General features: G+C 73.9%; 55 protein-coding genes and 1 pseudogene (1 of these 56 cut by a window edge). 38 read left to right on the forward strand and 18 right to left on the reverse strand.

Annotated elements, in window-relative coordinates; all coding sequences use genetic code 11:
* Nucleotides 1-18 precede the first annotated feature (18 nt).
* Nucleotides 19-786: an SDR family NAD(P)-dependent oxidoreductase gene (locus tag AB0H57_RS03475; RefSeq protein WP_357502193.1), complete on the reverse strand. Its 768-nt coding sequence runs from the start codon at nt 784-786 to the stop codon at nt 19-21.
* Nucleotides 787-976: 190 nt separating this feature from the next.
* On the opposite strand from AB0H57_RS03475, the gene mshA reads away from it, so the two are divergent.
* From mshA to AB0H57_RS03490, 3 genes are all read left to right on the forward strand, one after another.
* Complete coding sequence (gene mshA / locus AB0H57_RS03480; RefSeq protein ID WP_357502195.1) at nt 977-2,329, forward strand: D-inositol-3-phosphate glycosyltransferase; 1,353 nt, start codon at nt 977-979, stop codon at nt 2,327-2,329.
* Nucleotides 2,330-2,429: 100 nt separating this feature from the next.
* On the forward strand, nt 2,430-2,981 hold the full coding sequence (locus tag AB0H57_RS03485; protein ID WP_357502197.1) for a YbjN domain-containing protein: 552 nt from the start codon (nt 2,430-2,432) through the stop codon (nt 2,979-2,981).
* 76 nt (nt 2,982-3,057) lie between these two features.
* Complete coding sequence (locus AB0H57_RS03490) at nt 3,058-3,975, forward strand: hypothetical protein (protein WP_357502198.1); 918 nt, start codon at nt 3,058-3,060, stop codon at nt 3,973-3,975.
* A gap of 399 nt (nt 3,976-4,374) precedes the next feature.
* Here AB0H57_RS03490 and AB0H57_RS03495 read toward each other — a convergent pair whose 3' ends face one another.
* A complete protein-coding gene (locus AB0H57_RS03495) occupies nt 4,375-5,649 on the reverse strand; it encodes an MFS transporter (RefSeq protein ID WP_357502200.1) in 1,275 nt (424 codons plus the stop codon).
* A gap of 56 nt (nt 5,650-5,705) precedes the next feature.
* Nucleotides 5,706-7,028, reverse strand: coding sequence for an MFS transporter (locus AB0H57_RS03500; RefSeq protein ID WP_357502202.1), 1,323 nt, complete (start codon nt 7,026-7,028; stop codon nt 5,706-5,708).
* Nucleotides 7,029-7,179: 151 nt separating this feature from the next.
* Here AB0H57_RS03500 and AB0H57_RS03505 point away from each other — a divergent pair, with 151 nt between their 5' ends.
* Entirely contained in the window at nt 7,180-7,947 is a 768-nt protein-coding gene (locus AB0H57_RS03505; protein WP_357502204.1) for a phosphoglyceromutase, read from the forward strand.
* A gap of 55 nt (nt 7,948-8,002) precedes the next feature.
* Here the strand turns inward: AB0H57_RS03505 and phoU are convergent, their stop codons facing one another.
* A complete protein-coding gene (gene phoU / locus AB0H57_RS03510; RefSeq protein WP_357502206.1) occupies nt 8,003-8,644 on the reverse strand; it encodes a phosphate signaling complex protein PhoU in 642 nt (213 codons plus the stop codon).
* A 213-nt stretch (nt 8,645-8,857) separates the two neighbouring features.
* Here phoU and AB0H57_RS03515 point away from each other — a divergent pair, with 213 nt between their 5' ends.
* Entirely contained in the window at nt 8,858-10,156 is a 1,299-nt protein-coding gene (locus tag AB0H57_RS03515; RefSeq protein ID WP_357502208.1) for an ATP-binding protein, read from the forward strand.
* A 16-nt stretch (nt 10,157-10,172) separates the two neighbouring features.
* On the forward strand, nt 10,173-10,856 hold the full coding sequence (locus AB0H57_RS03520; protein ID WP_357502210.1) for a response regulator transcription factor: 684 nt from the start codon (nt 10,173-10,175) through the stop codon (nt 10,854-10,856).
* Nucleotides 10,857-10,911: 55 nt separating this feature from the next.
* Here AB0H57_RS03520 and AB0H57_RS03525 read toward each other — a convergent pair whose 3' ends face one another.
* Together AB0H57_RS03525 and AB0H57_RS03530 are read right to left on the reverse strand one after the other, a co-directional pair.
* On the reverse strand, nt 10,912-11,586 hold the full coding sequence (locus tag AB0H57_RS03525; protein ID WP_357502212.1) for a response regulator: 675 nt from the start codon (nt 11,584-11,586) through the stop codon (nt 10,912-10,914).
* Nucleotides 11,583-13,229: an ATP-binding protein gene (locus AB0H57_RS03530; protein WP_357502214.1), complete on the reverse strand. Its 1,647-nt coding sequence runs from the start codon at nt 13,227-13,229 to the stop codon at nt 11,583-11,585. Before AB0H57_RS03530 ends, AB0H57_RS03525 begins: the two co-directional genes overlap by 4 nt.
* 99 nt (nt 13,230-13,328) lie before the next feature.
* On the opposite strand from AB0H57_RS03530, the gene AB0H57_RS03535 reads away from it, so the two are divergent.
* Genes AB0H57_RS03535 through rraA form a run of 6 tightly spaced genes read left to right on the forward strand, consistent with a single transcriptional unit; the run spans nt 13,329 to nt 18,666 of the window.
* A complete protein-coding gene (locus tag AB0H57_RS03535; RefSeq protein ID WP_357502216.1) occupies nt 13,329-14,336 on the forward strand; it encodes a tripartite tricarboxylate transporter substrate binding protein in 1,008 nt (335 codons plus the stop codon).
* Nucleotides 14,333-15,073: a tripartite tricarboxylate transporter TctB family protein gene (locus tag AB0H57_RS03540; RefSeq protein WP_357502218.1), complete on the forward strand. Its 741-nt coding sequence runs from the start codon at nt 14,333-14,335 to the stop codon at nt 15,071-15,073. Before AB0H57_RS03535 ends, AB0H57_RS03540 begins: the two co-directional genes overlap by 4 nt.
* Nucleotides 15,074-16,576, forward strand: coding sequence for a tripartite tricarboxylate transporter permease (locus tag AB0H57_RS03545; protein ID WP_357502220.1), 1,503 nt, complete (start codon nt 15,074-15,076; stop codon nt 16,574-16,576).
* The gene (locus AB0H57_RS03550) at nt 16,573-16,965 is read left to right on the forward strand and encodes a universal stress protein (RefSeq protein WP_357502222.1); all 393 of its coding nucleotides are present in this window, start codon (nt 16,573-16,575) and stop codon (nt 16,963-16,965) included. The genes AB0H57_RS03545 and AB0H57_RS03550 overlap by 4 nt, the downstream gene beginning before the upstream one ends.
* Nucleotides 16,966-18,156 (forward strand): MFS transporter, encoded by a 1,191-nt coding sequence (locus AB0H57_RS03555; protein ID WP_357502224.1) that lies wholly within the window; start codon nt 16,966-16,968, stop codon nt 18,154-18,156.
* Nucleotides 18,157-18,171: 15 nt separating this feature from the next.
* Nucleotides 18,172-18,666, forward strand: coding sequence for a ribonuclease E activity regulator RraA (gene rraA, locus AB0H57_RS03560; protein WP_357502226.1), 495 nt, complete (start codon nt 18,172-18,174; stop codon nt 18,664-18,666).
* A gap of 1 nt (nt 18,667) precedes the next feature.
* Here the strand turns inward: rraA and AB0H57_RS03565 are convergent, their stop codons facing one another.
* On the reverse strand, nt 18,668-19,477 hold the full coding sequence (locus tag AB0H57_RS03565; RefSeq protein WP_357502228.1) for a hypothetical protein: 810 nt from the start codon (nt 19,475-19,477) through the stop codon (nt 18,668-18,670).
* A 74-nt stretch (nt 19,478-19,551) separates the two neighbouring features.
* Here AB0H57_RS03565 and AB0H57_RS03570 point away from each other — a divergent pair, with 74 nt between their 5' ends.
* Both AB0H57_RS03570 and AB0H57_RS03575 read left to right on the forward strand, forming a co-directional pair.
* Nucleotides 19,552-20,496, forward strand: a complete 945-nt coding sequence (locus AB0H57_RS03570; RefSeq protein WP_357502230.1) for a Ppx/GppA phosphatase family protein — start codon at nt 19,552-19,554, stop codon at nt 20,494-20,496.
* Nucleotides 20,497-20,572: 76 nt separating this feature from the next.
* Nucleotides 20,573-21,379 carry a sugar phosphate isomerase/epimerase gene (locus AB0H57_RS03575; protein WP_357502232.1) on the forward strand — a complete coding sequence of 269 codons (807 nt, stop codon included), beginning with the start codon at nt 20,573-20,575 and terminating at the stop codon, nt 21,377-21,379.
* A gap of 38 nt (nt 21,380-21,417) precedes the next feature.
* Here AB0H57_RS03575 and AB0H57_RS03580 read toward each other — a convergent pair whose 3' ends face one another.
* From AB0H57_RS03580 to AB0H57_RS03590, 3 genes are read right to left on the reverse strand one after another with little or no spacing between them, the layout of a single operon-like run.
* Complete coding sequence (locus AB0H57_RS03580; RefSeq protein ID WP_357502234.1) at nt 21,418-21,990, reverse strand: CGNR zinc finger domain-containing protein; 573 nt, start codon at nt 21,988-21,990, stop codon at nt 21,418-21,420.
* Nucleotides 21,991-22,009: 19 nt separating this feature from the next.
* Nucleotides 22,010-23,176 carry a glutathionylspermidine synthase family protein gene (locus AB0H57_RS03585; protein ID WP_357502236.1) on the reverse strand — a complete coding sequence of 389 codons (1,167 nt, stop codon included), beginning with the start codon at nt 23,174-23,176 and terminating at the stop codon, nt 22,010-22,012.
* A gap of 1 nt (nt 23,177) precedes the next feature.
* Nucleotides 23,178-23,465 (reverse strand): hypothetical protein, encoded by a 288-nt coding sequence (locus tag AB0H57_RS03590; RefSeq protein ID WP_357502238.1) that lies wholly within the window; start codon nt 23,463-23,465, stop codon nt 23,178-23,180.
* A gap of 135 nt (nt 23,466-23,600) precedes the next feature.
* Between AB0H57_RS03590 and AB0H57_RS03595 the strand changes: the two genes are divergently transcribed.
* The 12 genes from AB0H57_RS03595 (at nt 23,601) to AB0H57_RS03650 (ending at nt 33,082) form a co-directional block, all read left to right on the forward strand.
* Entirely contained in the window at nt 23,601-24,521 is a 921-nt protein-coding gene (locus AB0H57_RS03595; RefSeq protein ID WP_357502240.1) for a proline dehydrogenase family protein, read from the forward strand.
* Between the two features lie 106 nt (nt 24,522-24,627).
* The gene (locus AB0H57_RS03600; protein WP_357502242.1) at nt 24,628-25,419 is read left to right on the forward strand and encodes an alpha/beta hydrolase; all 792 of its coding nucleotides are present in this window, start codon (nt 24,628-24,630) and stop codon (nt 25,417-25,419) included.
* Complete coding sequence (locus AB0H57_RS03605) at nt 25,412-25,981, forward strand: WHG domain-containing protein (protein WP_357502244.1); 570 nt, start codon at nt 25,412-25,414, stop codon at nt 25,979-25,981. Before AB0H57_RS03600 ends, AB0H57_RS03605 begins: the two co-directional genes overlap by 8 nt.
* Complete coding sequence (locus tag AB0H57_RS03610; protein WP_357502246.1) at nt 25,978-26,313, forward strand: YrdB family protein; 336 nt, start codon at nt 25,978-25,980, stop codon at nt 26,311-26,313. Before AB0H57_RS03605 ends, AB0H57_RS03610 begins: the two co-directional genes overlap by 4 nt.
* 38 nt (nt 26,314-26,351) lie before the next feature.
* On the forward strand, nt 26,352-27,737 hold the full coding sequence (locus tag AB0H57_RS03615; protein ID WP_357502247.1) for an efflux RND transporter periplasmic adaptor subunit: 1,386 nt from the start codon (nt 26,352-26,354) through the stop codon (nt 27,735-27,737).
* 52 nt (nt 27,738-27,789) lie between these two features.
* A complete protein-coding gene (locus AB0H57_RS03620; protein ID WP_357502312.1) occupies nt 27,790-28,491 on the forward strand; it encodes an ABC transporter ATP-binding protein in 702 nt (233 codons plus the stop codon).
* Nucleotides 28,488-29,672: an ABC transporter permease gene (locus AB0H57_RS03625; RefSeq protein WP_357502249.1), complete on the forward strand. Its 1,185-nt coding sequence runs from the start codon at nt 28,488-28,490 to the stop codon at nt 29,670-29,672. The genes AB0H57_RS03620 and AB0H57_RS03625 overlap by 4 nt, the downstream gene beginning before the upstream one ends.
* Before the next feature lie 245 nt (nt 29,673-29,917).
* On the forward strand, nt 29,918-30,127 hold the full coding sequence (locus AB0H57_RS03630) for a helix-turn-helix domain-containing protein (protein ID WP_089005106.1): 210 nt from the start codon (nt 29,918-29,920) through the stop codon (nt 30,125-30,127).
* 222 nt (nt 30,128-30,349) lie between these two features.
* Nucleotides 30,350-30,451, forward strand: coding sequence for an AURKAIP1/COX24 domain-containing protein (locus AB0H57_RS03635; protein ID WP_007465623.1), 102 nt, complete (start codon nt 30,350-30,352; stop codon nt 30,449-30,451).
* Nucleotides 30,452-30,568: 117 nt separating this feature from the next.
* The gene (locus tag AB0H57_RS03640; RefSeq protein WP_357502251.1) at nt 30,569-31,642 is read left to right on the forward strand and encodes an NAD-dependent epimerase/dehydratase family protein; all 1,074 of its coding nucleotides are present in this window, start codon (nt 30,569-30,571) and stop codon (nt 31,640-31,642) included.
* 278 nt (nt 31,643-31,920) lie between these two features.
* A complete protein-coding gene (locus AB0H57_RS03645; protein WP_357502315.1) occupies nt 31,921-32,778 on the forward strand; it encodes a lysophospholipid acyltransferase family protein in 858 nt (285 codons plus the stop codon).
* Between the two features lie 28 nt (nt 32,779-32,806).
* Nucleotides 32,807-33,082 carry a hypothetical protein gene (locus AB0H57_RS03650; RefSeq protein ID WP_357502253.1) on the forward strand — a complete coding sequence of 92 codons (276 nt, stop codon included), beginning with the start codon at nt 32,807-32,809 and terminating at the stop codon, nt 33,080-33,082.
* Between the two features lie 49 nt (nt 33,083-33,131).
* Here AB0H57_RS03650 and AB0H57_RS03655 read toward each other — a convergent pair whose 3' ends face one another.
* The 3 genes from AB0H57_RS03655 to AB0H57_RS03665 all read right to left on the reverse strand — a co-directional run bounded on the left by AB0H57_RS03655 (nt 33,132) and on the right by AB0H57_RS03665 (nt 36,458).
* On the reverse strand, nt 33,132-34,034 hold the full coding sequence (locus AB0H57_RS03655; protein ID WP_357502255.1) for an HAD-IB family hydrolase: 903 nt from the start codon (nt 34,032-34,034) through the stop codon (nt 33,132-33,134).
* Between the two features lie 128 nt (nt 34,035-34,162).
* Nucleotides 34,163-35,047, reverse strand: a complete 885-nt coding sequence (locus AB0H57_RS03660) for a DUF5667 domain-containing protein (protein ID WP_357502257.1) — start codon at nt 35,045-35,047, stop codon at nt 34,163-34,165.
* Nucleotides 35,048-35,474: 427 nt separating this feature from the next.
* Nucleotides 35,475-36,458, reverse strand: coding sequence for an ECF subfamily RNA polymerase sigma factor, BldN family (locus AB0H57_RS03665; protein ID WP_357502259.1), 984 nt, complete (start codon nt 36,456-36,458; stop codon nt 35,475-35,477).
* Nucleotides 36,459-36,891: 433 nt separating this feature from the next.
* On the opposite strand from AB0H57_RS03665, the gene AB0H57_RS03670 reads away from it, so the two are divergent.
* From AB0H57_RS03670 to AB0H57_RS03680, 3 genes are read left to right on the forward strand one after another with little or no spacing between them, the layout of a single operon-like run.
* Nucleotides 36,892-38,556 (forward strand): AMP-binding protein, encoded by a 1,665-nt coding sequence (locus AB0H57_RS03670; RefSeq protein WP_357502262.1) that lies wholly within the window; start codon nt 36,892-36,894, stop codon nt 38,554-38,556.
* Entirely contained in the window at nt 38,546-38,800 is a 255-nt protein-coding gene (locus AB0H57_RS03675) for a glutaredoxin family protein (RefSeq protein ID WP_357502264.1), read from the forward strand. Before AB0H57_RS03670 ends, AB0H57_RS03675 begins: the two co-directional genes overlap by 11 nt.
* A 21-nt stretch (nt 38,801-38,821) precedes the next feature.
* Complete coding sequence (locus AB0H57_RS03680) at nt 38,822-39,472, forward strand: HAD hydrolase-like protein (RefSeq protein ID WP_357502266.1); 651 nt, start codon at nt 38,822-38,824, stop codon at nt 39,470-39,472.
* A gap of 6 nt (nt 39,473-39,478) precedes the next feature.
* On the opposite strand, the gene AB0H57_RS03685 is transcribed toward AB0H57_RS03680, so the two are convergent.
* Together AB0H57_RS03685 and AB0H57_RS03690 are read right to left on the reverse strand one after the other, a co-directional pair.
* Nucleotides 39,479-40,135: a response regulator transcription factor gene (locus AB0H57_RS03685; protein ID WP_357502317.1), complete on the reverse strand. Its 657-nt coding sequence runs from the start codon at nt 40,133-40,135 to the stop codon at nt 39,479-39,481.
* A gap of 11 nt (nt 40,136-40,146) precedes the next feature.
* Nucleotides 40,147-41,442: a sensor histidine kinase gene (locus AB0H57_RS03690; RefSeq protein ID WP_357502268.1), complete on the reverse strand. Its 1,296-nt coding sequence runs from the start codon at nt 41,440-41,442 to the stop codon at nt 40,147-40,149.
* Between the two features lie 411 nt (nt 41,443-41,853).
* Between AB0H57_RS03690 and AB0H57_RS03695 the strand changes: the two genes are divergently transcribed.
* The 6 genes from AB0H57_RS03695 (at nt 41,854) to AB0H57_RS03720 (ending at nt 48,570) form a co-directional block, all read left to right on the forward strand.
* The gene (locus tag AB0H57_RS03695) at nt 41,854-42,624 is read left to right on the forward strand and encodes a redox-sensing transcriptional repressor Rex (protein ID WP_357502270.1); all 771 of its coding nucleotides are present in this window, start codon (nt 41,854-41,856) and stop codon (nt 42,622-42,624) included.
* The gene (locus tag AB0H57_RS03700) at nt 42,621-44,018 is read left to right on the forward strand and encodes a glutamyl-tRNA reductase (RefSeq protein ID WP_357502272.1); all 1,398 of its coding nucleotides are present in this window, start codon (nt 42,621-42,623) and stop codon (nt 44,016-44,018) included. The genes AB0H57_RS03695 and AB0H57_RS03700 overlap by 4 nt, the downstream gene beginning before the upstream one ends.
* On the forward strand, nt 44,015-44,983 hold the full coding sequence (gene hemC / locus AB0H57_RS03705) for a hydroxymethylbilane synthase (RefSeq protein ID WP_357502274.1): 969 nt from the start codon (nt 44,015-44,017) through the stop codon (nt 44,981-44,983). Before AB0H57_RS03700 ends, hemC begins: the two co-directional genes overlap by 4 nt.
* Nucleotides 44,980-46,560, forward strand: a complete 1,581-nt coding sequence (locus tag AB0H57_RS03710) for a uroporphyrinogen-III synthase (protein WP_357502276.1) — start codon at nt 44,980-44,982, stop codon at nt 46,558-46,560. The genes hemC and AB0H57_RS03710 overlap by 4 nt, the downstream gene beginning before the upstream one ends.
* 19 nt (nt 46,561-46,579) lie before the next feature.
* Nucleotides 46,580-47,563 (forward strand): porphobilinogen synthase, encoded by a 984-nt coding sequence (gene hemB / locus AB0H57_RS03715; RefSeq protein WP_357502278.1) that lies wholly within the window; start codon nt 46,580-46,582, stop codon nt 47,561-47,563.
* A gap of 503 nt (nt 47,564-48,066) precedes the next feature.
* Nucleotides 48,067-48,570: a helix-turn-helix transcriptional regulator gene (locus AB0H57_RS03720; RefSeq protein WP_357502279.1), complete on the forward strand. Its 504-nt coding sequence runs from the start codon at nt 48,067-48,069 to the stop codon at nt 48,568-48,570.
* On the opposite strand, the gene AB0H57_RS03725 is transcribed toward AB0H57_RS03720, so the two are convergent.
* The 3 genes and pseudogenes from AB0H57_RS03725 to AB0H57_RS03735 form a co-directional block, all read right to left on the reverse strand.
* On the reverse strand, nt 48,564-49,607 hold the full coding sequence (locus AB0H57_RS03725) for a GNAT family N-acetyltransferase (RefSeq protein ID WP_357502319.1): 1,044 nt from the start codon (nt 49,605-49,607) through the stop codon (nt 48,564-48,566). The two genes, AB0H57_RS03720 and AB0H57_RS03725, sit on opposite strands and share 7 nt — an antisense overlap.
* A 73-nt stretch (nt 49,608-49,680) precedes the next feature.
* On the reverse strand, nt 49,681-50,913 hold the full coding sequence (locus AB0H57_RS03730) for a lytic murein transglycosylase (RefSeq protein ID WP_357502282.1): 1,233 nt from the start codon (nt 50,911-50,913) through the stop codon (nt 49,681-49,683).
* A gap of 398 nt (nt 50,914-51,311) precedes the next feature.
* Nucleotides 51,312-52,619: pseudogene (locus AB0H57_RS03735) on the reverse strand (hypothetical protein); the annotation flags it as partial.
* Between the two features lie 481 nt (nt 52,620-53,100).
* Between AB0H57_RS03735 and AB0H57_RS03740 the strand changes: the two are divergent.
* The 3 genes from AB0H57_RS03740 to AB0H57_RS03750 form a co-directional block, all read left to right on the forward strand.
* Entirely contained in the window at nt 53,101-53,778 is a 678-nt protein-coding gene (locus AB0H57_RS03740) for a DUF305 domain-containing protein (RefSeq protein ID WP_357502284.1), read from the forward strand.
* 62 nt (nt 53,779-53,840) lie between these two features.
* Nucleotides 53,841-54,059, forward strand: coding sequence for a zinc ribbon domain-containing protein (locus AB0H57_RS03745; protein WP_357502286.1), 219 nt, complete (start codon nt 53,841-53,843; stop codon nt 54,057-54,059).
* 155 nt (nt 54,060-54,214) lie between these two features.
* Nucleotides 54,215-56,368 carry the 5' portion of an adenylate/guanylate cyclase domain-containing protein gene (locus tag AB0H57_RS03750; protein WP_357502288.1) on the forward strand. 678 nt of this gene lie beyond the right edge of the window, so 2,154 of the gene's 2,832 nt are visible here — the first part of the coding sequence; the start codon lies at nt 54,215-54,217; its stop codon lies off the right edge, out of view.

Consider the following 56,368-nt stretch of genomic DNA (forward strand, 5'->3'; position numbering starts at 1 on the left):
CGGCTCACTCCTCGCGCTTCACTGTGCGACCCGGTGCACCTTGTGCTGGGCCGCCTGGGCCAGCGGGCGGACCACCAACTGGTCGATGTTCACGTGGTGCGGGCGGGTGGCGCACCAGGCGACGCAGTCGGCGACGTCGTCGGCGACGAGCGGCTCGGCCACCCCGGCGTAGACGGCGGCTGCCCGCTCGGCGTCACCGCCGAACCGGACCAGGCCGAACTCGTCGGTCCGCACCATGCCCGGGTCGATCTCGATCACCCGGACCGGCCGGCCGCACAGCTCGAGCCGGAGCGTGCCGGCGATCGCGGTCTGGGCGTGCTTCGCCGCGGTGTACCCGCCGCCACCCTCGTAGACGGTGTGCCCGGCGGTCGAGCTGACGATCACGACGGTGCCCGCGCCGGAGGCCTCCAGCGCGGGCAGCAGCGCCTGGGTCACCCGCAGCGTGCCGAGCACGTTGACGTCGTACATCCACTGCCAGTCGCCGACCGAGCCGGACTCCACCGGGTCGAGCCCGCGCGCGCCGCCGGCGTTGTTGACCAGCAGGGTGACCGGCCCGGGCGCGGCCTCGGCGGCGGCCCGCAGGGCGGCCACCGACTCGTCGGAGGTGACGTCGCACTCGACGGCGGTGGCCGCGCCGCCGGCCTGCTCGATCTCGGCGACCAGGCCGGCCAGCCGGTCGGTGCGCCGGGCGGCGGCGAGCACGTGGAAGCCCTCGGCGGCGAGCCGGCGGGCGGTGGCCGCCCCGATCCCGCTGGACGCCCCGGTGACGATCGCGACAGAGGTCATCGGACCATTCTCGCTCCCGCTCACGGCGTGCGCGCGGGCGGCCCGACCGGGCCGGAATGAGGTCCGTCACGCCGGCCACCCGGCCCTGCGCATTTCCGAAGCCCGATGGGGAAGATGACATCCGGCGTACGGGTTGACCGAGGAGCGCCGGTCGTGCGGGACGGCATCAACCGTGACAGAAGGAGCGGACGTGGCGGAATTGCACACCGGTGTGGGTCGTCAGCGGGGCGCCCTGCCGTGGCCGCGGCCCCGGCGGATCGCGACCCTCTCCGTGCACACCTCGCCGCTGCACCAGCCCGGCACGGGGGACGCGGGCGGCATGAACGTCTACATCCTCGAGGTCGCCCGGCGGCTCGCCGAGGCCGACGTCGAGGTCGAGATCTTCACCCGGGCCACCTCCGGCGACCTGCCGCCGGTGGTCGAGATGGCGCCCGGCGTGCACGTCCGGCACATCACCTCCGGGCCCCTGGAGGGGCTGACCAAAGAGGAGCTGCCCGGCCAGCTCTGCGCCTTCACCGCCGGCGTGCTGCGCGCCGAGGCATCCCGGCCGCCCGGCCATTACGACCTGATCCACTCGCACTACTGGCTCTCCGGCCAGGTCGGCTGGCTGGCCAAGGAACGCTGGGGGGTGCCGCTGGCGCACACCGCGCACACCCTGGCAAAGGTCAAGAACGCCCAGCTCGCCGCCGGTGACCGACCGGAGCCGAAGGCCCGCGTGATCGGCGAGGAGCAGGTGGTCGCCGAGGCCGACCGGCTGATCGCCAACACCCGGGTCGAGGCGCGGGACCTGCTCGACCGGTACGGCGCCGACCCGGAGCGGGTCGCCGTGGTCGAGCCCGGCGTCGACCTGGACCGGTTCCGCCCGACCCCGGGGGACCGGCACGCCGCGACCCTCGCGGCCCGCCGCCGGCTGGGGCTGCCCACCGACGGGTACGTGGTGGCGTTCGTCGGGCGGATCCAGCCACTCAAGGCCCCCGACGTGCTGGTCCGCGCGGTGGCCGCGCTCCGGCGCCGCGATCCCCGGCTCGCCGACGAGGTGACCGTGGTGATCTGCGGCGGGCCGAGCGGCAGCGGCCTGGACCGACCGACCGCGCTGATCGACCTGGCCGCCGCGCTCGGCGTCACCGACCGGGTGCGGTTCCTGCCGCCGCTCACCGGCGACGCCCTGCCCGCGCTGTACCGGGCCGCCGACCTGGTGGCGGTGCCCTCGCACAACGAGTCGTTCGGGCTGGTGGCGCTGGAGGCGCAGGCGTGCGGCACCCCGGTGCTGGCCGCCGCCCGGGGCGGCCTGGTCACCGCCGTCCGGGACGGGGTGAGCGGGGTGCTCATCGACGGCCACGACCCGGACGACTGGGCCCGGGTGCTGGCCCGGCTGCTGCCGGACCGGGTGCGGCGGGCCGCACTGTCGCGGGGAGCCGAGCGGCACGCCCGCGACTTCTCCTGGCAGCGCACCGTCTCCGGTCTGCTCGCCGTCTACGGCGAGGCGATCGCCGAGCACCGCGACCGGCTCGCCGCCCGCCTCCCCGTCACCTGCTCCTGGTGAGCGGTGTCAGGAGGGGGCCCCGGTTAACGCATTCGGTATAGGAGGGGGCCCCGCCTAACCATCGCGGCGGGGGCCGGGGGCCGAACGTAGAGTGGGGTGGATGAGCGCCAAGAGCGAAGTCGCCACCCTGATCGAGTCGGTCTGCGCCGAGCGGGAGCTGGACTGGGAGGCCACCGGCGAGGCGTCCTACGCGGTCACCCTCCCCGGCACCCACAAGCTCAAGACGATCTGCAACCTGATCGTGGGCGAGCACGCGCTGCGGGTCGAGGCGTTCGTGATGCGCCAGCCGGACGAGCGGCGCGAGGAGCTCTGGGCCTGGCTGCTGCAGCGCAACGCCCGGATGTACGGGGTGGCGTTCTCCATCGACTCGGTCGGCGACGTCTACCTGACCGGGCGGGTCAATCTCGCCGGGGTGGACGCCGACGAGCTGGACCGGCTGCTGGGGGCCGTGCTGACGTACGCCGACGAGTCCTTCGACACCATGCTCGAGATCGGCTTCGGCACAGCCATCCGGCGGGAGTGGGAGTGGCGGGTCAAGCGCGGCGAGTCCACCGCCAACCTCGCCGCCTTCGCTCACCTGTTCGAGCCGTCCGCCGCCGCCGACGGCGCGCGGCACGCCGCCCCCGTCCCCGGTGGTTCGGACCCGTCCTGACGGGTATGCCGCACCGCGCGGTGCGGCACTGGGACCGGCCGCGAGCCGAGGACGGACTGTCGAGGAGCGTGGACACATGGCTCAGCGCAGCAGCTCAGGTCGCGGCGGGACTGCGACCAGGACCAGAGGCAAGTCGGGCAACCAGACGCCGAACACGCCGAACATCTCCGAGTCGGAGATCTCCCGGATGAAGGTGGACGACATTCGCGGGCAGTTGCGCCGCCGCGGGGTCGCCGGCATCTCCGGGCTGCGCAAGCCGGAGCTGGTGAAGACGCTGGCGCAGACGATGCGTACCGAGCGCCGCTCGGGCGGGGCCGCGCGGGGTGCCACCGGGCCGGCGGGCCGGGCGGCGGGGACCCGGAAGGCGGCGGGCCCGGCGAAGCGTACGTCCGCGGCGCGGGCGAAGGCGGCACCGGCACCGACCCGGGCCAAGGCCACCCCGACCCGGGCCAAGGCCACCCCGAGCCGGGCGAAGGCGGCCCCGAGTCGGGCGAAGGCGGCGCCGGCGCGGGCGAAGGCGGCCCCGAGCCGGGCCAAGGCGGCTCCGGCGCGGGCGAAGGCGGCGCCGGCGAAGCGGACGTCCGCCGCGTCGGGGACCGGGCGTACGGCGACGAAGGCGACATCGGTGCGGACCGGTCGGTCGACCTCGCGGTCGGTGCACTCGTCGCAGCAGATCAGCTCGCTCCAGGACCGGCCGGAGCGTCCGGGGCGCAGCCTGGTCACCACGAACCACGAGGTCATCCAGCGCTGGGCGCGGGCCCGCAACGCCCGTCCCGCCACCATCGCCGGCACCGAGCGGGGCGACCGCCCGGGGGTGCTGACGTTCAACCTGCCCGGATACCGGGAGAGCAGCCGGATCCGCGAGATCACCTGGGACGACTGGTTCCGGACGTTCGACTCGCGCCGGCTGAACCTGATCTACCAGGAGCAGCTGCGCGACGGCCGGCAGAGCAACTTCTTCCGGACCGAGTCACCCGATCGGGCGGACGCCTGAGCGTTTGCGGGAATGCGGGGCGGGTAGACGCTGTTTGCCCAGACAGGCTCCGGAGGACCGCGACCGATCCGGACGTCGGTGCTGTGACCGGCGAGACAGCGATTCAGGTTGAATCCGGAATCCGGGGCGAACTAACTTTATTGCACCGCGCCACGCTTGGAAACGTTCGGGGGAGCGGCGGATCGATCAGATCCGTGCACCAGGCGACGGCGCACAGAACGGGTGGAGCACACCGTTGGGGGACGGTGCCACCCGTGGTACCGGCGGCGCGAGCGGGCGACGCTTACGGGGGTGAGGGTCGCCCGCCGCCGCCGGGTGACGGGGCGAGCGTCCACCACGACGGGGGTCGAGGTGGGCGCTCGACCCGTTTCCAAACCCTTTTCGTCCGCCCGGTGGCGGTCAGCGGCTGCCGACCGGCGCCTCGGCCGGCCGGTCGAGGCGGGCCCGCAGGTCTGCCGTCCGGCGTTCCCGGGCCGGCCCGGCGAGCAGGTGACCGGCCGCCGCGGCCAGCCCCAGCGCGCCGACCACCAGCCAGTGCCAGTCGCCCAGGTGTTGCAGGCTCAGCCCGCCCAGCGCGGGCGCCACGAACGACGCCGCCGGGAAGGTCAGGTAGAAGACCGCCTGGTAGCGCCCGCGCAGCTCCGGCGGGGCCAGGTCCGCGTTGATCTGCGCGTTGGGTGGCGCGGCGAGCATCGAGCCGGCCGTCCAGACCACCGCCGCGCCGAGGTACGCCCACAGGTCGTCGGCGAGCGCCAGCGCGCCGAAGCCGAGCCCCATCAGCGCGGTGGCCACGGCGAGCACCCCGGCCTTGCGGTACCGGGCGATCAGCCGGGGCACGAAGAGCTGCCCCAGCACGATCAGCGCCCCGCCCAGCGCCACCACGACGCCGTACGCCGAGGGCGTCAGCCCGTCCGCGCGCATCGCCAGCGGCATGATGGTCGAGGTCTGCATGGTGAGCACGGCCAGCAGGAAGGTCAGCCCGACGAAGACCAGGAAGTTCCGGTCGGTGAGCGCGGTGACCAGGCCCGGCCGGGATCCGGCCCGGCCCGCCGGCCGATGGTCGGGAGGCCGCCGGGACACGCCGCGGGGCAGGCTCTCCGGCACCCGGGCGGCGATCACCAGCGCGGCGGTCAGCGTGGCGGCGGCGTCGAGCAGGAAGAGGGCGACGAAACTCGCCTCGGCGAGCAGGCCGGCCAGCAGCGAGGCCACCGCCATGCCCAGGTTGAACGCCCAGAACTGGAGGTTGAAGGCGTACGGGCGGCGGTGTTCGGGCACCACGTCGATGATCGCGGCGACGAAGGCGGGGCTGAGCATGGAGTGCGCCACCCCGAGCAGGGCGACCAGCGCGGCGATGACCGCCAGGTCCCGGGTGAAGGCCAGCCCGACCATCAGCGCGCCGGCCGCCAGGTGCGCGGCGAGCAGGGTGGCCCGCCGGCCCCAGCGGTCGGCCAGCACCCCGCCGAGCAGCACCCCGACCGCCCCGCCGCCCCCGTACGCCCCGACGACGGCGCCGGCCAGCGCCGGGGAGGCGCCCCGCGCGGTGGTCAGGTAGAGGGACAGGAAGAGCACCGCGAACATGCCGGCGCGGTTGATCAGCAGCCCGGTCCAGAGGTACCAGAAGGTGGCCGGCAGCCCGCCCGTCGTGTCCCGCAACCAGTGCCGCGCGGCCCTCACGAGCCCCTCCCGAAGGTTTGTTAACTACTGTCCGCCGACGACGATATCCGGCGTACTCAGGAGGTGGCGCGGACCGGCTCGGCGGGTGCGATGGCCGCGGCCTCGGCCGCCGCCGGCGCGGGCGCCCGACCGGCGGTGACCGGCTCGACCGGCGTGGCCGGCGCCCGCAGCTGGGCGGCCCGCCGCTCGCGGGCCGGGCCGGAGACCAGGTGGGCCACCGCCATCACCAGGCCGATCGCGGCGCAGCCGAGCCAGAGCGCGGTGTCACCGGACCGTTCCCGGACGAGCCCGCCGAGGACCGGGGCGATGGCCCCGGCCAGTTGCCAGGAGAGCGAGAAGACGCCCTGGTAGCGTCCGCGCAACTCGGCGGGGGAGAGTTCGGCGATCAGCGTGGCGTTGGACGGCGAGTTGAGCATCTCGCCGAGCGTCCAGACCAGCACGGTGAGCCCGAAGAACCAGGCGGCGTCGGCGAACGCCGTCAACCCGAAGCCGACGCCCATCACCACCGCCGCCAGGGCGAGCACGTGTGAGCGGCTCCGGCCCCGGATGAGCCGCGGGACGAAGAGCTGCCCGACCACGATCAGCACGCCGTTGAGGGCGATGACCGAGCCGTAGGTGGCCGGGCTCAGCCCGGAATCGCTCATCGCGATCGGCAGCATCGAGATGTGCTGGAGGAAGACCAGCGCGCCGAGCAGGTTGAGCGTCACGAAGACCAGGAAGACCCGGTCGGCCGCGATGGTACGCAGCGCCCCGGCCGGGGCGGCGCCACCGGTCGGCGCGGCGACGGAGACCCTCCGCGTCTCACCCACCCGGAAGAAGATGATCAGCGCGGTGACCAGGGTGGTGACCGCGTCCACCAGGAACAGCAGCAGGTAGCCGGCCTCGGCGGCGAGCCCGGCGAGGACCGCGGCGCAGGCGAAGCCGAGGTTGATCGCCCAGTAGTTCAGCGAGAAGGCACGCAGCCGGTCCTTCGCCGGCACCACGTCGATCATCATGGCCCCGAACGCGGGGCGGGCCGCCTCGGCGAACGTGCCGAGCAGCAGCGCGCCGACGGCCACCGCCCAGAGCGGCCGGGCCAGGCCGAGCGCGACCATCATGGTGGCCGCGCCCAGGTGCGCGGTGAGCAGGGTGGGCCGCCGGCCCCAGCGGTCGGTGAGGGTGCCGCCAACGGTGGTGCCGACCGCGCCGCCGACGCCCCACAGCCCGATCACCAGGCCGGCCTGGGTGGCGGAGAACCCGCGCGCCTGGGTGAGGTAGATGGCGAGGAAGACCAGCACGAACGAGCCGAGCCGGTTGATCAGGGTGCCGGTCCACAGGTACCAGAAGGTGCGGGGCAGCCCGCCCGCCGTTTCCTGGAACCAGCCTCGCACCGTCCGCACGTCCCGCCCCCCGAACAGGTAATGACCGACATCCTTGCAGCGCCTTACAACCTAGTCCCGTTGGTGATCACCGGTCATCCGCATTTCCACGTGGTGGTCGTCACCGCCGGTCCCCGCGTGTCCGCCGGGCCGGTACGGCAGGATGATCGGCATGACAGCGAGCGAAGGGCCCACCGTCGGGACGCTGGTCCTGCTGCGGCACGGCGAGAGCGACTGGAACGCCAAGAACCTCTTCACCGGCTGGGTCGACGTCGACCTGACCGAGAAGGGGGAGCGCGAGGCGCGCCGCGGTGGCGAACTGCTGCGCGAGCACGACCTGCTGCCGGACGTGGTGCACACCAGCCTGCTGCGCCGGGCGATCCGCACCGCCGAGCTGGCGCTGGGCGCCGCCGACCGGCACTGGATCGCGGTGCGCCGGTCGTGGCGGCTCAACGAGCGGCACTACGGCGCGCTGCAAGGCAAGGACAAGAAGCAGACCCTCGACGAGTACGGCCAGGAGCAGTTCATGCTCTGGCGCCGCTCGTACGACACCCCGCCGCCGCCGATCGCCGACGACGACGAGTGGTCCCAGGTCGGCGACCCCCGGTACGCGCTGCTGCCGACCGAGCTGATGCCGCGCACCGAATGCCTGAAGGACGTCGTCGACCGGATGCTGCCGTACTGGTACGACTCGATCGTGCCGGACATCCTGGCCGGCCGGACGGTGCTGGTGGCCGCGCACGGCAACTCGCTGCGCGCCCTGGTCAAGCACCTCGACGAGATCTCCGACGCGGAGATCGCCAAGCTGAACATCCCCACCGGGATCCCGCTGCGTTACGACCTGAACCCGGACCTGCGCCCGCAGGTGCTCGGCGGGACGTACCTCGACCCGGAGGCCGCCAAAAAGGCCGCCGCCGCAGTCGCCAACCAGGGCCGCTGAGGTGTAAGGCGGGGCCCCTTCTTGACAGGCGTCTGTTGAGAAGGGGCCCCGCCTGTCACTTGGGCTCGCCGGTGATCAGGTAGACCACGTGCTCGCCGGCGTTGACCGCGTGGTCGGCGAAGCGCTCGTAGTAGCGCCCGAGCAGGGTCGCGTCGATCGCCGTCTCCACCCCGTACGGCCAGTCGTCGCTCAGCAGCACCCCGAACAAGCTCTTGTGCAGGTCGTCCATGGCGTCGTCGTCGTGGTCCAGTTCGGCGGCGAGGTCGGCGTCGGGGCGGGCCAGCACCACGGCGATCTTCTCCGCCATCCGGTCGGCGATGCCCGCCATGTCGGTGAAGACCGGCCGCAGCTCGGCCGGCACCGCCGGGGAGGGGTGGCGGCGCAGGGCGGTCTTGGCCACGTGCTCGGCCAGGTCGCCCATCCGCTCCAGGTCCGCCGCCACGTGCAGCGCGGTGATCATGGCGCGCAGGTCGGAGGCGACCGGCGCCTGCCGGGCGAGCAGGTCGCAGACCCGCTCCTCGACGTGCCGGTAGAGGCCGTCGATCTCGGCGTCCTGCGCGATCACCGTCTCGGCCGCCTCCCGGTCCGCGGTGAGCAGCGCCCGGGTGGCGCGCTTGAGCGCGGCCCGTACGCCCTCCGCCATGTCCACCAGCAGCTGGCTCACGATCTGGAGATCGGCTCGGAACTCGTCGCGCATCATCACGTCCTGTACGTCGTGGCCGCCGGTCCGTCGGTGTGGCGCCGGCGTACGGGGGTTGAGCGGGTGCGCGACCACCGTAGGTCGGGGGAACGGACCGAAGGTGAACGCGGGTGAACGACGCGGGACCCGTGGGTGAACATTCCCGGAAGCGAGAGTGGTTCGTCCCGTTCTGTGCGGTCCCCGGGTTAACAATGACCCTACGATCGCCGGGTGGAATGGGCGGAGGCGGTCGTGGTCGCGGTGGCCCTGGCGACCGGCCTGGTCGCCGGTGCGCTGCTCGCCGCGCCCGTCGGTAACTGGTGGCACCGGAGGGCGTCGCGGGGGAGTGCCGTCTCCCGCCGGAGCAGGGGGAGGCCCGCGATAGCGGACGAACAGCAGGTCGCGCTCTCCGGGATCGGTCGGAAGACGATCGACTCGTTGCGCGCCGGTGTCGTGGTGCTGGACCCCGACGACGTGCCGGTGCTGGTCAACCCGGCGGCCCGGGCGATGGGGCTGCTGCGCACCGGCGCCACCCCCGGCTCCCTCGCCCCGCACCCGTTGATCCGTACCCTGGCCGGCCAGGTGCGCCGCACCGGGGTGCGGCGCGAGATCGAGCTGGACCTGCCGCGCGGTCGCGACAGCGCCGGGGTGAACCCGCTCGGGGTGCACCTGCGCGCGATGGGCATCGGCGCCGACTACATCGCCGTCGAGGCGGCGGACGTCACCGAGGCGCACCGGGTGGCCCGGGTGCGCCGGGACTTCGTGGCGAACGTCAGCCACGAGCTGAAGACCCCGATCGGAGCGTTGCAGCTGCTCGCCGAGGCGCTGCTGGACGCCACCGAACCGGCCGGCGGGACGCCGGCCGACCTGCCCGAGGACCTGGTGGCCGCCCGCCGGTTCGCCGAGCGGATCCAGCACGAGTCCACCCGACTGGGCCGGCTGGTGCAGGAGCTGCTGGAACTGACCCGGTTGCAGGGGGCCGAGGAGCAGCCGCCGCCGGAGCCGGTCGCGGTGGACTGGGTGATCGCCGAGGTGCTGGACCGGACCCGCACCACGGCCACCGCCCGCCGGATTCAGGTGGTCGTCGAGGGCGCCACGGGGCTGACCGTGTACGGCAGCGACAGCCAGCTCGCCACGGCGGTGGCCAACCTGGTGGAGAACGCGATCAACTACTCGGGCGAGGACAGCGTCGTCCGGATCACCCCCCGGGCCACCGACGACCACGTGGAGATCTCGGTCACCGACCAGGGCGCCGGGATCGCGCCGTCGGACGTCGACCGGATCTTCGAACGGTTCTACCGCGCGGACCAGGCCCGGTCCCGGGCGACCGGCGGCACCGGCCTGGGGCTGGCCATCGTGAAGCACATCGCCGGCAACCATGGCGGCCGGGTCGACGTGTCGAGCACTCTTGGTGGAGGGTCGACGTTCACCCTCCGGCTGCCCGCCGGCCCTCCGGACGACCTGGAGGCGACACTCGCGTCGGCTGGGATCGAGGCCGGCCCGGCTGAGCCTCGGCAGGACCGACCGTGATGGAAAGGAAGTCCCGTTGAGCCGCGTTCTGGTGGTCGAGGACGAGGAGTCCTTCTCCGACGCCCTGTCGTACATGCTCCGCAAGGAGGGTTTCGAGGTCTCCGTCGCCGCGACGGGCACCGACGCCCTCACCGAGTTCGACCGGACCGGTGCGGACATCGTGCTGCTCGACCTGATGCTGCCGGAGATGTCCGGCACCGAGGTCTGCCGGCAGCTGCGGCAGCGCTCGCACGTGCCGATCATCATGGTGACCGCGCGGGACAGCGAGATCGACAAGGTGGTCGGCCTGGAGATCGGTGCCGACGACTACGTGACCAAGCCGTACTCGCCGCGCGAGCTGGTGGCCCGGATCCGGGCCGTGCTGCGCCGGCAGACCGCCGAGGCGGCCGAGTCCGGCGCTCCGACGCTGGCCGCCGGCCCGGTCCGGATGGACATCGAACGGCACGTGGTGACCGTCGAGGGCGCGCCGGTGCAGCTGCCGCTGAAGGAGTTCGAGCTGCTGGAGCTGCTGCTGCGCAACGCCGGGCGGGTGCTCACCCGGGGGCAGCTGATCGACCGGGTGTGGGGTGCCGACTACGTCGGTGACACCAAGACGCTGGACGTGCACGTCAAGCGGCTGCGCTCGAAGATCGAGCCGGAGCCGTCCGCGCCGCGCTTCATCGTGACGGTGCGCGGGTTGGGCTACAAGTTCGAGCCCTGAGGTGTTAGGAAGGGGCCCTTATTAACAAACGTCTGTTAATAAGGGCCCCCGCCTTTCAGCCGAGCCAGGCGTAGCGGCGTTCGGGGCGGCCGGCAGCGCCGTAGCGGAGGCTGACCTCGGCGCGTCCGGTGCCACAGAAGTGCTCCAGGTAGCGGCGGGCGCTGACCCGGGAGATGCCCACCAGGTCGCCGCACTCGGCCGCCGAGAGGTTGCCGGCCTGCGCCCGGAGTGCCCGCTCGACCAGCTCCGCCGTCTCCGGGCTCAGCCCGCGGGGCAGCGCCGAGGTGGCGATGTGCGCCCCGCTACGGGACAGCACCCGGTCCACGTCGGCCTGGTCGCTGACCACTGTGCCGCGCAGCGTGTTGCGGCGGGTCGCGTACTGCTCCAGGCGGGCCCGCAGCTCGTCGAAGCCGAACGGCTTGAGCAGGTAGTTCACCGCGCCGTAGCGGACCGCCCGGCGGACCGCCTCGGCCTCCCGGGCGGCGCTGATCACCAGTACGTCGCAGTCGTGCCGGGCGGCGCGCAGCCGGGTCACCACGTCCAGGCCGAACATGTCCGGCAGGTAGAGGTCGAGCAGCACCAGGTCGGGACGCAGCTCCTCGACCCGGGCCACCGCCTCCGCGCCGGTGCTCGCGGTGCCCACCACCCGGAAGCCGTCGATCCGCTCGACGAAACCGCAGTGGATCCGGCTCACCATGAAGTCGTCGTCGACGACCAGTACGTCGATCACCGGACCACCTCCCGCATCACACCCACCGACAGCCGGGCGGTGAACATCGCCCCCTCCTCGGTGTTCGTCACCGCGACCTCACCGCCGCGACGCTTGCAGACCAGCCGGGTGAGCGCCAGCCCGATGCCCCGCTCGCCGCCGCGGGCCGCCTTGGTGGTGAAGCCGTGGGCGAACACCTCCTGGGCGAGTTCCGGGGCGACGCCGGGCCCGCAGTCGCGGACCACGATCTCGACGGAGGAGGCGTCCTGGCGCAGCTCCACCTCCACCCAGGCCGGGTCGTCGTCGCCGGGTTCCCGGCCGGCCGCCACCGCCTCGACGGCATTGTCCACCAGGTTGCCCAGCACCGTCGCCACGTCCGCCGCGACCTCGGGCTCCAGCCGTCCCAGGCCGGTGTGCTCGGAGATCCGCAGCTCCACCCGGCGTTCGGCGGCCAGCGCCGACTTGGCCATCAGCAGCGCGGCGACCGCCGTGTCGTGGATCCGGCTGGTGACGGTCAGGTCGAGCGAGGCGCGGTGCCGGCTGAGCGCGTCGACGTACTGGACGACCTCGTCGTGCTCGCCGATCTGGATCAGCCCGGAGATGGTGTGCAACTGGTTGGCGAACTCGTGGGTCTGCGCCCGGAGCAGCTCGGTGGTGCTGCGGAACGAGCCCAGTTCCCGCTCCAGCCGGGCCAGTTCGGTGCGGTCCCGCAGGGTGGTGACGGAGCCGAGCCGGCGGCCCTTGCGGTCCACCGTCATCCGGTTCATCACCAGCACCCGGCCGCCCCGGACCACCACCTCGTCCCGGGCCTCCGGCCCGTCGGCGTCGCCGGCCAGCACGTCGCGCAGCCGGCCGGAGATCCGCAGCTCGGCGAGGCTGCGCCCGAGGCAGTGCTCGGGCAGGTCGAGCAGCCGCCGACCGACGCTGTTGACCAGGGTGATCCGCTGCTGCGGGTCGAGCGCGATAACCCCCTCGGCGATGCCGTGCAACAGCGCCTCCCGGTGCTCGGCCAACCCGGCGATCTCCCGCGGCTCCAGGCCGAACGTCTGGCGCTTGATCCGCCGGGCCAGCAGCCAGGAGCCGACCACCCCGAGGGCGGAGGCCAGGCCGAGATAGGTGAGCAGGTACGAAGAGGCGCCGACCAGCCGCTCCGACCAGGTCCGGGCGCCCTCGCCGACCACCACCACGCCGAGGTGCCGGCCGAGATCCGTCTCGGGATTGTCGCCGAGCACCGGCACCTGGGCCACCAGCTCCCGGGACCGGCCGACGGTCAGCTCACCGGACCAGCTGCGTCCCTGCGCCACCCGCGGGTCGCCGAGCCCGACCGGGGTGCCGACCAGGGTGGGGTCGGTCGAGGCGATCACCCGGCCGCGATCGTTCGCCACGGTCACCGAGGTGACGCCGTACTGGGTGGAGGTGTTCTGGACGAGCAGCGCGACCGCCTCGGTGGGCGCCGGCCAGTTGAGTTGCTGCCGCAGCAGCGAGTTGGCGGCGAGCTGCTCGCCCACGGCGACGACCCGGCGGCCCTCGACCCGGTTGAAGGTCGCCGCCGACTGGGCCAGTGACACCGCGGCCACCGCCGTGAGCACGACCACGATGATCGCGAGCTGGAGAACCAACAGCTCCCCGGCCAGCGTGCGGCGGCGGGAAGTGATCGCGACCACAAAGACCTCAATTTCCGCTGGTGACAGAAGGCTGACTGTATGCCGGCCGGGGGGCCATCATCTTGCCGCCGGACTCATTCGAAACGGAAGAGAAACATGATGGCAACTCGTAGGAACCTGCTGGTCATGGGCGTCGCCGCCGCCACGGCGCTGGCGCTCGGCGCCTGCGGCGCCACCGCCGACAAGAACGAGGCCGGGGCCGGAGACAGCGGCAAGCCCGCCACCGGTCTGCGGATCATGGTGCCGAACTCGCCTGGCGGTGGGTACGACACCACGGCCCGTACCGCCGCGAAGGTGATGGAGGACGCCAAGATCGCCACCGGCGTGCAGGTGTTCAACCTGCCCGGCGCGGGCGGCACGGTGGGCCTTCAGCGCACGGTGAACGAAAAGGGCAACGGCAAGCTCGCCATGCAGATGGGGCTGGGCGTGGTCGGTGCCTCCTACACCTCGAAGTCGGCGGCGACGCTGACCCAGACCACCCCGCTGGCCAAGCTGATCGAGGAGGCCGGCGCCATCGTGGTGCCGAAGGACTCCCCGTACAAGACGATCAACGACCTGGTCACCGCCTGGAAGGCCAACCCGAAGGGCCTCGCGGTCGGCGGCGGCTCGTCGCCCGGCGGCCCGGACCACCTGCTGCCCATGCAGCTGGCCAAGACCGTCGGCATCGACCCGCGCCAGGTCAACTACGTCTCGTACGACGGCGGCGGCGAGCTCCTTCCCGCCCTGCTCGGCGGCAAGATCGCCTTCGGGGCGAGCGGCTTCGGCGAGTTCCTCGACCAGGTGGAGGCCGGTCAGATCCGGGTCCTCGCGGTGACCAGCGAGGCACCGATCGACGCGCTCAAGGACGTGCCGACGCTGAAGTCCGCCGGCATCGACCTGGTCTTCACCAACTGGCGCGGCATCGTGGCGCCGCCGGAGATCAGCGACGCCGACAAGAAGGTCTGGATCGACGCGCTTACCAAGATGCACGAGTCGGAGCAGTGGAAGGCCGAGCTGACCAAGCGCGGCTGGACCGACGCGTTCATCACCGGCGACGAGTTCGCCACCTTCCTCACCGAACAGGACAAGTCCGTGGCCGACCTGCTCAAGCAGCTCGGGTTGGCATGAGCGGCATGACGACCCGACCGGACCGGGGCGGCGACCCGCCGTCCCGGCCGGCCGACCCGACCCTGCCGCACCAGGCGGGGGCCCGGGAACGGGAGGTGGGCGTACCCCCCGCGCCCGCCTCCGGTTCGGCCCCGCCCGCCGCCGGCCCGGCGGCCCCGCCCGCCGGGTCGGCGGCCCCCGCCACGGGCGACGCGGCGCGTACCCCCGAGGTGCCGGCGGCCGACGCGGACCCGGCGGCCGCCGCCGAGCGGACGCCGGACAGGGCGCAGTACGGCGTCTGCGCCTTCCTTGCGCTGGTCGGTGGCCTGGTCATCCTCGAAGCCACGACCCGCATCGGGGAGGCGATCAACACGGCCGACCCGGTCGGCCCGAAGGCGGTGCCGATCCTGCTCGGCGTGCTGCTGCTGATCGTCGCGGTGATCTATGCGGTCGACGTGGCCCGCGGCGGTTCCGGCGAGCCGGAGGCCGGCGAGGACGTCGACCTGGCCAGCCCGATCGACTGGCGGACCGTGCTGCTGCTGGTCGGCGCGTTTCTGGTCAACGCGGTGCTCATCGACCGGCTCGGCTGGGTGATCAGCGGGACGATCCTGTTCTGGGGTTCGGCGTACGCGCTGGGCAACCGGCACTACGTGCGCAACCTGCTGATCTCCGTCGCACTGTCGTTGATCACCTTCTACACCTTCGCCATCGGGCTCGGCGTCGACCTGCCCGCCGGCGTGCTGCAAGGGATCCTCTAGATGGACAACCTGAGCAATCTCCTCGACGGGTTCGCCAACGTGCTGACCCCGATGAACCTGCTGATCTCGCTGCTCGGCGTCACCATCGGCACCGCGGTCGGCGTGCTGCCCGGCATCGGGCCGGCGATGACGGTGGCGCTGCTGCTGCCGGTCACCTACGGGATGGAGCCCACCCAGGCGTTCATCCTGTTCGCCGGCATCTTCTACGGCGGCATGTACGGCGGGTCGACCACCTCGATCCTGCTGAACACCCCCGGCGAGTCGTCGTCGGTGGTGACCGCCATCGAGGGCAACAAGATGGCGAAGGCGGGCCGGGCCGCGCAGGCGCTGGCCACCGCCGCGATCGGCTCGTTCATCGCCGGCACCATCGCCACCGTGCTGCTGGTGGTGGCCATCCCGCCGGTGGTGGCCTTCGCGGTCAGCCTCGGTTCACCCGACTACTTCGCGCTGATGCTGTTGGCCTTCGTGTCGGTCACCGCGGTGCTCGGCGCTTCCCGGGTGCGCGGCCTCGCCGCGCTGCTGCTCGGCCTGGTGATCGGTGTGATCGGCATCGACCAGTCCGGCCAGCAGCGACTCACCCTGGGCATCCCGCAGCTCGCCGACGGCATCGACGTGGTCGTGGTGGCGGTCGGCATCTTCGCCGTCGGCGAGGCGCTGTGGATCGCCGCGCACCTGCGCCGTAAGGCCGGCGAGGTGATCCCGGTCGGCCAGCCGTGGATGGGCCGGGAGGACTGGAAGCGGTCCTGGAAGCCGTGGCTGCGCGGGACCGCGTTCGGGTTCCCGTTCGGGGCGGTGCCGGCCGGCGGGGCGGAGATCCCCACCTTCCTGTCGTACGTCACCGAGAAGAAGCTGTCGAAGCACCCGGAGCAGTTCGGCAAGGGCGCGATCGAGGGGGTCGCCGGGCCGGAGGCGGCCAACAACGCCTCCGCCGCCGGCACGCTGGTGCCGATGCTGGCCATCGGCCTGCCGACCAACGCCACCGCCGCGGTGATGCTGGCCGCCTTCGAGGGGTACGGCATCCAGCCCGGCCCGCTGCTGTTCAGCCGGGAGTCCAGCCTGGTCTGGACGCTGATCGCCAGCCTCTTCATCGGCAACCTGCTGCTGCTGGTGCTCAACCTGCCGCTCGCCCCGGCCTGGGCGAAGCTGCTGCGGATCCCCCGCCCGTACCTCTACGCCGGGATCCTCTTCTTCGCCTCGATGGGCGCGTACGCGGTCAACGCCCAGCCGTTCGACCTGTTCCTGCTGCTGATCCTCGGCCTGCTCGGCTTCGGCATGCGGCGGTTCGGGCTGCCGGTGCTGCCGATGATCGTCGGCATCATCCTCGGCCCGCGCGCCGAGCTGCACGGCCGGCGGGCGTTGCAGCTCTCCGGCGGCGAGCTGCACGGCCTGCTCGGCGGCTGGGTGTCCTGGGTGATCTACGCGGTCGTCGCGGTGGTGCTGCTCTGGCCGCTGATCGGGCGGTTCCTGGTTCGACCGGTTCGGGAGAGGCTGGTGACGTCATGACCATCCTGGTGGGATACGTCCCGTCGGCGCTCGGCGAGGCGGCGCTGCTCGCCGCCGTGGAGCAGGCCCGGCTCCGCGACGAGTCACTGCTGGTGGTGAACACCTCGCGCGGTGACGCGTACGCCGACCCGCGGCTCGCCCAGGAGGGTGACCTGGAGCGGGTGGTCCGGGAGCTGACCGCGGCCGGGGTGGCGCACGCCGTGCGGCAGCTGGTCCGGGGCCGGGACGCGGCCGAGGAGATCGTCGAGATCGTCGAGGCCGAGCAGATCTCGCTGGTGGTGATCGGCATCCGGCACCGGACCCCGGTCGGGAAGCTGATCATGGGTTCGGCCGCGCAGGAGATCCTGCTCCGGGTGCCCTGCCCGGTGCTCGCCGTGAAGGCCCACTGAGTGGCGCCCGGGGGCCCCACGGTCCCCGGGCGCGCCCAGACCGCCCTGCTGCTCACGCACACCGTCGTGGTGCAGGCGGTCACCTTCATGCTCCGGCCGGCGTCCGCGTACCGGGCGCTGGAGCTGGACGTGCCGGGGGCCTGGCTGGGCGTGCTCGGAGCCAGTTTCGCCGTCGTACCGCTGGTGCTGGCCGTACCGTCCGGGCACGCGGTGGACCGGTTCGGTGAGCGGCGGGTCGCGGTGGCCGGGTCGGTGCTGCTCGCCACCGCCGGCCTCGGCTTTGTGGCGTTCGCCGGCACGGTGGCCGGCCTGGTGGTGGCCAGCATGCTGCTGGGCACCGCGCACCTGTGCGCGGTGGTGGCCCAGCAGGCGCTGGTGGCCAACCGTACGCCCGCGCGGCGGTACGACGCCGCGTTCGGCCACTACACCTTCGCCGCCTCGCTGGGGCAGGCGCTCGGCCCCGGGCTGATCGTGGTCTTCGGCGGGAGCCGGCCGATCCCGGACACCCGGGCCATCTTCCTCGGTGCCGCGGTGGTGGCGCTGCCGCTGCTGGTCGTGGCGCTGTTGCTGCGCCCGTCCGGGCACCACGGCACGGCCGGCGACGGGCCCGGCGCGGGCGGGATGCGGAAGTTGCTGCGCCAGCCGGGGCTGGTCCGCGCCCTCACGGTGAGCTGTGTGGTGCTGGCCGCGGTCGACATCTCGCTGGTCTACCTGCCCGCGCTCGGCACGGAACGCGGCATCGCGTCCGGCGCGATCGGCGTGCTGCTCGGCGTGCGGGCGGTCGCCTCGATGGCGTCCCGGCTGCTGCTCGGGCGGCTGGTGGCGGTGCTGGGCCGGCGTACCGTGCTGGTCGGCAGCGTCGCGGTCTCCGCCGCCGGGCTGGCGCTGCTGCTGCCGCCGCTGCCGTTCGCGGTGCTGGTCGTGGTGGTGACGGTCGCCGGGTTCGGGCTCGGCGCGGGGCAGCCGCTGACCATGTCGTTCCTGGCCGAGGTGGCGCCGCCCGGGCTGCGCGGCCGGGCCATGTCGCTGCGGCTCACCGGCAACCGGCTCGGTCAGGTGCTCATCCCCAGCGCCGCCGGGGCGCTCGCGGCGGGTGCCGGCGCGGCCGGCGTGCTCGCCTGCACGGCGGCCGGGTTGGCCGGCGCGGCGCTCGCCGCCACCCGCCTGCACCGCTCACCACCCCAAGAGTGAAACGGAGAACCAACCATGTCGAACCCCGATCCGATCGCCACCGCCGACCTCTACGACCGGTACGGCGAGGTCCTCGGCTCGTGTGACACCCAGCTCCGCCAGTTCGGCGGGGTGCGCGCCTTCGGCGGAGTGGCCGTGACCGTGCGGTGCTTCCAGGACAACGCCCTGGTGAAGTCGGTCGTCGCCGAACCGGGACGAGGCCGGGTGCTGGTGGTGGACGGCGGCGGATCGCTGCACACCGCCCTGCTGGGCGACCTCATCGCCGGTGCGGCGGCCGGGAACGGTTGGGCGGGCGTGGTCATCAACGGTGCCGTCCGGGACGTGGCCGCGCTGCGTACCCTGCCCATCGGCATCAAGGCGCTGGGCGCGAACCCCCGTAAGAGCGCCAAGACCGGCGCGGGGGAGCGGGACGTGCCGGTGTCGTTCGGCGACTGCGACTTCGCCCCGGGCGACCGGGTGTACTGCGACGACGACGGCGTCGTGGTGCTGCCCGCCGACGCCGCGGAGTAGGTCAGCCCGCGCTGGCCGGGTGCGGGGCGACCTGCCCCTGGCGCAGCCGGGCCGCGCAGAGCTCGGCCAGCTTCGCGTACGCGGGCGCGCCGACCAGCGCGGTCAGCTCCGGGCCGTACGAGACGTACATCGGGTCGGCGCCGACGTGCGCGTCGGTCGACGAGGTGCACCACCAGTCCAGGTCGTGGCCGCCGGCGCCCCAGCCGCGCCGGTCGAACTCGGCCAGCGTGGAGATCAGCACCTTGGTGTTGTCCGGGCGGGTGTGCCACTCCTGGTCCCGCCGGACCGGCAGCTGCCAGCAGACGTCGGGCTTGTATTCCAGCGGGTGCACGCCGTCGCGCAGCGCCTGGGCGTGCAGCGCGCAGCCGCCGCCGGCCGGGAAGTCCGCGTCGTTGAGGAAGACGCACGGCGCGTCCTCGTCCCGGGTGGCCGTACGCCGGGCCGGGGTCTTGCCGTCCACCGTGTCGTTCTCGGTCCAGTTCTTGAAACCCTTGCGGAAGTGCTGCCAGGTCTGCGGGGTGAGCCGCTTGACGGCCGCGCGGACCCGCTTCTCGTCGTCCGCGTCGGTGAAGAAGGCCCCGTGCGAGCAGCAGCCGTCCGCGGCGCGGCCGGCGATGATGCCGTGGCAGCCCTTGCCGAAGACGCAGGTCCAGCGGGACAGCAACCAGGTCAGGTCGGCGCGGATCACGTGCTTGGCGTCGGCCGGGTCGACGAACTCGATCCACTCGCGGGGGAAGTCCAGCCCCACCTCACGACTGCGCGGGTCGTCGGGATCGTCCACCAGCACCCGCAGTTCCACCTGGCTTGTCACCCGGCACAGCCTACGCTCGGTGACCCCGGTCGGCCGGCGAGCCGACGAAACACGTCGGCCGTAGTGTCGTCAGCATGCGACTGGGAGTCCTCGATGTCGGTTCGAACACGGTGCACCTCCTGGTGGTCGACGCGCACCACGGCGCCCACCCCTGGCCGGCCCACTCGGAGAAGGTGGTGCTGCGGCTGGCCGAGCAGATCGGCCCGGACGGCGCGCTGACCGGGGCCGGCGCGGACAGCCTGGTCGAGGCGGTCGGCATGGCCAGGGCGGCCGCGGCGGGCCTGGCCGTGGACGACCTGATCGCCTTCGCCACCTCGGCGGTCCGGGACGCCACCAACGCGGCCGAGGTGCTGGCCCGGGTCCGCGACGCCACCGGCGTACGGCTGGAGGTGCTGCCCGGCGCGGACGAGGCGCGGATGACCTTCCTCGCGGTCCGGCGCTGGTTCGGCTGGTCCGCCGGCCGGCTGTTGGTGCTCGACATCGGGGGCGGCTCGCTGGAGCTCGCGGCCGGGATCGACGAGGACCCGGACGTGGCGGAGTCGCTGCCGCTCGGCGCGGGGCGGCTGAGCCGGGAGCGGCTGCGGGTCGACCCGTCGGGTCTGGTGCCGCCGCCCGCCGAGGTGGTGGCCGAGCTGCGGGAGTACGTCGACGAGGTGCTGGAGCCGGTGACCGAGAAGCTGGCCGCGGTGGGCTGGGAGCGTCCGGTGGCCACCTCGAAGACGTTCCGTACGCTGGCCCGGCTCGCCGGCGCGGCGCCCTCCGGCGCGGGCCTGTGGGCCCGGCGCAGCCTGACCCGCACCGGGCTGCGGCAGGTGATCGGCTTCATCCGGCACATCCCGCCCGCGAAGCTGCCCGAGTTGGAGGGGGTGAGCGCCGGCCGGGCCCACCAGTTGCTGGCCGGCGCCGTGGTCGCCGAGGCGGTGATGCGCCGGCTGGACGTCGACGCGCTGGACATCTGCCCCTGGGCGCTGCGCGAGGGGGTCATCCTGAGCCGGTTGGACCAGCTCGAACCGAAGTGATACGCCCCGGCCGGCCTGGGCGCTTTGCGGTGGCTCGTCACGATGCCCGGTGGCCGCCCCGGCTACCCTGATGGATGTGACTTCCCACGTCCCGGTTCTCCTTTCCACGTCCTCGGTCTTCCCCGAGCGGACGGCGGCGGCGTTCCAGCTGGCTGCGGCGCTCGGCTACGACGGCGTCGAGGTGATGGTGTGGACCGACGCGGTGAGCCGGGACGCCGGCGCGCTGCGCGGTCTCGCCGAGCACTACGGCGTACCGGTGCTGTCGGTGCACGCGCCCTGCCTGCTCGTCACCCAGCGGGTCTGGAGCCCCGACCCGTGGGAGCGCCTGCGCCGTTCCGCCGAGCTGGCCGAGACGCTCGGCGCCCCGACCGTGGTGGTGCACCCGCCGTTCACCTGGCAGCGCGACTACGCCCGGGGCTTCGCCGACGGGCTGGAGCGGATCGCGGACCGGTTCGGCGGGCTGCGCTTCGGGGTGGAGAACATGTACCCGGTGCGGATGGCCGGCCGGCAGTTCGTCCCGTACGTGCCGGGCTGGGACCCGACCGAGACCGGCTACCCCTCCTACACGCTGGACCTGTCGCACTGCGCCGCCTCGCACACCGACGCGCTGGCGATGGCCGACCGGATGGGCGCCGGCCTGGCCCACGTGCACCTGGGCGACGGCACCGGCGAGGGGCGCGACGAGCACCTCGTCCCGGGCCGGGGCGGTCAACCCTGCGCCGAGCTGCTCCGCTCGCTCGCCGGCCGCGGCTTCACCGGCTCGGTCGCCGTCGAGGTGACCACCCGCGGCGCCGGCAGCCGCACCGCCCGCGAGTCCGACCTCAAGGAAGCCCTCGACTTCGCCCGCGCCAACCTGGCCGCCCCCACCCCCCTGAACGCCTGACCCTCACCCGGGGGGCGCGGAGAGGTGGGTGGGGTGGGTCAGGCGGGGGTCAGGGTCGGAGGCTGGGTGGGGGTGGGTTGTTCGGGGGCGATGGCGGCGCGCTTGCGGGCGCGGTGGGCGGCGACGTGGGAGCGGGTGGCGCAGCGCTCCGAGCAGAACCGCCGGCAGCAGTTCGACGAGGTGTCCAGGTAGACGTTGCCGCAGCGCTCGTCGGCACAGACCCCGAACCGGGCGCTACCGTATTCGCAGAGCCAGACCGACAGGCCCCAGACCGCGCCGGCGAGGTATTCCGCGCTGACCGAGGAGCCCCGGCTGGTCACGTGCATGTGCCAGTCGCTGGAGTCGTGGCCGGAGATGCGTGGCTGCACCGGATACGCCTCCAGCAGCGCGTTCAGCTCGGTCACCGCGTGGGCGTCCCGGCCCGAGGTGCCGTACTCGAACACGTCGCGCAGGCGCTTCTGCGCCCGCCGGAAGATCGCCAGGTCCCGTTCGGCGACCTCGTCGCGCATCCACGCGTTCTCGTCCGGAAAGATGGCCCGCAGGTCGTCGAGGTCGTTCAGCCGGGCGTTGACCAGGTCGACGCCGGTCCGGGCGTACGCGTCGAAGTTCACCCCACCAACGGTAGACGACTCACGGTACGCGCGGCGCGTCGATGTAGTGCGGCAGGAACCTCGCGTAGCCATCGGTGATCAGGCTTTCGCTCTCCCGCACCCCCAGCCCGGCGGCCTCGCCGTCGACGATCCAGCTGCCGAGCACCGTACGGTTGCCGGCGAACTCGGGCAGCGCCCGGAACTCCTGATAGCAGTACCCCTCGTCGCCGTAGATCCCCGGATTGGTGAACTCCGCGCCGCCGCTGACGATCCGCACCGAACCGCCCTCCCGGCCGAGCAGCGGCTTCGCCACGTACTCCGGCATCCCGCGCGGCGAGTCCAGGTACGCCGGCAGCAGGTACTCGTGCCCGGGGTACAGCTCCCAGAGCACGGCGAGCAGTGCCTTGTTCGACAGCAGCAGCTTCCACGCCGGCTCGATCCAGGTGGTCGGGGTGCCCGGGGCCAACGCCAGCGGGCCGTACGGCTCGGCCAGCATCCACTCCCAGGGATAGAGCTTGAAGCAGGTGGTGACCGGGCGGTCCGCGGCGTCGACGAAGCGCCGGCCGGTCCAGCCGAGCTGCCGGATCGGCAGCAGCTCCACCGCCAGCCCGGCCTGGCGGGCGGTCTCCGCCAGGTAGCCGGCGGTCATGTGGTCCTCGCCGGTCTCCTCCTCGTCGGACCACACCACGTGCAGCCGGCGGTCGTGCAGCCCGGCGCCGATCCGGGCCCAGGCGCCGACCAGCCGCTCGTGCAGGCTGTTCCACTGGTCCGCCTCGGGGCGGGTGTCCTCCAGCCAGTACCACTGCACGATGGCCGCCTCGACCAGTGAGGTGGGAGTGTCGGCGTTGTACTCGAGCAGCTTGGGCGGCCAGCAGCCGTCGTACCGGAGGTCGAAGCGGCCGTAGAGGCTGGGCGGCCCCTCCCGCAGCGAGCGGGCCACCGCCTCGGCGGCGTGCTCCGGGATGCCGAACTCGGCGTACCGGCCCCGGGTCACCACGTGCTCCGCGGCGGCCACCGCCATCCGGTGCAGCTCCTCGGTCGCCTCCTCCAGCCGGAGCACCTCGTCGAGGTCGAACGCGTACGCGGCGGTCTCGTCCCAGTACGACATCACCCCGCCGTCGGGCAGCTCGGTGTCGACGTACACCAGGCCCTGCCGGCGGATGGTGGCGTCCCAGTCGGGTCGCGGGGTGACCGGCTCCCGCCGCACCTCAGCCGCCGCAGGAGGCGAGGTGGGTGCCGAACCCGCCGCGCTCCGGCACGGCGGCGGCGACCGGCGCGGGCGCGCCGCGGGCGGCGACCGCCGCGGGCGCCGACAGCGCCAGCGCGACGGTGTCCCCGCCGCCCCCACCGGACGGGCCGAGCGCGCAGTCGTCATCGTCGTCGGTCAGGTTGCAGCCGGAGAGGGCCAGCGCCAGGGCGGTCAGCGCGCCGAGCTGCACGGTGGCCGACCGGAGCCGGCGCCGGGGGTGTCGTTCCACATGATCGTTGTAGCTCATCCGCGCCCGCCGTGGGGTGTCAGGCGGGGGCCCCTCCTATACAAAATGCGTTAACAGCGGCCCCTTCCTTGCACGCTTTTCACGTGGGGAGCCGCCGCTCGGCGGGGGGTCCGGGGCGGGCGTTACGCTCGGCTCATGCTCCGTTCCGTCATCCTCGCCGCCTCCCGGTCATCCCAGGTCGAGCGGCTCGTCGCGACGGCCCCGTTCACCCGGGACGTCGTCCGCCGGTTCGTCGCCGGCGCCGGCACCGACGACGCGCTGCGCGCGACCCGCGCGCTCGTCGACGGCGGCCAAGCGGTCACCCTCGACTACCTTGGCGAGGACACCACCAACCCGGAGCAGGCGAACGCCACCCGGGACGAATACGTGAAGCTGCTGCGGCTGCTCGGCGCCGCCGGGCTGACCCCGGACGCCGAGGTGAGCGTGAAGCTCTCCGCGCTCGGGCAGATGATCGACGAGCGGCTCGCGTACGAGAACGCCCGGGCGATCTGCGCGGCGGCGGACGCGGCGGGGACCACGGTCACCCTGGACATGGAGGACCACACCACCACCGACTCGACGCTGGACGTGCTGGCCCGGCTGCGTAAGGACTTCCCGTCGACCGGCGCGGTGCTCCAGGCGTACCTGCGGCGGACCGAGTCGGACTGCCGGGAGCTGGCCGGCGCGGGGTCCCGGGTGCGGCTGTGCAAGGGGGCGTACAAGGAGCCGGAGTCGGTGGCGTACCAGTCCGCCCGCGAGGTGGACAAGTCCTACGTACGCTGCCTGAACGTGCTGATGTCCGGCGACGGTTATCCGATGCTGGCCACCCACGACCCCCGGCTGATCGCGATCGGCGAGGACCGGGCCCGCTGGTTCGACCGCGGCCCGGACCGGTTCGAGTTCCAGATGCTGTACGGCATCCGCCCGGAGGAGCAGGCCCGGCTGGTCGGCGAGGGCTACACGGTGCGCACCTACGTGCCCTATGGCGACCAGTGGTACGGCTACCTGATGCGCCGGCTCGCCGAGCGTCCCGCCAACCTGGCGTTCTTCGGCCGCGCCCTGATCTCCAAGAAGTAGTCCCGATCGGCTGCCCCGGCCCGGTCACCGCCGCTTGCGGTGACCGGGCCAGCCGCGTTTCCGGGCACCCTTGACCAGCAAGGCTAATGAGGTTAGCCTAAGGGCTATGACGATTAGCCAGGTGGTGCGGGACGGCGGGACCGTCTCCTACGAGGCGCACGGGGAGGGCCCGCTCGTGGTCCTCGCGCACGGCATGGGGGAGAACCGGGCGGCCTACCGGCACCTGGTGCCCCGGCTGGTGACGGCCGGCTACCGGGTCGCCTCGATCGACGTACGCGGCCACGGCGACTCCAGCCCGCACTGGCCCTCGTACGCCCCGGCCGAGGTCGGTGGCGACCTGCTCGCCGTGGTCCGCGCTCTCGGCGGCCCGGCCACCCTGGTCGGCAGCTCGTCCAGCACGGCGGCTGTGGTCTTCGCCGCCGCCGACGCGCCCGAGCTGGTCAGCGGCGTGGTGCAGATCGCCCCGTTCGTCTCCGCGCCGAAGCTGAGCCCGTTCCTGCGGCTGGCCCAGGGGGCGGTGCTGCGCAGCCCGCGGCTGTTCGGGCTCTTCCACCGCTCGCTCTTCCCGGCCGCCCGGCCGGCGGACGACGCCGCGTACCGCCGGGAGATGGTGGCCCGGCTGCGCGGGCGGATGGCCGCGGTGCGCGGGGTCATCGCGCCGACCGACCCGCACTGGAGCGCGCGCGCCGGCGAGGTGCGGCAACCGGTGCTGGTGCTGATGGGTACGCGGGATCCCGACTTCCCCGACCCGGGCGCGGAGGCGCGGGCCGCCCGGCGGCTCTTCGGCACGGCCGAGGCCCGGATGATCGCCGACTCCGGCCACTACCCGTACGCGGACCAGCCCGACGCCACGGCCGCCGACCTGGTCGAGTTCCTGGCGGTGACCGCCCGTGCCTAGGGCGGGGCTGACCCCGGCGACCGTGGTCCGCGAGGCGGCCGTGCTCGCCGACGAGGTCGGCTACCACCGGCTCACCCTGGCCGCGCTCGCCGGCCGGCTCGGCGTCGCGCTGCCCAGCCTCTACAAGCACGTGCGGGGCGCGGACGCGCTCGACCAGAAGCTCGCCGCGCTCGCCGTCGGCGAACTGGCCGACGCGGTGACCACGGCGGCGGCCGGCCGCTCCGGCGCCGACGCGCTGCGCGCGGTGGCCGGGGCCTGGCGCGACTACGCCCACCGGCACCCCGGCCGGTACCTTGCGGCGCAGCGGGTGCCGGCGGTGGCCGACCCGGAGCACGTGGCGGCGGGGGAGCGCGCCCTCGGCGCGGTCTACGCCATCCTGCGCGGCTACGGCCTCACCGGCGACGACGCCACCGACGCGGCCCGGATCTTCCGCAGCGCGGTGCACGGGTTCGTGACGCTGGAGGCGTCCGACGGGTTCGGCCTGCCGCGCGGCCTCGACCGCTCCTTCGACCAGCTGGTGGCCACCCTGGACACCGCGTACCGGGGCTGGCGGTCGGCGTGAAGGTCATCCTGCTGGCGCTCGCCTTCCTGCTCGAACTCGCCCTGCTCGTCGCCGCCGGCTGGTGGGGTTTCACCCTCGACGCCGGCCGGCCGGTCCGGCTGCTGGCCGGGCTCGGCGCGCCGCTGCTGATCGCCGTGGTCTGGGGCCTGTTCTGCTCGCCGAGGGCCACCGTGGCGCTGCCCGCGCCGGCCAAGCTCGCCGCGCAGGCCGCCTGCTTCGTCACCGGGGCGGTGCTGCTGGCGCTGGCCGGTCGCCCCGCGCCCGCGGTCCTGCTGGTCGCTCTCTGGGCGGTCGACAAGACCCTGCTCCGGGTCGCCGGGGACCCGGTCTGACCGCGTCGATCGTCGTCGACGGGTCGTAGCATGTCCGGGTGGTCCGCACCCACCCGCCGCGGTCAGCCGCGGCCCGCCGTTCCCGCCTGCTCACCGCTCTCGTCGCCGTCGTCGCGCTGACCGCCTCCACGGCCGCCTCCTGCGGTGGTGAGCAGTCGCCCGTCGCCCTCGCCGAGGTGGGCCGCGCCGCCGTCACCGAGGTGATCGACGCCTCGGCCACGGTGATCGCCCGGGCCGCCGCCACCCTCACCGCCCCGGCCGACGGCACCCTGGCCAGCCTGCGCGTCCAACCCGGGCAGCGGGTGCGCAAGGGTCAGGTGCTGGCGGTGGTCAGCTCGCCGTCCGCCCAGGACCGGCTCCGCCAGGCCCGCCGCGCCCTCGAGGCCGCGCAACGGGCGGGCGGGTCGGGTGGCGGCGGCCTGGTCGGCCGCCGCCGGGGCACCGACAAGGCCGCGACCGAGGCGTACGACGCGGCCCGGGCCGCCGCCGGGAAGATCGGCGATCCGCGGCTGCGCGACGCGCTGCTGGTCCAGGTGGACTCCGCCCAGCGGCAGTACGAGTCGGCCGCCCGGGCCGCCGACGAGGCGGTCCGTTCGGTGCAGCGCGGGGTGCGCAACCTGAACTCGGCCGTCGCCGCGCTCGCCACCGCCCAGCGGCTCCAGGCCCAGCAGGCGTACGACCTGGCGAAGGCGACGGTCGACGCGTTGACCCTGCGCGCCCCGATCGCCGGGGTGGTGCAGCCCGGTGGCACCCGGGCCGCGGCGCCGGCCGACCTGGCGGGGCTGCTCGGCGCGGCCGGCGGGGGCACGGCGGCCGGCATCGACCCGTCGGCCTTCGCCCCGGCCGATCGGGGTGGACCGCCGGCCGGGGTGGACGACGCGGTGCCGCAGGGCGGCCGGGTCACCGCCGGCACTCCGGTGCTCACCGTCGTGGACACCGGGCAGCTCGGCCTGCTCGCCGAGGTCGACGAGACGGACGTGCTGCTGGTCCGGCCGGGCCTGACCGCCACGGTGGAGCTGGACGCGGTCACCGGGGCGACCTACCAGGCCCGGGTCCGCTCGGTCGACGTGCTGCCCAGCACCTCGGCCCGGGGCGGGGTGACGTACCGGGTGCGGCTGTCCCTGGAGCGGGGGCACCAGGGCGAGGGGGAGCCCGCGCCCACCCCGCGCCCCGGCATGAATGCCCTGGTCCACCTGCGGGTACGCGAGGCCGCCGACGCGGTGGCCGTACCCGCTTCGGCCGTCTTCTCCGCCGACGGCGGGGACGCGGTCTGGGTGCTGCGGGACGGCCGGGCGGACCGGGTGCCGGTCACCGTCGGCGTGCAGGGGCCGGACCTGGTGCAGATCGTCAGCGGGGTACGGGCCGGCGACCGGATCGTGGTGCGCGGCGCCGACCGGGTCCGGGCCGGGCAGGAGCTGCGGTGAGCGGGGCGCCCGGCCGGTGGGCGGGCCGGTGACCGCCGGGCTGCCGGCCGGGGTGCCGGCGATCGAGGCGGTCGACGTGTCCCGGACGTACCAGCTGGACGGGGTGTCCGTGCCGGCGCTGCGCGGGGTGACGCTCACCGTCGACCCCGGCGAGTACGTGGCGGTGATCGGGCCGTCCGGGTCGGGCAAGTCCACCCTGATGCACCTGCTCGGCGGGCTGGACCGGCCGACCGGCGGGCGGCTGGTGATCGGCGGGCGGGACGTCGGCTCGCTGACGCCGCCGGAGCTGGCGACCCTGCGCAACCGGACGATCGGCTTCGTCTTCCAGGCGTTCCACCTGCTGCCCCGGACCTCGGCGGTGGACAACGTGGCGCTGCCCCTGGTCTACCGGGGGATGGGCGCCCGGCAGCGGCGCGACCGCGCGGCCGCGATGCTCGGCCGGGTCGGGCTCGGGCACCGGCTGGACCACCGGCCCAACCAGCTCTCCGGTGGCGAGCAGCAGCGGGTGGCGATCGCCCGGGCGCTGGTCACCGACCCGACGGTGCTGCTCGCCGACGAGCCGACCGGCAACCTGGACACCGCGAACGGGCAGGCCGTGCTGGCGCTGCTGGAGGAGTTGAACACCGAGTCCGGGGTGGCCCTGGTGATGGTCACCCACGACAACGAGGTGGCCGGCCGGGCCCGCCGCCGGATCGTCATGCGCGACGGCGCGGTGGTCTCGGACAGCACGGCCGCCGCGGGAGGGGTCCGGTGAGGTTCGCCGAGGCGTGGCGGGTGGCGCTGGACGCGCTGCGGGCCAACCGGATGCGCAGCGCGCTCACCATGCTCGGGGTGATCATCGGGGTCGCCTCGGTGGTGCTGCTGGTGGCCATCGGCACCGGCGCGAAGCGCGAGGTGGAACGGCAGGTCGAGGGGCTCGGCTCCAACCTGCTGGTGGTGGTGCCGGGCAAGCTCGACATCGGGGCGGCGCCCGCCGTCTCCCGGCTGTCCCTGGCCGACGTGGACGCGGTGTCCCGGGTGGTCGGCGACCCGGCGCGGGTCGCGGTCACCGTGGCCTCCGGCGAGACGGTACGCGCCGGCCGCCGTTCCGACTTCACCACGGTGCAGGGGGTGCTGGAGACGACGCCGGCGGTGTTCACCCGGCAGCTCGGCCGGGGCAGCTACCTGACCGCCTCCGACGTGGACACCAGCCGCCGGGTGGCCGTCCTCGGCGCGTCGGTGGCCGGCGCCCTGTTCCCGGACCGGGACCCGATCGGCCAGCAGGTCAGCATCGCCGGGGTGCGGTTCCGGGTGATCGGGGTCTTCGCGCCGCTCGGGCAGAGCCTCGGCGTGGACCGGGACGACGAGGTGCACATCCCGGTCACCGCCGCCCACCGCCTCTACGGCACCCAACGGATCGACGGGATCGCGGTCAAGGCGCCGGACCGGGCACGGATCGACGCGCTCGGCGACCGGATCGTGGCCGAGCTGACCCGGCGGCACCCGGACACCGAGTTCAGCGCGGTCACCCAGCAGCAGATCCTCGGCGTGCTGGGGGACATCCTCGGCGTGCTGACCGGGGTGCTCGCCGCCATCGCCGGCATCTCGCTGCTGGTGGGCGGGGTGGGCGTCTCCAACATCATGCTGGTCTCGGTGCGGGAGCGGACCCGGGAGATCGGCCTGCGCAAGGCGGTCGGCGCCCGGCCCCGGGACATCGGCCTCCAGTTCCTGCTGGAGGCGGTGCTGCTCACCGCGCTCGGCGGGCTGCTCGGGATGGCGCTCGGGGTGGGGGCGGCGCTGGCGGCCGACGCGCTCTCGCCGGTGCCCGCCGCGATCACCTGGTGGTCGCTGGCGCTCGCCTTCGGCGTCTCGGCGGCGGTGGGCATCGTCTTCGGCGTGGTGCCCGCGCAGCGGGCCGGTCGGCTCGACCCGGTGGTGGCCCTGCGCGCCGAGTGAGGGCCCGGCCTGGTGTCGCCGCGCACCGCTGAGGGGACGGTGCCGTGAACGGGACGCCGACCCCGAACGGGCGGAAAACCGCAGCTCACGTCGAGTGAACCGGCGATCCTGCATGATCATTCGCAGGAAGGGATCGCGCCGGTCACAGCCGTCCCGCTACCGTACTGGTAACACGCGCGTTGCCCGTCGGAGCGGGAGTTCCGCGGCCGGTGGCACGCGCCGGGCATGGGATGGGTCGGTGAGCCATGGCCGGGTCGCAGTCCGACGGTCGGCTGTCGGATGTCAGGTTCCTGACCGTCGCCGAGGTGGCGACGGTGATGCGGGTCTCCAAGATGACGGTCTACCGCCTGGTGCACAGCGGTGAGCTCACCGCTGTCCGGGTGGGTCGGTCGTTCCGGGTCCCCGAGCACGCGGTGCACGAATACCTCCGGGGCGCCTTTCAGGAGACCGCCTGAGGTGCCACCGGGCGCACCGCCGAGTGCGACGTAACGGGCATCGACGGGGTCGCGTTGGTCCTGCTGACGCACTCCCGCTACCCTGGACCCCGACCGTGACCGCGCAGTGGTGCGCCCCGACGCCCGGCTGGCTGGTCCGGTCCGTTGTCCGAAGCGATCGTGCGCGCCACCCCGGTGGCGACGGCACGGCCCGCCCCGAACGTTGTATCGAAAGGCTGTCGTATGGGCTCGGTGGTCAAGAAGCGCCGCAAGCGCATGGCTAAGAAGAAGCACCGCAAGCTGCTGCGCAAGACCCGCGTCCAGCGTCGCCGTCTCGGCAAGTGACCGGGGCCGGGCCTGGCCCGGCTACCCGGCACCTGCCAACTGTCGACCCTCGGAGGCTCAGGTGATCAGGCCGTGGACGATCCGGCTCGATTCCGCCTGCCGAGGTGGGAGCGCGACATGACCCCCGGTGACACCTCCGGTGCGCCGGGGGTCGTCGTCGTCACCGGGGTCGGCCGCTACCTGGGCGCGCACGTCGCGGCCCGGCTGGCCACCGATCCGCGGATCCAGCGGGTGATCGGCGTCGATCCCGCCTCACCCGGTCCGGAGGTCACCGACCTGCTCGACCGGGTGGAGCGGGTCCGGCTCGACCTGGGCTCGCTCGGCGGCCTCCTCGCCGACCTCGAGGTCGACGCGGTGGTGCACCTGGCGCTGGTCAGCGCCCCCGACCCGCAGCACGGCGGCCGGTCGGCGATGAAGGACCAGAACGTCATCGGCACCATGCAGCTGCTCGCCGCCTGCCAGCGGGCGCCCCGGCTGCGCAAGCTGGTCGTCCGCTCCTCCACCGCCGCGTACGGGGCGTCGTTCCGCGACCCGGCCGTCTTCACCGAGGAGACCGAGCCACGCGAGGTGCCGCGCGGCGGTTTCGGCCGCGACATCCTCGACATCGAGGGGTACGTCCGCGGGTTCCGCCGGCGCCGGCCCGACGTCACCGCCACCGTGCTGCGGTTCGCCCCGTTCATCGGTTCGACCGCGGACACCACGCTCACCCGCTACTTCGCCCAGCCGCTGGTGCCCACCGTCTTCGGTCGCGACCCGCGGTTGCAGTTCGTGCACTTCGACGACGCCCTGGAGGTGCTGCACCGGTCGATCGTCGAGGAGCACCCGGGGACGTACAACGTGGCCGGTCCGGGGGTGCTCTCCCTCTCCCAGGCGATCCGCCGGGCCGGTCGGGTCGCCGTGCCGGTGCTGGAGCCGGGCCTGTCCGGGGCCGCCGCGCTGGCTCGCAACCTCGGCTTCGGCCGGTACGGCCTGGACCAGGTCGACCTCTTCGTGCACGGCCGGGTCGTCGACACCACCCGGCTGGAGCGTGAGTACGGCTTCACGCCCCGCTCGACCGCGGCGGCCTTCGCCGACTTCATCCGCGCCCACCACGGTGGATCGCTGCTCAGCCGGGGCCAGTTGGCCGCCGCCGAGCAGCTCGTCCTGGAGGGGATCCGGCAGGTGCGCGCGACCATGGAGGAGCGGCAGTGACCGACGAACGGCGCGAACCCGGCCGGTACGACGTACCGCTGGGCGTGGCCGGACCGGACGCGGAGCCGGCCCGGCGCAACGGGCACCGGCGGACCGCGCCCACCAGCGCCGGGAAGAAGGCCGCCCCGAAGAAGGCCGCCGGCCGCGCCGGCGCCGACCCGGCGGAGGCCATGGGCCGCGCCGCCACGGAGGATGCCGCCACGGACGGCCCGGCGGAGGCCGCCGGCGCCGATCCGGCCGGTGCTGCGGGCCCGACGGGCCGGCCCGGCGGTTCGGCGGTGGCGGACCGGCCCGGCGATCCCTGGGACCGCAGGGTCGCCGCCGGCCTGGCCTTCCTGCGCCGGCGGCTCTCCGGTGACTACGAGGTGGACGAGTTCGGGTTCGACCCGGACCTGACCGGGGCGGTCTTCCACCCGCTGCTGCGGCTGCTCTACCGGGACTGGTTCCGCACCGAGGTGTTCGGCCTGGAGCACGTGCCGGACGCGGGTGCCGGCCTGGTGGTGGGCAACCACTCCGGGACGGTGGCGCTGGACGCGCTGATCCTCTCCGCCGCCCTGCACGACCAGCACCCGGCCCGCCGCTACCTGCGGCTGCTCGGCGCCGACCTGGTCTTCCGGATGCCGGTGGTGTCCGAGATCGCCCGCAAGACCGGCGGCACGGTGGCGTGCAACCCGGACGCCGAGCGGCTGCTCGGCACGGGCGAGCTGGTCGGCGTCTTCCCGGAGGGCTTCAAGGGCGTCGGCAAGCTCTACGCCGACCGTTACAAGCTCCAGCGGTTCGGCCGGGGCGGCTTCGTCTCGGCGGCGCTGCGCACCGGTACGCCGATCGTGCCGGTGGCCATCGTCGGCGGCGAGGAGATCTATCCGATGCTCGCCGACATCAAGCCGCTGGCCCGGCTGCTCAAGCTGCCGTACTTTCCGGTGACGCCGACCTTCCCCTGGCTCGGGCCGCTGGGCATGGTGCCGCTGCCGAGCAAGTGGCTGATCCAGTTCTGCCCGCCGATCCCGACGGCCCACCTCACCGACTCGGCCGACGACCCGCTGGTGGTGTTCAACATCGCCGACCAGGTCCGGGAGACCATCCAGCACACCCTCTACGAGCTGCTGGAACGCCGCCCCGACCCGTTCGGCCCGTAGTCAGCTCGTCCGCTTCTCCCGTAGCACGTTGAGCGCGCCGAGCACCGCCTGCTCGGCCTGCGGCGGAGGCACCACGGCCTCGCCGATCCGCTACTACCTCGCCAGGGCGGGGCGGCGGAACTTCTACGAGCACTGGTGCAGCTGCCTGTCCAGCTCGACCTGCTACACCGGCGGCTCGCACCGTAAGCCCCAGCTCCAGGTCATCGGCGACAACGGCGCCTTCCACGGCTGGATCGGGGTGGAGGCGTCCAACTTCAACGCGAACGAGGGCTACTTCGGGGTGCACTACCACCTGAACGGCTGAGTGCCGGGGCGTGGCCGGAAGCCCGCTTCCGGCCACGTGCCGCCCCGGGTCAGCCGGTGCGGTGGCGGCGGCGCTGCATCGCCAGGCCCGCGGTGACCGCGCCGGCCAGCAACCCCGCCGCGGCGGTCGACGGTACGGCGATCTTGAACGCCCGCCGACCGGTACGGAAGTCCCGCACCTCCCAGCCCCGCTCCCGGGCCTGCCGGAGCAGGGCGCCGTCCGGGTTGATCGCCACCGCCCGGCCCACCGCGGAGAGCATCGGCAGGTCGTTGGCGGAGTCGCTGTAGGCGACGCACCGGTCCAGGTCCAGCCCCTCGACCGCGGCGAGCTGGGTGACTGCCTCCGCCTTGGCCGGCCCGTGCATCAGGTCGCCGACCAGCCGGCCGGTGTACGCCCCGTCCGCCACCTCGGCCACCGTGCCGATCGCACCGGTCAACCCGAGCCGGGCGGCGATCACCCGGCCGATCTCCACCGGGGCCGCGCTGACCAGCCACACCCGCTCGCCGGCCGCCAGGTGCCGCTGCGCCAGCCGGCGCGTACCGGCCCAGATCCGGGGCGCCATCAGCTCGTCGAAGATCTCCTCGGCGAGCCGTTCCACGTCGTCCACCCGCCAGCCTTCGATGAAGGCCAGCGCCGCCTCCTTGGCCTGCGACATGTCGCCGGCGTGCTCGGTGGCCAGCAGCCGGAACCGAGCCTGCTGCCAGGCGAACCGGGCCAGGTCGCCGGTGGTGAAGTACTTGCGGGCGGCCAGCCCCCGCGCGAACCAGTAGATCGACGCGCCCTGCATCATCGTGTTGTCGACGTCGAAGAAGGCCGCCGCCGTCGGGTCGGCCTCGCGCGGTGGCGCCTGCTCCGTCTCCGCCCAGCCGGTGGTGTGACCGTGGCGGTCGGTGGCGACGGTGACCTTCCTGGTGCGGGACAACGTGCCCTCCCTCGGCTCGACCGCCCTCATGAAACACGGCCTACGCGAGCGTAGCCGGGCCGGGCGCCGGTCAACCGGGTCGAACAGCAGGTGTGGCGTGCCTGGCTGCCAGGTCACCGGACCGGGTGGCGCCCGGGGCGGCCGCACCCGGGCCGGCCTCAGCGGTCGCCGGGGCAGACCTCGGGCACCGGGCCCAGCGCATCGCTGCCGGACGCGGGCAGGTCGCAGGCGATCGCGGCGCGCAGCGCGTCGGACCGCTTGCGGACCGTGTCGAGCAGGGCGATCGACCGGTGCGTCCGGTCCCGCTCGGCCCGGGTGACGGTGCCCAGCAGGCCGGCCAGCTCCCGCCGCTGCCCGGTCAGGAACGCGTCGACCGAGTCCAGTCCGGCCGGTTCCGCGCGCTGCGCGGCGGTCGCGGTGAGCAGCCGTACGCCCTGGCGGGTGTCGGCGTCCATGTCGTCGAGCACCGCGGTGAAGGCGGGCCGGTCGCCGCGCAGCGTGGCGGCCTCGCCGAGGCGGGTCCGGGCGAAGTCCAGGAAGAGCTGCCCACGACTGATGTCGGAGCTGGCCAGGGCGAGCTGCGCGCGTTCGGTCGAGCGTTTCATGCCGTAGAGCGCGTCGCCGGGCACCGCGTTCTCGCTGGCCGCGGAGATGCCGGAGAGGGCGATCGCGCCGGCCGCGACACCGACCAGGACGGCGCCGCGGGCGCGGGCCCGCCGCGCGGTCACCGCGGGCAGGAAGGAGCCCCGGGTCGAGGTGCCGGCCGTGGCGCGGCCGCCAGTGGCCCGGGCGGGTTCCGCGGTGGCCGCCCCGATGCCCTCCCGTTCGGCGGTGGCGACCAGCATCGCCCGCAGGCCGGTCCGGAAGCGGGCGTCGACCTCGACGTCCGGCCGTCCGGTCCGCAGCCGTTGGCTGACCGCGACGAGCGGGGCGAGCTGGTCGTCCACGCGGGAGCGGACGTGGTGTCGCCGGCCGCCGTCGGCCTCGTCGAGAAGCTGGGAGAAGCGCTCGGCGCGCCGACGGGAGAAGAGGTCGCTGTCCACCGCAGGCACCTCCTCTCGCGGGTCACGGCCGATCGGCCGTGCTGATCACCAGCGACCGGTGCGGCGGTACGCCAGCGGCACAGGGCCGCGTCGACCGCGTTTCCGAACCGGGTGGGCCGGGGGACGCCGGGCAACCACCGGTCGCACCCGGAGAAACGGTCCGCACCGGGCACAAGTTACGGGGCGGGGAGCGCCGAAATCACCGACAGTGATCGTCGTCACCGTGCCGGCAGGCCCCCGAACAGCTCTTTCACCGGACCGGACCGCGATCGGCGTCGATTCGCCGTTCACCTGGTGCCCGGCGTGCGCCGTGACGGCGGTCGGGGCCCGGGACGGCGGTGACCCGGCCCGCGCGGGCCGGGACGACCGGTGCGGGGTCGGCGGGTGGCCGGCCGGCGGGGACCGGGCCGGTGTGCGCGCAAGCTGGTCAGGGCTGGAAACCGTCCGGGAGTAGCCGGGCCAGCGCGCGCACCGCCCGGTACTGGAGGGCCTTGATCGCGCCCTCGTTCTTGCCCATCGCCCGGGCCGTCTCGGCCACCGAGAAGCCCTGGAGGAACCGCAGCACGATGCACTCCTGCTGCTCGGGGTTGAGCCGGGTCACCGCGGTGAGCAGGGCGACGTTGGTGATGTGCTCGACCACCGCCGCCTCCGGGCTGCCCTCGGGCCCGCGGTCCTCCCGGTCGGCGTCCAGCACGTCGCCGGTGGTCACCTCCAGCCGGTAGCGACCGGACTTGAAGTGGTCGGCGACCAGGTTGCGGGCGATGGTCACCAGCCAGGCGCCGAGATCCCGGCCCTGCCAGGTGAAGCTGCCGATCCGCTTGAGCGCCCGCAGGAAGGTGTCCGACGTCAGGTCCTCGGCGAGCTGCCGGTTGCCGACCCGGAAGTAGACGAAGCGGAAGACGGTGTCCACGTACCGGTCGTAGATCAGGCCGAACGCCTCCGACTCGCCGGCCTGGGCCCGCTCCACCAGCGTCCAGACCTCGGTGGCCGGGTCCGACGGGTCGGGCCGGCTCGGGTAGCCGGTGGCGGGGGCCACGTCCCGGACGGCGGGCAGGACCGCGGTCTCCGCGGCGGAGCCGTCCGGCCGGACGGCGGGCAGGACCGCCGTCTCCGAGGTGGACGGGTCCACCGACACGGGTGTCTCGGCGGACCGCCGGCCCTGCGAGGGCATCATGGGGCGGGTCGGGGTGACCACCCGGCCGGCCGGGATGGCGTTGCCGCCGGGGGCCGCCGGTCTGGGTGGCGCCTCGTTGTGCTGGGACGACCGGTTGCGCGCCAGGCGGGACTCGTCCCCCCGGGCGGCGAGGCCCCCGGTGTCCTCGGTGGTGCCGGTCAGCCGCTCGTTGATCCCCGTCCGGGGCGTCGGGCCGGTCAGGCCCGCCGGCCGGTCCGCGTAGCCGAAGGTGGTCACCGTGCCTCCCCTGTCCGGTGGGCTGTCGGTCGCACCGTGCGCCACGGCGCGGCCGTGACGGGACCGGATCTGCCACCGTCGGGCAGCGTCGGTCCGGGACGTGCCGGCGGGCGGCAGATCCCCTTGAGGTGCTGGTCCAATGCGCTCACGGGCACGGGGGCCTCCTCGGGCTGAGGGGTGTCGACTCACGGCAAATGGGGTGAGCCGACCCGAGTGATGATAGGGCCAACGTCACCCGCGGGTGGCAAGTCCGTTACACAGAGCGGAAGTATTTCTCCGGACGACGCACCAGTGGCGGACCGGTTGTCCGTCGTGTGCGGTTGACTTTCACGATCGGGTCGGTACGCGAACGAACCTCCTGGTCGGACCGGGGCGACGGCTCGGGTACCCGGTGCCCGGCGGGCCGCCGGACGGTCCCCGGGCGGACGCGGGCATGGTCCGCCGGTGGCGCGCTGTGCCAGACTCAGCGACCGTGCAGGACGCAGCAGACGACCGCGCGCCGAACCTCGCCGACCGGCTTGGCCGGGCCGCCGCCGACCGCGGTGCGCGTCCCGCCCTGATCTGGCGGGAGCAGACCCTGACCTGGTCCGAACTGGACGCGGCGGTGACCGCCGTCGCCGGTGCGCTGGCCGGCGCGACGACCGGGGCCGGGGACCGGCCGGACCGGATCGCCGTCGCGCTGCCCAACACGCCCGACTTCGTGCTGGCCTGTCTCGGCGCGGTGCGCGCCGGGCTGGTGGCCGTACCGCTGAACCCGGGCCTCACCGCACGGGAGTTGCGGCATGTGCTCGCCGACTCCGGGGCGACGACGCTGATCTGCACGGCGGACGTCCGGGACCGGGTCGCCGGGGTCGCGGCGGAGCTGCCGGCGCTCACCGCCGTGCACACCACGCCGCCGACCGCCGCCGCCCCGGACCGGTTCCCCGCCCGGGGCGGGGAGGACCTGGCGGTGCTGCTGTACACCTCCGGCACCGAGGGGCAGCCCAAGGGCGCGATGCTGTCGCACCGGGCGCTGACCGCCAACCATGAGCAGGTCGACCGGATCGATCCGCCCGTGGTCGGGCCGGACGACAACGTGCTGCTCGCCCTGCCGCTGTTCCACGCGTACGGGCTGAACTCGGGGCTCGGCGCGGTGCTGCACCACGCGGCGACCGGGGTGCTGGTCGACGAGCTCGGGCCCGACGGCGGGCTGGACGTGCTCGCCCGGCACGCGGTCAGCGTGCTGGTCGGCGTACCGTCGATGTTCCTGGCCTGGTCCACCGCGGACGCCGCGCGGGTGACCGCGGCGCTGGCCACGGTCCGGGTCGCGGTCTGCGGCGCGGCGCCGCTGGAGCCGGCGGTCGCGGCCCGCTTCACCGAGGCCACCGGCCACCCGGTGCACGTCGGGTACGGCCTGACCGAGACCGCCCCGGTGCTCACCTCGACGCTGGTCGGCGGCGAGCCGAAGCCCGGTTCGGTCGGCCGGCCGCTGCCCGGCGTCGAGCTGCGCCTGGTCGGCCCGGACGGGACCGTGCTCTGGCCGGACGCCGGGCCGGAGCCGGACGACGACCCCGACGAGCCGGACCTGGCGGTGGAGTCGCCGGGGACCGACCCGGGGGAGATCGTGGTCCGCGGGGCGAACCTCTTCTCCGGCTACTGGCCGGACGGCCGGGGCGGGCCGGACGCCGACGGCTGGTGGCCGACCCGGGACGTCGGCTACGCCGACGAGGACGGGGACCTGTTCCTGGTCGACCGGCTCGGCGAGCTGATCCTGGTCAACGGGTTCAACGTCTATCCGCACGAGGTGGAGCTGGTGCTCGACGCGCATCCGGCGGTGGCCGAGTCGGCGGTCCTCGGTGCGCCGCACCCGCGGACCGGGGAGACTGTCCGGGCGTACGTGGTGCCGGTGCCCGGCCGGTCGGTGACCGGGGCGGAGCTGCTCGCGCATTGTGCCCGTAACCTGGCCCGGTTCAAGTGCCCGACCGACGTCGAGTTCGTCGACTCGCTGCCGCGCTCGGTGATCGGCAAGGTACGCAAGACCCAACTGCGGTCGGCCCCGGCCGGCCTCCGCCCGCCGGCTCCCGCCGGCCGCCACCCGGAGGTGCCAGATGTCCAGTGACGCCCGGCTCGCCCTGATCACCCGACCCGGCTGTCACCTGTGCGAGGAGGCCCGCGCGGCGCTGGACCGGGTGGTGGCGGTCACCGGCGACCGGTGGGTCGAGAAGGACGTCACCGGCGACGTCGAGCTGGAGCGGGAGTACGGCGACCGGCTGCCGGTGGTGCTGCTGGACGGCAAGGAGCACGGCTACTGGCGGGTGGAGGAGGACCGCCTGCTGCGCGACCTGACCACGCCGCAGCTTTGACCGGAGCCTTATCGTCCAAGGATGACCTCGACGCGGCGTCACCTGGTGTGGGACTGGAACGGCACCCTGCTCAACGACCTCGACCTGGTGGTCAAGGCCACCAACGCGGCCTTCGCCAGCGCCGGCGGGCCGGCGGTGACCAGCGAGGAGCACCGGGTCCGGTTCCGCCGGCCGATCGCCGACTACTACGCGGAGATGCTGGGGCGGGCGATCGACGCCGAGGCGTTCGGCGCCCTCGACCGGATCTTTCACGACGCGTACCGGGCGGGGCTGGCCAGCTGCACGCTGGCCGACGACGCGACGGCGGCGATCGACGCCTGGCCGGGCAGCCAGTCCCTGCTCTCCATGTGGTTCCACGACGAGCTGGTGCCCACCGTGCACACGTACGGGCTGACGCCGCACTTCACCCGGGTGGACGGGCTGCGCGCCCAGGTCGGCGGCGGCCCGAAGGCCGAGTGGCTGGAGAAGCACCTCGCCGAGCTGGGCCTGACCGGCCGTGAGGTGGTGCTGATCGGCGACTCGATGGACGACGCGGACGCCGCGGTGTCGGTGGGCGCCCGCTGCGTCCTCTACGCCGGCGGCTTCTCGGACCCCGCCCGCCTGCGCACCTCCCCCCACCCGGTGGCCGACACCCTCACCGGGGCGGTGACCCTCGCCCGCACCCTCCGCTGACCCGGGTCACGGCCGGAGGTAGGCGAGGACGGCCAGGACCCGGCGGTGGTCGTCGGCGTCGGGGGGCAGGTCGAGCTTGGTGAAGATGTTGCGGATGTGCTTCTCCACCGCGCCGTCGCTGACCACCAGGGCGCGGGCGATGCCGGGATTCGAGCGGCCCTCGGCCATCAGGGCCAGCACCTCGCGTTCGCGCGGGGTGAGGGCCGCCAGCGGGTCGTCGCGGCGGCGCCGCACCAGGAGCTGGGCGACCACCTCCGGGTCGAGCACGGTGCCCCCGTCGGCCACCCGGGCCAGCGCGTCGAGGAACTCGTCGATCGCGGCGACCCGGTCCTTGAGCAGATAGCCGATCCCGCCGCCGCCGGCCCCGCCGGTGGTGGCCAGCAGGTCGTCGGCGTACGACACCTCGACGTACTGGGAGAGCACCAGGACCGGCGTACGCGGCACCAGCCGGCGGGCGGTGACCGCCGCGCGCAGCCCCTCGTCGGTGTGCGTCGGCGGCATCCGGACGTCCACCAGCGACACGTCGGGCCGGTGCGTGACCACCGCCGCCACCAGCGCGTCCCCGTCGCCGACCGCGGCCACCACCTGGTGCCCGGACTCGGTCAGCAGCCGGACCAGCCCCTCCCGGAGCAGTACGGCGTCGTCCGCCAGCACCACCCGCAGGGCACGCGGGCTCACCGGGGCAGCTCGACGTGCAGCTCGGTGGGGCCGCCGGCCGGACTGACCACGTCCAGCGTCCCCCCGGTGGCCCGGACCCGGTCGGCCACCCCGGCCAGCCCGTGCCCCTTGGCCAGGTGCGCGCCGCCCACCCCGTCGTCGACGACGGCGATCTCCAGCCGGCCCACCCGGCGGGTGACGGTCACCTGGCACCGCGTCGCCCCGCTGTGCTTGGCCACGTTGGTGAGCGCCTCGGCGACCACGAAGTACGCGCTGTTCTCCACCGCCGGATCGAGCCGCCCGGCGGGGGTGCCGAGGTCGGGCTCGACGGCCAGCTCCACCGGGACCAGCGAGCGGCCGGCGAGGGCGGCCAGCGCGCTGGGCAGCCCCCGGTCGACCAGGATCGGCGGGGCGATGCCCCGGGACAGGGTGCGCAGCTCGCTCAGGGTCTCCCGGGTCTGGGCGACCGCCTCGTCCAGGGTCCGGCCGGCGGCCTCGGGGTCGCCGGCGAGCTGCTGCCGGGCCCGGCTCAGGTCCATCGCGAGCCGGACCAGCCGCTGCTGGGGGCCGTCGTGGATGTCCCGCTCCAGCCGGCGCAGGGCGGTCGCCTCGGCGGACGCGGCGGCCTGCTTCTGGTCCTCCAGGGTGCTGATCCGGTTGCGCATCTCGGCCACCCCGGTCAGCAGGGACCGGGCGAAGGCGGCCTGGAGGACGGCGCAGCCGCGCGCCACCAGCGGCAGGGTGAACAGGCAGAACACCCCGATGGCGACGTTCAGGAAGATCCGCGCGGCGGCGCCGTCGCCCATCCCGATCAGCTGGCTGAGATCCTGGTCGCCCGGCCCGCGCGGGATGGCCCAGTCGTACACCCAGTAGAGCGAGCCGGTGACGGCGACCGCCCACCAGACCAGGAGCAGGACGAAGGTGAGCAGCGCCACGGGGAGCTTGAACAGCGCGTGGGTGAAGTCGAGCCAGGACTGCGCGTCGCGTACCGGGGTGAGGACCCGGGCCCAGAACCCGGCGCCGGGGCGCGGGCCGCGGTAGACCGGGCGTACCCGGGGTTGGCGCAGCACGCCGGGCAGCCGGAACCGCTCCACGTCGGCCAGGGCGCGGGTGGCGTACAGGGTGCCGGCGAGGACCGGCAGGCCCAGCGTGGTCACCAGGAGGCCGGCGCTGAGGGAGATTCCCGCCATCGCCACCACGAAGCCGGCCAGCGCGATCGGGAGGCCGAGCAGCACGTACGCGGAGTCGTGCAGCAGCCGGCGGGCCACGCCGCCCAGCGGCGACGGGACGGTGTCCAGGGATACGGCGGTCATGCACCCAGGCTAGGAGCGCCCGGCGGCCCGGCCCATCCCGCAGGCCGGTGTCTCCGGGGTGGGGTTTTCCCTACCCCGCCGCCGAAGCGCGCCGGCCCGAAACGTGAGATGCGCCCCGTCGGTGTGCACACGCAGCGCGACGACACGCGCGCGATTGGTCAGAGAAGTCGTAAATGAGCAATAATCGTCGGGCGGCGTCGGCGGGGGCGACCGGATCGATCTTGTGGAATGGAGGAGCTGGTGGAGGGGCGTCGCGAGTCAGCAAGATCGCGATTTGTGCGCGTCTTCACAAGCGCCTACGCTGTAGTTCCGACGCGCCCCGCTAGCACGACCGGTGAATCCGGCCGCGCGCGGGGGTCCCGAATTGGCCGGGCTACGGAGCCGGCCGAGGATCGCACCGCACGGAGTCTCATGAGTCAGCATCGTCACCCTGGCGCGCCCGGCCGCGCCGGTGCCGTACCGGCGCTCCCGGACCTGCCGGAGGCGACCGTCGCGCGGCTCCCGGAATACCTCCGTGCCCTGCACCACCTCGCCGAGGCCGGGCACGAGACGGTCTCCAGCGAGGGGCTGGCCAGCGCCGCCGGGGTGAACTCCGCCAAGCTCCGCAAGGACCTCTCCCAGCTCGGCTCGTACGGCACCCGGGGGGTGGGCTACGACCTCGGGCTGCTGATCGAGCAGATCGAGTACGTGCTCGGGCTCACCCAGTGCCGGTCGGTCGCGCTGGTCGGCGTGGGTAATCTCGGTCACGCCCTGGCCGGCTACGACGGCTTCGCCAGCCGCGGCTTCCGCATCGCCGCCCTCTTTGACGCCGATCGCGTCCGGGTCGGCAAGGAGATCAACGGCCTGGTCGTCCGGCACGTCGACGAGCTGCCCCGGGTCGCCGCCGAGGAGTCGATCTCGATCGGCGTGATCGCCACCCCGGCGCCGGCCGCCCAGGCGGTCGCCGACCAACTGGTCACCGCCGGCGTCACGAGCATCCTCAACTTCGCGCCGTGCGTACTCTCGGTGCCGGACGGTGTCGACGTGCGCAAGGTCGACCTCGCCATCGAGTTGCAGATCCTGTCCTTCCACGAGCACCGCAAGGCATCGCTGACCGCGCTCCCCGTCACCGGCGGGACCGGCCTGACCGCCCTGCCCGGCGGGCTTGCGGCCACCGACACCCAGGAGGCGATCGGCACGTGAAACTGCTCGTCGTCGGCGCGTCCTACCGCACCGCCCCGGTCGCCACCCTGGAGCGGCTGGCGGTGGCACCCGCCGAACTCACCCGGATGCTCGACCGGCTCGTCGCACAGCCGTACGTCGCCGAGGCCGTGCTCGTCTCCACCTGCAACCGGGTGGAGGTGTACGCGGCGGTCTCCGGCTTCCACGGCGGCCTCGGTGACATCTGCGCGGTCCTCGCCGAGCAGGCCGGCGCCCCGCCGGCCACCCTGGCCAACCACCTGTACGTGCACTACGACGCCGCCGCGGTCGACCACGTCTTCCGGGTCGCCGCCGGCCTCGACTCGATGGTGGTCGGCGAGGCACAGATCCTCGGCCAACTCCGCGACGCGTACCACTGGGCCGCCGGGGCGGACTCGGCCGGCCGGCTGGTGCACGAGCTGATGCAGCAGGCGCTGCGGGTGGGGAAGCGGGCACACGCCGAGACCAACATCGACCGGGCCGGCCAGAGCGTGGTCAGCGCTGCGCTGGAGCTGGCCGCCGGCCACCTCGACGGCGACCTCGCCGGGCGGGCGGCCATGGTGGTCGGGGCCGGGGCGATGGGCTCGCTCGGCGTGGCGACGCTGTCCCGGCTGGGTGCCGGGCCGCTCACCGTCACCAACCGGGGGGCCGAACGGGCGGTGCGGCTGGCCGAGTCGTACGGCGCGCAGGCGGTCCCGATGGCCGAACTCGTCGCCGCGCTCGCCACAGTGGACATCGTAGTGGCCGCCACGGCGGCCACCGAACCGGTCCTCACCCTGGACGTGGTGACCCGGGCGCTGCGCGGCCGGGCCGCCGGGCGCGGGCCGCTGGTGCTGCTCGACCTCGCCATGCCCCGCGACGTCGAGGAGGGCGTCGCCGAGCTGCCCGGGGTCGAGGTCATCGACATCGACCGGATGGCCGCCGTCCTCGCCGACGGGCCGGCCGCCGCCGACGCCGCCGAGGTCACCCGGATCGTCACCGCCGAGGTGGAGGCGTTCCTGTCCTGGCTGCGCGGAGCGGACGTGGCACCCACCGTCGCGGCCCTGCGCGGGCGCGCCGACGACGTGGTCACCGCCGAGCTGCGGCGGCTCGCCCAGCGCCGACCCGACCTCACCGACGACCAGCGCGCCGAGGTCGCCCGGACGGTGCACCGGGTGGTGCAGCGGCTGCTGCACCAGCCCACCGTGCGGGTCCGCCAGCTCGCCGCCGAGCCGGGCGGCGACCAGTACGCGGCGCTGCTGCGCGAGCTGTTCGACCTCCAGGTGCCGCAGACCTCGCCGGTCGACACCGTTCCCGACGTGGTGGAGCCGGAGCGTGCCGGCCGGCCGTCCTTCGCGGTGGCCGAGGTGCCCGGCACCGCGACCGCCGACGTCCCGACCTCCGGAGGTGAGCGATGAACGCCCCCCTGCGCCTCGGTACCCGGGGCAGCGCCCTGGCGATGGCCCAGTCCGGGCACGTCGCCGAGGCCCTGACCGCGGCCGCCGGCCGGCCGGTCGAGCTGGTCGAGGTGATCACCGCCGGGGACCGCTCCACGGCCCCGGTGCACCGGCTCGGCGTCGGCGTGTTCGTGTCGGCGCTGCGCGACGCGCTGACCGCCGGCACCATCGACTTCGCGGTGCACTCCTACAAGGACCTGCCCACCGCAGGCGCCCCGGGCCTGCACATCGCGGCGGTGCCGCCGCGGCAGGACCCGCGGGACGCGCTGGTCGCCCGGGACGGCCGTACCCTCGCCGAGCTGCCGCCCGGTGCGCGGATCGGCACCGGCGCGCTGCGCCGCATCGCCCAGCTGCACGCCCTCGGCCTGCAGCTGGAGGTCACGCCGATCCGCGGCAACATCGGCACCCGGCTGGGCCGGGTGCTCGGCCCGGACGCCGACCTCGACGCGGTCGTGCTGGCCCGGGCCGGGCTGGCCCGGATCGGCCGGACCGACGTGATCACCGAGACGCTCGACCCGATGCTGATGCTGCCCGCGCCCGCCCAGGGCGCGCTGGCGGTGGAGTGCCGGGCCGACGACCATGACCTGGTCGCGCTGCTCGCGGCGCTCGACCACGCACCGTCCCGAGCCGCGGTCGTCGCGGAACGGGCCCTGCTGGCCACCCTGGAGGCCGGGTGCAGCGCACCCGTGGCCGCCTACGGCGAACTCGCCGAGGGTGAGACCGGTGAAGAGATCTACCTGCGCGGGGCGGTGATCAGCCCGGACGGTACTCGTGACCTCCGGCTGTCCCGCACCGGAACGCCCGCCGACGCGGCGGAGATCGGCAAGGCACTCGCCGCCGAACTCCTCGAACTCGGCGCCGACTCGATCCTCGGCCAAGAAGGACACGCCGGCCCGGGGACCCAGCAACTTGGGAGCACAGAATGACCCGCACCCGTAAGCCCGTAGGCCGGATCGCGTTCGTCGGGGCCGGCCCCGGTGACCCGGGCCTGCTGACCCGCCGGGCGCTGGACGCCCTGGTCGAGGCCGACCAGGTGGTCTACGACCGGGGAGTCCCCGAGTCGCTGCTGGCGCACGTCCGCGCCCAGGCCAGGTCCGACGCCGAGTTCAGCCCCGCCGAGGGTGTGCCAGGGGACGTGGCGAAGGTGCTGATCTCCGCCGCCCGCTCCGGGCAGAACGCGGTGCACCTGGTCGCCGGCGACCCGTTCGGCCACGACTCGGTGGTCAAGGAGGTGCAGGCGGTGGCGCGCACCGCCGCGCACTTCGAGGTGGTGCCGGGGGTGGGCCAGGCCGCGGGCGTGGCCACCTACGCGGGCGTCCCGCTGCCGGGCGTACGCACCGTCGCCGACGTCGAGGACGTCAGCACGCTGGACTTCGACGCGCTCGCCGCCGCCGTCACCCGGGGCTCGCTGGCCCTGGCCGTGGACGCCGGTGACCTGGCCGCCGTCCGGGACGGCCTGCTGGCCGCCGGGGTGGACGGCACCACCGGCGTCGGCGTGACCGGCGACGGCACCGGCGAGACGCAGTACACCACCACGTCGACCGTGGAATCCTTCGTCGCGGCGGCGCTCGGCTTCACCGGCCGGGTGGTGCTCACCCTCGGCGAGGGCGTCGGTCAGCGGGACAAGCTGAGCTGGTGGGAGAACCGCCCGCTGTACGGCTGGAAGGTGCTCGTCCCCCGGACCAAGGAGCAGGCCGGCGTGATGAGCGCGCGGCTGCGCGCGTACGGGGCCATCCCGTGCGAGGTGCCGACCATCGCGGTCGAGCCGCCGCGTACCCCGGCGCAGATGGAGCGGGCGGTCAAGGGCCTGGTCGACGGCCGGTACGCCTGGGTGATCTTCACCTCGGTGAACGCGGTCCGGGCGGTCTGGGAGAAGTTCGCCGAGCACGGCCTGGACGCCCGCCACTTCGGTGGCGTCAAGATCGCCTGCATCGGTGAGGCGACCGCCGAGGCGGTCCGCGCCTTCGGCATCCAGCCGGAGCTGGTCCCCTCGGGTGAGCAGTCCTCGGAGGGCCTGCTGGCCGAGTTCTCGCCGCACGACGAGGTGCTCGACCCGGTGGGCCGGGTGCTGCTGCCGCGCGCCGACATCGCCACCGAGACCCTCGCCGCCGGGCTCACCGAGCGCGGCTGGGAGGTCGACGACGTGACCGCGTACCGGACCGTCCGGGCCGCGCCGCCGCCCGCCGAGATCCGGGACGCGATCAAGTCGGGCGGGTTCGACGCGGTGCTCTTCACGTCCTCCTCGACGGTGCGCAACCTGGTCGGTATCGCCGGGAAGCCGCACGCGCGTACCGTTGTTGCGGTCATCGGGCCCAAGACGGCGGAGACCGCGACGGAGTTCGGCCTGCGGGTCGACGTGCAGCCGCAGCACGCCTCGGTGCCCGACCTGGTGGAGGCGCTCGCCGCCTACGCCGTCGAGCTGCGCGAGAAGCTCGCCGCCATGCCGGCCAAGCAGCGCCGTGGCTCGAAGGTGCAGGGGCCGACCGCGCTCCGCTTCCGCTGACCCTGCAGGGAGGCCCGTCATGCCGTACCCCGAGATCCGGCCCCGCCGGCTGCGCCGCAACGCCGCCGTGCGCCGGCTCGTCTCCGAGACCCGCGTCGACCCGGCCGAGCTGGTCGTGCCGATGTTCGTCAAGGAGGGGCTGGCGGAGCCCCGGCAGATCGCGTCGCTGCCGGGGGTGCTCCAGCACTCCCGGGAGTCGCTGCGCAAGGCCGCCGCGGAGGCGGTCCAGGCCGGCGTCGGCGGGATCATGCTCTTCGGGGTGCCGGCGTCGCGGGACGAGTCCGGCTCGGGGGGCCTGGACCCGGACGGCATCCTCAACGTCGCCATCCGGGACGTCGTCGCCGAGGTCGGCGACGCCACCGTGGTGATGAGCGACCTCTGTTTGGACGAGTTCACCTCGCACGGGCACTGCGGCCTGCTCACCCCGGACGGCGCGGTGGACAACGACGCCACCCTGGAGGCGTACGCCCGGATGGCGGTCGCCCAGGCCGACGCCGGTGTCCACATGGTCGGGGCGTCCGGGATGATGGACGGCCAGGTCGGCGTGGTCCGGCGGGCCCTGGACGCCGCCGGCCACACCGACGTCTCGGTGCTCGCCTACGCCGCCAAGTACGCCTCCGCGTTCTACGGCCCGTTCCGGGACGCGGTGGAGTCGGCGCTGGAGGGGGACCGGCGCACCTACCAGCAGGACCCGGCGAACCTGCGCGAGTCGCTGCGCGAGGTGGAGCTGGACGTCGCCGAGGGCGCCGACCTGGTGATGGTCAAGCCGGCCCTGCCGTACCTCGACGTGGTCGCGGCGGTCCGGGCCGCGGTGGACGTCCCGGTCGCCGCCTACCAGGTCTCCGGCGAGTACGCGATGGTCGAGGCGGCCGCCGCGAACGGCTGGATCGACCGCGAGCGGGCGATGCTGGAGACGCTCACCTCGATCCGCCGGGCCGGCGCGCAGATCATCCTCACCTACTGGGCGGTCGAGGCGGCCCGGCTACTCCGCGAGCGTTACTGAACCCTCTCCCCGTTCCTCGCGCGGGCGCCGGCGGACCACCCGTGTCGCGCCGTGCCTTGGTTGCGCCGTGTCGCGTCGTGATGTCCGGGTCTCTGTCCGCCGCGAAGCAGCTCCCAGTGCCCTCCGGGCCGTTCCGCGGTCCGCCCGCGTCCGGAGCCCGGGTGGCCTCGCTCGCCGCCTTTGCTCTGCTTCAGCCGAGGCAACACCCGCGGCGGTTTTGTGTTGCCTCCGCTGAAGCAGAGCAAAGCGGGCGGATGAGGGTTGCCCGGGGGCAGGGTCTGGCCAGCCCGCTCCGGCGGCCGGGCCGGGGCTGCGTCGAGCATTCCGGCAGGTCAGGGCCGGACAGGCCGTGGTCGGGCAGGGCGGGTCGCGGGCCGGGTCGAGCGGGCAGCCGAGGGAAGCGCCACCGTCCGGCATTGCGCCAGGGAGTTGTCCACAAGCTTGTCCACAGGTTTGTCCACAGGGGTTGTCGCCGGGGTGTCGCGGCGGGCAGGGTCCGGGACATGGCTTCCGCACTCGATCCCCCGGACCCCGGTCCGACCATCGGCCCCTTCCCGATCGCCGGCCTGGTGCGCCGGGCGCGGCGCATCGCCGGGCTCGGCCAGCGGCAGATGGCTCGCTTCGCCGACGTGGCGCCCTCGACCGTGGGCCGGGTCGAGGCCGGCGAGCTGACCCCCAGCCTCCGCGTGCTCGAACGGCTCCTCGGCGCGGCGGGGCTGCATCTCGCCGTGGTCGACCCGGACGGCCACGTGATCCAGCCGATGGGCGACCGGGACGACATCCGGGACGGCGCGGGCCGCCGCTACCCGTCCCATCTGAACACGATCCTCGACCCGCGACCCGGGGAGTGGTGGGCCGACATCTACGGCCTGGCCCGGCCGCCGGAGACCTACCACCGCTGCCCGGTGGAGCGGGAGGTACGGCGACGGCGCAGCCAGTGGGAGGTGCGGGTGGCGAAGAATCGCTCCGTGCCGCCGCCGCCGAACCCCCGCAGCTGGGACTACTGAGACCTCCCTCCGTCCCGGCCGGCCGCGCCGGCGTCCAGCCGGTGCACCAGCTCGGCGACGTCCACGCTGTACTCGCACCACTCCCGGTCCGGCCGATAACCCAGCTCGGCATTGACCTTGAGCATCGCCTCGTTGGCCTGCGCGTTCCAGGTCTGGACCTCGGCCAGCTCCGGCTCGGCGGAGCGCAGCTCCAGCAGCATCCGCGCCTTGATCGCCCGGTCGAGGCCGTAGCCGCGGTGGTCCTGCACCACGATGGTGTCGTACTGGTCGGCCCGGGTGGGATGCTGCGCGGGCACCACCACCTCGGTCAGCCCGGCCACCTCGCCCGAATGCTCGTGCAGCGCCAGCACGATGTACGGCTTCATGCCCCGCCGGTGCAGCGTGTCGAGGCTCTCCCGCAACCGTTGCGGGTCGTACGAGCTGGGGCGCAGCTCGCCGTCGTCGACGTCGCGCACCTCGGCCTTGGCCCGCGCGTACGCCTCGAGCAACTCCTCCGGCGGGCCGCCCGGGTGGAACTCGACGTGGTAGCCGGCCGCGACGCCGGTAGCCATCTCGGCCAGCGCCGGCCAGTCCACCGCGGTCAGGTCGAGCACGCTGCGGGTCTCCACGTACTCCCGGGCGAAGCCGAGCGAATCGTAGAAGGCGACCGCCGGGGTGCCCCCGACCACCTCCACACCGATCGACTGGAAACCCTCGTCCCACACCCGGCGGCCAGCCAGCCGGACCAGCGTCCGGCCCAGCCCGGTACGCCGGACCGACGGATGCACCAGCACCTCCAGCACGCCGATGCCGCCCAGCAGCAGCACCTGGACGTGGCCCAGGACCGCGGCGGGCCCACCGTCCTCACCCGGCTCGGCCTGGGCCAGCCAGGAGATCCGGCGTTCGCCCGGCATCACCTCGGAGAGGTATTCCCGCAGCGAACTCTCCCGCCATGGCGGGTCCTGCGGTAGATCGGTCGCGAGGACCGCGTTCAGCGTGTCCAGCAGCGACGTGATCTCGGCGGACGACGCCGTCCGTGGATCCCACTCCCGCACCATCACCCGTCTAGCTTGCCGTCAACCGCTGCCCGGGGGAAGTGTCCGCTTCTCCAAATGTATGCGAACGGTCACGTCACGTGCGGCTGGCCAGGCCGTACTCGTTGGCCTTGTCGAAGACGTCCTGCGCGTACCGGCGCACGTCGTTGTACGACAGGATCGCGCCCCACCAGTCGCCGGCGATGGTCATGTTCCGGCCGCCCTGGCAGAGGTAGTTGCCGGCGGCCAGGGCCGCGTCGTTGATGTTGTGCGGGTCGCGCCGGCCGTCGTTGTCCGCGTCGGCCCCGACCTGCTCCCAGGTGGTCGGGATGAACTGCATCGGGCCGATCGCCCGGTCGTAGGTGGTGTCCCTGTCCAGCGCGCCCCGGTCGGTGTCCCGGATGAGAGACCGGCCGCCCTGGCCGTCCAGCGGGTCACCGATGATCTCGGGCTCCGCCCGACCGGTGGACTTCAGCGTCGCCCCGTTGGCCTGGCCGTGCCGGGACTCCACGTAGCCGATCGCGGCCAGCGTGGTCCAGCTCAACTGGCAGCTGCGGTGGGTCTGGGCCAGGACCAGCTCGGCGTAGCCGTACGCCTGCATGGCCACCGGGGAGATGTTGGTCCGCGCGCCGACCTGCTGCGCCCAGATGGCGAGCGCGTCCGCCGGTCGGCCGGTCGCCGTCTGGCCGACCGCCGCCCCGGCGGATTGCGGTGTGGTGGGCGGCACGGTGACCTCGGGCAGCCCCGCCGGCCCGGACGCGCCCGGTGCCCCGGCGGTCGGCGGTGCCCCGGCGGTCGCCGGTGGCAGGGCGGTCGCCGGCGGCAGGGCGTCGCCCGTCGGTAGGCCGAGCGGGGTGGTCGCAGTGGCGTCCGCGGCGACCTGCTGCCCGGCGGTTGCCGGCACCAGCAGCGCGCCGGCCGCCGCGGTGACCCCGACCAGGAGCAGCAGGAAGAGCCCGGAGAGCGTGACCCGGCCGCTCGGCCGGCCGGACCAGGCGCGGGTGGCCCGGGCGGCGGCCAGCACCAGCCGCCGGGACGGCACCGGCACCGCGTGCGCGAACGGAATCCGGCGCCGCTGTCCCCCGGCCGTCGTCGCTGGCGTCGGGACACCGGCCGCCTCCGTCCGGGCACCGGCTGTACCCGACGCGGCGTCCGGCGGAGTCGACCCGGCGTCCGGCGGACCTGACCCGGCGTCCGGCGGCGTCGGCGTGGTGGGCCTCAGCTCGGCGCGTCGAGGGCGAGGGACAGCCGGCCGGGCGGCCCCGAGATCGTCGGGCGGCGTAGCCGGACGCAGGGGCCGAACTGTCGATCTGTCTTCGCCGTCCACCACCCGTCGAGTATCACCCATCTCCGCCCGGGGCGGCAGATCCGGTCCTGCCGGCGGCAACACACCGGGCTCCGGCCCGGCGGAATCCGCCGGGCCGGAGCTGTGGTGCTGTTGCGGGTTCAGCTCGTCTTCACCGAGCCGGTGACCATGCTGTCCCGCACGGTGCCACCGATGGCGTCCACCGAGCCGTTCACCGTGCTCTCCACGATCGACGCCACGGAGGCGCCGTTCGCGGTGACCGAGCCGTTGAGGGTCGAGTTGAAGGCGATCAGGCCGGCACCCGGCGCGACCTTGGTCGCCCCGTTGACCGTCACCCCGTCCAGGCAGGTGATGCCGGACTTGATGTCGAGCCCACCGTTCTGCCGGTTGCTCAGGACGGTGGTGCAGGCCGGGTAGCTGGGCTGCGTCTGCACGTTCAGCTCATCGAACGCGATCGCGCGGGCGTTGTTCGTCCGCGGGTCGTCCAGCTTGAGGACGTCGAGGCCCTTCTGGATGTCGTTCGAGTAGATGTAGCCGTTGTGGTAGTACGTCGACCAGGAACCACCGAGGATGTTGCGGGTGTCGGAGAGCGGGCCCCGCTCCCAGTACGCGAGCTCGACCGGGTTGGCCGAGTCGGTGAAGTCGATCACCGAGATGCCGCCCTGGTACCACGCCTGGACCATGATGTCGCGGCCCATCGCCGGGATCAGCGAGCCGTTGTGCGCCACGCAGTTCTCCCGCGTGGTGTTCAGCCGCGGGATCTTGAAGTAGCTCTTGAAGACCAGCGTACGGCTGTCACCGGAGCCGACGATGTCGTAGATCGCGTCCGCGCCCTGGTTGGTCCGGTAGTTGCTGGTGCAGATCGCGCTGCTGCCGCCGCCAAGCTCGTCGGTGAAGATGACCTTGTTGCCGGCGTTGTTGAACGTGGCCGAGTGCCAGAACGCGAAGTTCGTGTCCCGGACCTGGCTGATGATCCGCGGCGCCTCCCGGTCGGAGATGTCCATCAGGACGCCATCGCCCATGCAGGCGCCGGCGGCCAGGTCAAGAGCCGGGTAGACGGTGATGTCGTGGCAACCGGTGGTGGAGTTCGCGCCGGTGGTTCCCGGGAAGAGAACCGGGGTGGCCACCACGGACGCGGCGGTCGGGTTGTCCAGCGGCACCTTGATGATCGAGATCTTGTCGTGCGGCGTCTTGCAGTACGCGGCGCTGCCCGACGGGCTGTAGGACTGCACGTAGACGTAGACGCTCTTGCCGTCCTTGCTCGGCACCAGCGTCTGGGTGTGCGAACCACAGTCGGTGCGGACCGACTTGATGTACTTCGGGTTCGCCTTGTCGCTGATGTCGAAGATCCGGACGCCCTCCCAGTGGGCCGGGTTGGCCACGGAACCGACCGCGCTGCTGCACGAGTCGTCGGTCCGCACCTGGTCGACCGCGAGGAACAGGAGGTTGCCCATGACCGACGGGTCGCCCTGCGAGCCGGAGCAGACCACCTGGCTGACGACCTGGGGCGAGGCGGGCTTGCTGACGTCGAAGACGCTGAAGCCCAGGTAGTTGCCGGCGAAGACGTAGTTGCCCTGGAACGCCAGGTCCGAGTTGTACGCTCCCTCGCTGGCGAACCCGCCGAACTTGGGGTAGTTGGCGATCTGCTGCAGGTTGGGGCTGTGGGAGATCTCGTCGACGCCCGGGATGGCGTTCGCGGCCGCCACGTCGGTGGCTGCCGCCTCGCTGATGCAGTACTCAGCGAAGTTGTCGCCGGCCGCCCGGAACGACTCGCAGACGTCCGTGCCCTCGGTGGATTCGCCGGCGCCGCTCGCCGGCGATGCGGCCACGATGCCGCTGAGTAGAAGAGCGCCTGTTGCGGCCACGGTGATGGCCAGCCTCCGGCTCCCTTGTGGGGTTCGCTCGAACATTTAGGAAACCCTTCGTCATGGGGGTTGAGCAGGGTCTCCGGACGATAACCGGCCTTCGATGCAGCGATTGTGATGCACATCACACTTAGCCGCCGCTTTGGGTTACGGTTCGGCAAACCTCGCGGCGGCGCGACGGCATGAATAACCGCAGGTAGGACCAATAGCGCCTTTTCCCTGTCTCGATCTTCCCGGGCCAGGGCACCGCCGCGTTACGATCCCGGCCATCCTCAGGGCGGACGGCGGGAGTCGAGTTGTGCTAGGTGTACGGGTCCGGGCTCTTCTCGGACGATCGCGGGCGATTGTGCTGATCGAGTTGGTTGTGCTCGCGGTGGTGGCCGCCGGGGTCGCGGCGGTCCTCTGGTGGCCGGACGACCAGCCGAGCCCGGCGGCGAAGCCGAAGCCGCCGGAGTCGCTCGCCCTGCCCCGCGCACCGGACGCGACCGCGCCGGTGCTGCTGCCCGGGGCCCCTGGTGAGCCGGCGAAGACCCTCGCGGCCAACGAGATGTCGCCCCTGCCGCGTCCGTCGCACAACAACGCCGACACCCGGTTCGTGACGATGATGATCCCGCACCACGAGCAGGCGCTCGTGATGGCCAGGCTGGTGGCGGACCGGGGGCAGAACTCACAGATCAAGATCATTGCCGATCGGATCCTGGCGGCCCAGGAGCCGGAGATCAAGACGCTGGATACCTGGCTGACGGACCGTGGCCTGGACCGGAACTCCGGCGGCCGTCACCAGCACGGCATGGGTGGCATGCAGTCACCGGAGGCATTGGACCGGCTCACCGCCGCCCGGGGCGCCGAGTTCGACCGGATGTTCGTCAGCATGATGATCGAACATCACCAGGGCGCGATCGACATGGCGGGCGAGGTGCTGGCGCTCGGGGTCGACGTCATCATCAACGAGATGGCCAGTGGCGTCATCGCCGAGCAGAGTGCAGAGATCAACAGGATGCGCGAGGCGCTGGACGCGAAGTAGTCCGTCACGCGCGGCAGCACGGCGAACCGGCACTCCCCGCCAGCGGGACGTACCCTGATGACATGCCCCGGTACGAGTTCCGCTGCCGCGCCTGCGGCGACACCTTCGAGGTCAACCGGCCGATGTCGGAGGCCGGCGCGCCGGCGTCCTGCCCCCAGGGTCACGGTGACACGGTCAAGCTGCTGTCCACGGTGGCGGTGACCGGCCGGGGCGGCGGTGTGCCCGGCGGCGCCCCCGCCCCGACGGGCGGCGGGTGCTGCGGCGGCGGCTGCGGCTGCTGAACCCTCCCGCCTCCGCCTGGCCGCCCGACCCAACCCCCGCTGACGATGCCGGAGGGGGCCCGGGGGTCGGGTTCCGCCCGACCGTTCTCACGATGCGTGACCGCGCGCACATAGGGCAGCATGAACCCGACGTCACGGGGCGGGAGGTTCCACGCATGTCGCCAGGGATCCACCTCCCGACCGGGTGGGTGACCTTCGTGTTCACCGACATCGAGGGGTCGACCCGGCTGGCCCAGATGCTCGGCGCGGGTTACCGCCCGGTGCTGGCCGAGCACCGCCGGCTGCTCCGCCGGACGCTGGTCGCCACCGACGGCGCCGAGCTGCTCACCGAGGGCGACTCGTTCTTCCTCGCCTTCCCGGACGCGGCGGCGGCGCTGGCCGCCTGCCTGAACGGCCAGCGGGCGCTGGCCGACCACGACTGGCCCACCCCGGACGCCGCCCCGCGGGTCCGGATGGGACTGCACACCGGGTGGGCCGAGCCGCGCGACGGGGAGTACGCCAGCCCGGAGGTGCACCGCGCGGCCCGGGTCGCCGCCGCCGCGCACGGCGGACAGGTGCTCTGCTCGGCGGCGACCGCCCGGCACGCCGACCCGCTGCCGGCCGGGGCGTCCCTGCTGGACCTGGGCCTGCACCGGCTGCGCGGCTTCGACGACCGGGAACGGCTGTTCCAGTTGGTCGCGCCGGGCCTGGAGCGGCAGTTCCCCCGGCCGCGCACCGCGGACGCGGTGGCGCACAACCTGCCCACCCAGGTCACCGCGTTCGTCGGCCGGCAGACCGAGCGGGCCGAGCTGCGCGCGCTGGTCGAGGCGCACCGGCTGGTCACCGTGCTGGGTGCGGGCGGCACCGGCAAGACGCGGCTCGCCGTGGAGCTGGCCGGCGGGGCGGTCGAGGCGTACCCGGACGGGGTGTGGTTCGTCGACATCGCCACCGTGACCGATCCCGGGCTGGTGGCGTTCGCGGTGGCCGCCGTGCTCGGGCTGCGTCCGGAGCCCGGCCGGCCGATGATGGACACCCTGGTCGAGTACGCGGCGGCCCGCCGGATGCTGATCCTGCTGGACACCTGCGACGCGCAGCCGGCGGCCTCGGCCGAGGTGATCTCCCGGCTGCTGGCCGGCGGCCGGGGGATCCGGGTGCTCGCCACCACCCGGGAGCCGTTCGGGCTGCCGGGCGAGGTGGTGTGGCGGATTCCGCCGCTGTCGGTCGAGCCCGGGCCCGGCGGCGCGGAGAGCGACGCGGTGGCGCTGCTGCTGGACCGGACGGCGGCGGCCCGGGGTGGCCGCCCGCCGGATCCGGCGGAGTCCGCCGACCTGCGGCGGGTGGTCCGCCGGCTGGACGGCCTGCCGCTCGCCATCGAACTGGCCGCCGCCCGGCTGCGGGTGCTCTCCGTGGGCCAGCTCGCCGCCCGCCTCGACGACGTGCTCGGGGTGCTGGACGCCGGCCGGGACGTGCCCGAGCCACCGCCCGCCGAGACCGGCTGGACCGGCAACCAGCAGGACACGGTGGACCTGGCCGCCGCCGCGGCCGGGGCCACCCCGCCGACCCCGGCCCACCGGGCGATGCAACGCTCCGCCAGCGAACGCCACCTCACCATGCAGGCGACCGTCACCTGGTCGTACCGCACGCTGGGCCCACGCGCGTCCCGGCTGCTGCGCTGGCTGGCGGTCTTCGCCGGCCCGGTGGACCTGCCCACCGTGGAGTGGCTGCTCGGCGAGGACCCGCTCGACCCGCTGTCGGTGCTGGTGGACAAGTCGATGGTGCTGGCCGAACCACGGGCGTCGGGCAGCACCTACCGGATGCTGGACCCGATCCGGGCGTACGCGGGCCGCCGGCTGACCGAGGCCGGCGAGGAGCAGGCGGCCCGGAACCGGCACGTCGCCTGGTGCACACACGCCCTGGAGCGCGCCCACCTGGGCCCGGACGGCCGGCCGGTGACGCTGTCGCTGTACGCCCTGGACCCGCTCGCCGACGAGCTGCGCGCGGCGTTGCGCTGGTGCGCCACCGGGGGCAGCGCCCGGGCCGGGCTGCGGCTGGCCGGTGGGCTGGACCACTGGTGGCGGGAGCGTGGGCTGGCCCGGGAGGGGCGGCTGTGGCTCTTCCGGCTCTACGGGCGGATCGCGGAGCACGGCGAGGCGATCCCGGAGGCGGAGCTGGCGGCGGCGTACCACATGCATTCGCTGCACGCGGGGGCCGACGGCGAGTTCGCCGAGGAGCTGCGCTTCTCCCAGCGTGCCGAGGCGGCCGCCCGGCAGGCCGGTGACGCCGGGCTGCTGGCCCGGGTGCTGGCCGGCCGGGCGGCGCCCCTGATCGAC

Origin of the sequence: Micromonospora sp. NPDC050686, assembly GCF_040654475.1 — a bacterium.
GTDB lineage: Bacteria > Actinomycetota > Actinomycetes > Mycobacteriales > Micromonosporaceae > Micromonospora.

Bases quoted from the DNA above. Each gene is read 5' to 3' on its own strand.
- AB0H57_RS03690 (WP_357502268.1), bottom strand. From the start codon at position 41,442: ATGACCGCCGTATCCCTGGACACCGTCCCGTCGCCGCTGGGCGGCGTG.
- phoU (WP_357502206.1), bottom strand. From the start codon at position 8,644: ATGCGCGACGAGTTCCGAGCCGATCTCCAGATCGTGAGCCAGCTGCTG.
- AB0H57_RS03595 (WP_357502240.1), top strand. From the start codon at position 23,601: ATGCTCCGTTCCGTCATCCTCGCCGCCTCCCGGTCATCCCAGGTCGAG.
- AB0H57_RS03540 (WP_357502218.1), top strand. From the start codon at position 14,333: ATGAGCGGCATGACGACCCGACCGGACCGGGGCGGCGACCCGCCGTCC.
- AB0H57_RS03490 (WP_357502198.1), top strand. From the start codon at position 3,058: ATGGCTCAGCGCAGCAGCTCAGGTCGCGGCGGGACTGCGACCAGGACC.
- AB0H57_RS03680 (WP_357502266.1), top strand. From the start codon at position 38,822: ATGACCTCGACGCGGCGTCACCTGGTGTGGGACTGGAACGGCACCCTG.
- AB0H57_RS03670 (WP_357502262.1), top strand. From the start codon at position 36,892: ATGGTCCGCCGGTGGCGCGCTGTGCCAGACTCAGCGACCGTGCAGGAC.
- AB0H57_RS03590 (WP_357502238.1), bottom strand. From the start codon at position 23,465: ATGAGCTACAACGATCATGTGGAACGACACCCCCGGCGCCGGCTCCGG.
- AB0H57_RS03745 (WP_357502286.1), top strand. From the start codon at position 53,841: ATGCCCCGGTACGAGTTCCGCTGCCGCGCCTGCGGCGACACCTTCGAG.
- AB0H57_RS03675 (WP_357502264.1), top strand. From the start codon at position 38,546: ATGTCCAGTGACGCCCGGCTCGCCCTGATCACCCGACCCGGCTGTCAC.
- AB0H57_RS03630 (WP_089005106.1), top strand. From the start codon at position 29,918: ATGGCCGGGTCGCAGTCCGACGGTCGGCTGTCGGATGTCAGGTTCCTG.
- hemB (WP_357502278.1), top strand. From the start codon at position 46,580: ATGCCGTACCCCGAGATCCGGCCCCGCCGGCTGCGCCGCAACGCCGCC.
- AB0H57_RS03695 (WP_357502270.1), top strand. From the start codon at position 41,854: ATGAGTCAGCATCGTCACCCTGGCGCGCCCGGCCGCGCCGGTGCCGTA.
- AB0H57_RS03535 (WP_357502216.1), top strand. From the start codon at position 13,329: ATGGCAACTCGTAGGAACCTGCTGGTCATGGGCGTCGCCGCCGCCACG.
- AB0H57_RS03475 (WP_357502193.1), bottom strand. From the start codon at position 786: ATGACCTCTGTCGCGATCGTCACCGGGGCGTCCAGCGGGATCGGGGCG.
- AB0H57_RS03545 (WP_357502220.1), top strand. From the start codon at position 15,074: ATGGACAACCTGAGCAATCTCCTCGACGGGTTCGCCAACGTGCTGACC.
- AB0H57_RS03505 (WP_357502204.1), top strand. From the start codon at position 7,180: ATGACAGCGAGCGAAGGGCCCACCGTCGGGACGCTGGTCCTGCTGCGG.
- AB0H57_RS03640 (WP_357502251.1), top strand. From the start codon at position 30,569: ATGACCCCCGGTGACACCTCCGGTGCGCCGGGGGTCGTCGTCGTCACC.
- AB0H57_RS03725 (WP_357502319.1), bottom strand. From the start codon at position 49,607: ATGGTGCGGGAGTGGGATCCACGGACGGCGTCGTCCGCCGAGATCACG.
- AB0H57_RS03550 (WP_357502222.1), top strand. From the start codon at position 16,573: ATGACCATCCTGGTGGGATACGTCCCGTCGGCGCTCGGCGAGGCGGCG.
- AB0H57_RS03485 (WP_357502197.1), top strand. From the start codon at position 2,430: ATGAGCGCCAAGAGCGAAGTCGCCACCCTGATCGAGTCGGTCTGCGCC.
- AB0H57_RS03655 (WP_357502255.1), bottom strand. From the start codon at position 34,034: ATGAGGGCGGTCGAGCCGAGGGAGGGCACGTTGTCCCGCACCAGGAAG.
- AB0H57_RS03635 (WP_007465623.1), top strand. From the start codon at position 30,350: ATGGGCTCGGTGGTCAAGAAGCGCCGCAAGCGCATGGCTAAGAAGAAG.
- hemC (WP_357502274.1), top strand. From the start codon at position 44,015: ATGAACGCCCCCCTGCGCCTCGGTACCCGGGGCAGCGCCCTGGCGATG.
- AB0H57_RS03710 (WP_357502276.1), top strand. From the start codon at position 44,980: ATGACCCGCACCCGTAAGCCCGTAGGCCGGATCGCGTTCGTCGGGGCC.
- rraA (WP_357502226.1), top strand. From the start codon at position 18,172: ATGTCGAACCCCGATCCGATCGCCACCGCCGACCTCTACGACCGGTAC.
- AB0H57_RS03600 (WP_357502242.1), top strand. From the start codon at position 24,628: ATGACGATTAGCCAGGTGGTGCGGGACGGCGGGACCGTCTCCTACGAG.
- AB0H57_RS03570 (WP_357502230.1), top strand. From the start codon at position 19,552: ATGCGACTGGGAGTCCTCGATGTCGGTTCGAACACGGTGCACCTCCTG.
- AB0H57_RS03720 (WP_357502279.1), top strand. From the start codon at position 48,067: ATGGCTTCCGCACTCGATCCCCCGGACCCCGGTCCGACCATCGGCCCC.